This window comes from Kitasatospora sp. NPDC088264 (genome assembly GCF_040685715.1).
Classification (GTDB): domain Bacteria; phylum Actinomycetota; class Actinomycetes; order Streptomycetales; family Streptomycetaceae; genus Kitasatospora.
The window spans coordinates 1-55,553 of the sequence record NZ_JBFBIR010000012.1 but is presented as its reverse complement, the minus strand read 5'-3'; the positions used below and the strand labels follow the sequence as shown (position 1 = coordinate 55,553).

Sequence of the window (55,553 nt, the reverse complement as noted above, 5' to 3'; positions counted from 1 at the left end):
ACTCCGGATCAATACCCAGACGGTATCGATTCCCACCCGATCGGTCTTGGACCCCGACCGGGGGCCGGCGGCAGCATGGCCCCATGAGCGAACGAACGACTGCGCTGGTCACCGGCGCGAACAAGGGAATCGGCTACGAGATCGCCGCGGGCCTGGGCGCCCTCGGCTGGAGCGTCGGCGTCGGCGCCCGCGACGACCAGCGCCGTGAGGCCGCGGTGGAGAGGCTGCGCGCCGCCGGCGTCGACGCGTTCGGCGTACCGCTGGACGTGACCGACGACGCGAGCGCGACCGCCGCCGCCCGGCTGATCGAGGAACGGGCCGGGCGCCTCGACGTGCTCGTCAACAACGCCGCCATCACCGGCGGCATGCCGCAGGAGCCCACCCGGGTCGATCCCGCCACCATCCGGACGGTCGTGGAGACCAACGTGATCGGTGTCATCCGCGTCACCAACGCGATGATGCCGCTGCTGCGCCGCTCCGCCTCACCGCGGATCGTGAACATGTCCAGCAGCGTCGGCTCCCTCACCCGCCAGTCAGGAGCCGCTGCCGAGCAGACGGCGGGTCCGGTGGCCGTGGCGTACGCGCCGTCGAAGACGTTCCTGAACGCCGTCACCCTCCAGTACGCCCGGGAGCTGAGCGGCACGAACATCCTGATCAACGCGGGCTGCCCCGGCTACGTCGCGACCGACCTCAACGGCTTCCGCGGCGTGCGCACCCCCGAACAGGGCGCGGCGATCGCGATCAAGCTCGCGACCCTGCCCGACGACGGCCCGACCGGCCAGTTCTTCGAGGACGCCGGCGTAGTGCCCTGGTGATGCGCACGGCGGCCTCACCCGCCGGGGTGAGGCCGCCTCGCCCGCGCCATCCGGGGCTCCGTTGGTTGTTCGGCGCAGGAAGTCGGGCTGGCCGACTTCCTGCGTGATCGAAGGCGATCAGGGATCGCTTGACGGGTTGGCCGGTCTTGTCGTTGAACCAGATCGCGGCGGTGAGCGCCAGGACACACGCCAGGTGACGCTCGGTGAGGTCGTGCTCGAAGTCGTGGCCGTAGTAGTTCTTGTCGCCGATGATCGTCTGCCTCGGATGGGCGGCGACGACGTCGGGTGCGGCATCGAGCATGCCGTGCAGGGACTCGCGTTCGTCGGACTTCGCGCGGGTGAGTGCGAACAGGACCGGCAGTCCGCCCAGATCATGTGCTTGATCAGCTCGGATGCGTTGCGGAGCCGCTTGTTGTACCCGGACTGCTGGGGCAGGTGCGGGAACAGGCGGCGGAAGTCCGGCGAAGCCTTCAGCTGGTCGTCGATCCTTACGTGGAGCGCCGTTGCGAGGGTGTCCAATTCTGCCTTCGCACACCTACATTGGACGCCCTCGCGCCATCTCCGCAGACGATCCCTTGGACTCGGTTGGCGTGCGGTCAGTCGGGTGTCGGCGACTGTCCAGTCGAAGCCGAGGTTCTCCATCCCCCCTGCGGGGGATTTGAGTTGGACCTTGCGCATGATTCGGCGGGGCGGACCGCGGGACAGCATGGGGCCATGGTCACGTTTGGGACACCGACAGCCGCTGCGGCCTCCGAGAGTCAGTCTCCTGCCCGTTGGGTGGTCCGAGTCGCGCACATTGCGGCACTCACCGCGGTGCCGTCCGGGATCTGGCGGATCGCGATGGGGGTCGGCATACCGGTGGGATTCAACACCACGGGATTGGACATCCCCGGCTGGTTCAGCGCCATGTGCATCGCGATGAGCTTGGGTACCGAAGGGCTCACATTGCTCACCCTTGGGCTGGTCAAGCCCTGGGGCGAGGTGGTGCCGGGCTGGATCCCGCTGATCGGAGGGAAGCGTGTCGCGCCGCTGGCGGCGGTGATTCCGGCGTTGCTCGGCGCGGCCGTTCTGATGCTGTTGACGATCCCCCGGGCGGGCGGCTTCGGAGGGGCACAGGGAGCCCCGACCGGGGCGGCGCTCGTCGTGATGGACGCCTGTTACGCCCCACTGCTGCTGTGGGGGCCGCTGCTTGCGGTCGTCACGATCTCCTACTACCGGCGGCGCCTGGACTGAGCAGGCGCAGTCAGCCTCGTTGCGGCCAACCCGGAGCCCTTGGACTCATTCATCTAGACGTGGTGGTCGAACTCGCCGGCTTTGGCGGCCTGGAGGAAGGCGGCGAAGTGGGCGGGGGTGGTGGGGAGGGTGAGGTGGCCCTGGTCGGACTCGCGGAGTTCGACCAGACCGTCGGCGGTGCGGATCTCCACGCACTCGTTGTTCGCGGCGCTGTAGCTGGACTTTTGCCAGTTGGTGCCGGTCGTCTGGGCCCCGTTGGTTGTTCGGCGCAGGAAGTCGGGTTGGCCGACTTCCTGCGCTGTGGTGTGTCCAGTGCTGTGACCGGGATGGTCCGACGTGATCGGAAGGCGGCTCGCGGGACGAGCGCACGTGCAACGGCTGGTATTACTGGGGCATGCAGGAAGAGACGGCACGCTCCGCGATCGACACGTTCATCTCCGCGTTCAACGCCTCGGACGACAGCTATGTGACTGCCCTGCTCTCCCAGGCCCTGACCTCAGACGTGGTCTTCTGGGGGCCGTTGGGGCGCAGCGAAGGAATCGCGGCGGTCGAGCAGTTCGTGCTGGACATCCGGCGCCACCCGGCGGGGGCCGGCACGATGGCGCGCTGCTCGGCGGTGGACATGCCTGGCGAGTGGGCCCGGTACCAGTGGGTCTTCACCACGCCGGATGGGGGCCCCCGCCTGGCGGGAACGGACGTCGTCCATCTGCGGCGGAGCCTCATCGACCAGGTCATCGTCTTCGCGGGGGAGATCGAGCCGTCCGCCTCCTGAGCCGTCCTTCTGCCGCTGTCCTTCTCGTGAACCTGTCCCTTTCGGCACTCCGGGGCCGCGGTTCGCGGTCGGTCAGGCTGCGGCGTCGAGGGGGCGTCCGCCCCAGCGGATGCCCTTCTCGCCGCGGATGCGGGCGCGTTCCTTGCGGTGGGCGGCGAGTACGTCGGGGTGGCGGGCGTTGGCGTTGCGCCGGCGCAGGTAGCGGTGCAGTGCCTGGGTTTGATGACAGGCCCAGCCACCGTGCCTCCAGCGGTCGAAGGGACGTCACCGCACATCCAACCGCCACGACCACGTCCGAACGGGAGTGCCCTGGCGTGATCTGCCCGAGCGTTTCGGGAGCTGGAAGACCGTTTACGAGCGGCATCGGCGCTGGTCCGCAGACGACCTGGGCAAAGTCCACCTGGCGGGGGAAGGCGGCTGCCGGCCGCTGGCCCTACTGATCACGCCGGGCCAGTGGATCGACTGAAGCACTTCCGCGCCGTCGCGGCGCGCTATGAGAAGCGCGCCTACGTCTTTCACGGGACTGTCGGTGTTGCGTCGATCCGGCTCCGGATCCGCGGATAGATCAAGTATCCCAACATTCGGACGCGTCTGTCACCGTCCTCCGGGAGGAGATTTTGTCATGATTTGCGCACCTAAGGTTGCGGATGACCAGCGAAAACCTCGATCTGACGTGGAGTAGGGATGGCATCCGACATCGCCGCAGTGGCCGCAGAGCTCACTGCCATGGTTGCGGCAGATCACCAGGCCGCGCGCCAGGCGAACAGCGATGACCCGGCGGAGCAGTTGGCGTGGCGCCGCTTGACCGCGCAGCACGCGGATCGTCTCGGCGAGATCATGGACGCGCACGGGTGGCCGACCGCGGAGCTGGTCGGCGAGGACGCCGCTCGGGCTGCGTGGCTGATCGCGCAGCACGCCGACCGTCAGCTCGACATTCAGCGGCGCGCGCTGGGGCTGATGGAGCAGGCGGTGGCCAGCGGTGCTGCCAGCCCGCGCGATCTCGCCTTCCTGCGTGATCGCACGCTTGTGAACGAAGGGCAGAAGCAGATCTACGGCACGCAGATCGCCGGCGTGAAGGACGGCTCGCCGATCCCGTGGCCCTGCGAGGATCCCGAGCACATGGACGAGCGCCGTGCAGAAGTCGGCATCCCGGCGTTCGCTGAGTACGTCGCTCAGTTCTCGCAGGCCTGAGTCGCTCTGGGCATTCGGCGGACCACGCTCGCGCCTGATCCGCCGGACAGGCCCTAGGCGTGGTGGTCGAACTCGCCGGATTTGGCGGCCTGGAGGAAGGCGGTGAAGTGGGCGGGGGTGGTGGGGATGATGAGGTGGCCCTGGTCGGACTCGCGGACTTCGACCAGGCCGTCGGCGGTGCGGATCTCCATGCACTCGTTGGAAGCCCCGCTGTAGCTGGACTTCTGCCAGTTGGTGTCGGTCATCTGGGGTCCCGTTGGTTGTTCGGCGCAGGAAGTCGGGTTGGCCGACTTCCTGCGCTGTGGTGTGTCTAGGCGTGGTGGTCGAACTCGCCGGTCTTGGCGGCTTGGAGGAAGGCGGCGAAGTGGGCGGGGGTGGTGGGGATGATGAGGTGGCCCTCGTCGGACTCGCGGACTTCGACCAAGCCGTCGATGGTGCGGACCTCGACACACTCATTGGTCGCGCCGCTGTAGCTGGACTTCTGCCACTTCGACTCAGGCATAGCTGTCTTCCACTTCTTTCTTGACTGATCGGATGAGGTCCCGCGACTTCTCCTCGGAGAGCGCAAGGGAGTCCATGCGAGCGAAGATCGCCCGATGTTTGGCCAGGTCTGCTGGGGACTCGAAGAACAGGACGCCTTGGGCGACATCCATCTGGACGGTATCCAACTCGGGAATGGGACCCTTCGCGAACGTGAGGTTCTCGGAGGCTCCAGGGAAGGTGGCGACAGCGAAGGGCACTACGCGGATTGAGATCCCGCTGTGCTCGGAGTCTTCGACGAGCGCGTCCAACTGCTCGGAGAGCACCTTGGGTCCGCCGAACTGCATTCGCAGCGCGGCTTCGTGGATGAATGCCTGAAGTGGAGTCTTGCCCGAGCGGACGATCTGCTGTCGTTGCACCCGGAACGCGGTTCGGACGTCGATGTCCGGGCGGGACAGCGGGGGATAGACCCGTGTGAAGACTGCGGAGGCGTAGGCGCCGGTCTGCAACAAGCCGGGGATGTAGGTGGTCGTACAGGTGGCGAGTGCTGTCGAGTAGCCTTCGATCTCCGCGACCTCGATAAAGTCCGTTGTCAGGACCTCGCGGTACTCCTCCCACCAGCCTCTCCCGCGCTCCGCGATTATTTCGGCGAGGGCGTCGATCAGTGGGCGGTTGGCGCAGTTGCAGGCTGCGGCGATGATGCTGAGGCGGTCGACACTGATGCCGATCCGTCCAGATTCCATCTGGGTTACCTGGGCTGGACTCATGCCGACGATACGGCCGAGTTCTGAGCCGCCGTAGCCAGCCTGCTCGCGCATCCTCCGTAGCTCGGTGCCAAGCCTGCGCTGGCGGAGTGTCGGGTTGGAGCGTGGAGGCATGGGTTCCTTCCGAAGGTGCAGTCCGGCCAAGTGTGCCGCGCTCGTCGAGCGCCGGTCCACCAGTTACCACCATAGGGGGAACTTCCCGAGAGTGTAGAAATTTGGATACTCAGCTGCGCTATGGTCAATGTCACAGCGATCCGACGGACCGTCAGTGGTGCTCGCTGGCCAGCGTGTCCGCCGTTTCCTCTCCTTCACCATCACGCCTCGGGAGAACTCCCATGCGTCACCTCAACACGCCCTCGCTCGCCATCGCCCGCCAGTCCCTCCGGGACGCGATGGGTCGTTGCGGGTACTCGCCCTCGGCCACTGCGGACGCCGAACTCGCGCTCGTCGAAATGCTCGTGAACGCCTGGCGGCACGGCGGCACCCCCGCGCCGCTCGTCCTCATCCTCGCCGTCGGCCCCACCCTCCGGGTGTCCGTCAGCGACGAGAGCCCGGACCTCCCCAAGAAGCAGGAGCCGGCACCCCTCGCCCAGTCCGGTCGGGGCCTCCAACTCATCGAAGGACTCACCCACCGCTGGGGCGTGGACCCCCAGGAACGCGGCAAAATGGTGTGGTTCGAGCTGGACGCCGCCTGATGTCCTTCCCCCTCCCGCGCCGTCGCCCCATGCTGCCGACCGACCCCCGGATCCGGCACTACACCGACGACCACATCCACACGCTCCTCGCCGAAGTCCAGGAGCGTGGCCGGAGGTTCGGCCTGATCTGGCCCTCGGCCACCACCGACAAGACCATCGACGGCCGCATCCTCGTCCGCTTCAACGCCGCCCCCGCCTCCACTCTCCTCAACCTCCTCTCCCTCCTCCTCGCCGCCGAACGAGGCGACGACTCGTGCGTTTCCTGATCGCCACCGCCTTCGCCGTCCTCCTCGCCCTGGCGATCGCCACCGTCGTCCTGGGCGTCATCACCGCCCTCCGCGCGACCCCGCCCGACGACACCTAACCCCCACCCCCACCCCCAGCCCCCGCCGCCCAGCCGTCGGGGGCTGAGGGACGATTGGGCACGTGGCACAGCGGAGATACGAGTACGCCCCGGCAGGCACCCTGCCCGGGCTGTTGCAGCGCGGCCGGGGCCTGGGCGCGCGGATGGCGGCGGAGGACCCGGCGGCAGCCGCCGACCTGGTCTACGGGTGCATCCGCTGGGACTGGCGCTGGGACCGGCAGGTGGACGACCGGCACCTCTACCTGGCGCGGCTCGTCCGGGACCTGGAACTGCCGGTCGGACCGATCGTCGAACTGCTGACCGGGGACGAGGACACCTGCCTGCGGGCCACCGGAGTCCTGGAGCTGCTGGCGCTCGGCGGCTCCGCCGAGGCCCGGGACGCACTCCGCACCCACGTCCGCGAGGGCGAGCACCGGGTGGCCGTCCTGGAGTCGGTGGCCGTGGTCTGGCCGCCCCAGTGGTGGGAGGACCTGGCGGCCGGGCAGGACGTCCGTGACGGGCAGGACGTACGCCGGCGGCGTGGCCCCCGCGGCTCGACGGACCCGGCCCCCGAGCGGGACAGCGCGAGCCCGCCCGCCCTGCTGCCGGAGCACGGCGGCGGCGCGAGTGATCCGTCCATGGCGACGGGCGAGCTGGAGCGGCAGTGGGCGGCCCAGGAGTGGTGCGGCCCGATGCGCACCGCCCGGGGCCTGGCCCGGTTCGGCCCCGAAGCGGCCGGGGCCGCGTCGCTGCTGCGCCGCTTCTGGCTGTGGACGCCGCACTCCTCCGAGCGCCCCGCCTACCTGGAGGCACTGGCCGCCGTCGCCCCCGCCGGGCTGGCCGAGGTGTACACCGAGTGCCTCTGGGACTGCGAGGCCGACGCCCGCCTCCTGGCCGTCGCGCACGCCCCCGACCGCCCCCACGTCCGGGAACGCCTCGCCCACCTGCGGGACGACCCGATGGAGGTACCGGAGGTCCGCGAGGCCGCCGGGGCGCGACTCGCCGGGCTGAGCTCGGGAGGCTCCGAGCCGGAGGGAGCCGCCTCCGAAGGGGAGCTAGAGTAGACGCGTGAACGTGTGAGTGATGGTCCGGACCCCACGAGGTGGTCCGGGCCACATCCGTTTCCAGGCACCTTCCGTGACCTGCGCGTACCTGCGCGTTCGCCGGCCCACCAGACCCGCACTCGCCTCCGGAGGCCCCGCCTTGAGCGATCAGCCGTTCGCGCATCTGCACGTCCACACCGAGTACTCGATGCTGGACGGTGCCGCCCGGCTGAAGCAGATGTTCAAGGAGGTCGAGCGGCTGGGCCAGACCCACGTCGCGATGACCGACCACGGGAACATGTACGGCGCCGCCGAGTTCCACAAGCAGGCGACCGCCGCCGGGATCACCCCGGTGATCGGCATCGAGGCGTACGTCGCGCCGGAGTCCCGCTCCAACACCAAGCGCATCCTGTGGGGCCAGCCGCACCAGAAGCGGGACGACGTCTCCGCCTCCGGCGCCTACACCCACAAGACCATCTGGGCCCGTAACAAGGAGGGCCTGCACAACCTCTTCAAGCTGACCTCGCGCTCCTACGCCGAGGGCTGGCTGGTGAAGTGGCCCCGGATGGACAAGGAGCTGATCTCCGACCTGTCCGGCGGCCTGATGGCCACCACCGGCTGCCCGTCCGGCGAGGTGCAGACCCGGCTGCGCCTGGGCCAGTTCGACGAGGCGGTGAAGTCGGCCGCCGACTACCAGGACATCTTCGGCAAGGAGAACTACTTCCTGGAGCTGATGGACCACGGCCTCGACATCGAGAAGCGGGTCCGCGACGGGCTGCTGGAGATCAGCAAGAAGCTGAACATCCCCCCGGTCGTCACCAACGACTCGCACTACACCACCGAGGCCGACGCCGGGGCGCACGACCTGCTGCTCTGCGTGCAGACCGGCAAGAACCTCTCCGACCCGGACCGCTTCCGCTTCGACGGCACCGGCTACTACATCAAGTCGGCCGCCGAGATGTACGCCCTGGACTCCTCGGACGCCTGGCAGGAGGGCTGCCGCAACAGCCAGCTCCTCGTCGCCTCCCGGGTCGACACCGAGGGCATGTTCAAGTTCCGCAACCTCATGCCGCGCTTCCCGATCCCGGAGGGCTTCGAGTCCGAGGCGGACTTCTTCAAGTCCCAGGTGTGGAAGGGCATGGACTGGCGCTTCCCGGGCGGGTACGACGAGGAGCACAAGAAGCTCGCCGAGTACGAGATGGACACCATCATCCAGATGGGGTTCCCGGCGTACTTCCTCGTGGTCGCCGACTTCATCATGTGGGCCAAGGAGCAGGGCATCGCGGTGGGCCCCGGCCGTGGTTCGGCGGCCGGCTCGCTGGTCGCGTACGCGATGGGCATCACCGACCTCGACCCCATCCCGCACGGCCTGATCTTCGAGCGCTTCCTCAACCCCGAGCGCATCTCCATGCCCGATGTCGACATCGACTTCGACGAGCGCCGGCGCGGTGACGTGATCCGGTACGTGACCGAGAAGTGGGGATCCGACAAGGTCGCCATGATCGTCACGTACGGCACCATCAAGGCGAAGGCCGCCATCAAGGACTCCTCGCGCGTCCTCGGCTACCCGTACGCGATGGGCGACCGGATCACCAAGGCGATGCCGCCGGACGTGATGGGCAAGGGCATCCCGCTGTCCGGCATCACGGACAGCAGCCACCCGCGCTACAGCGAGGCCGGCGAGATCCGGGGGCTGTACGAGACCGACCCGGACGTGAAGAAGGTCATCGACACCGCGCGCGGCATCGAGGGCCTGATCCGCCAGCCCGGCGTGCACGCGGCCGGCGTCATCATGTCCGCCGAGCCGCTGACCGACCACATCCCGGTCTGGACCCGGCACACCGACGGCGTCACCATCACGCAGTTCGACTACCCCACCTGCGAGGGCCTCGGCCTTCTCAAGATGGACTTCCTCGGCCTGCGCAACCTGACGATCATGGACGACGCCGTCAAGGCGATCGAGAAGAACAAGGGCATCAAGATCAACCTGCTTGATCTGCCCCTGGACGACAAGCCGACCTACGAACTGCTGGCGCGCGGCGACACGCTCGGCGTCTTCCAGCTCGACGGCGGCCCCATGCGCTCGCTGCTGCGGCTGATGAAGCCCGACAACTTCGAAGACATCTCCGCCGTCCTCGCGCTGTACCGACCGGGCCCGATGGGCGTCAACTCGCACACCAACTACGCGCTGCGCAAGAACGGCCAGCAGGAGATCACCCCGATCCACCCGGAGCTGGAGAAGCCCCTGGAGGAGATCCTCAAGCCGACGTACGGCCTGATCGTCTACCAGGAGCAGGTGCAGAAGGCCGCCCAGATCCTCGCCGGCTACTCGCTCGGCCAGGCCGACCTGCTGCGCCGGGCCATGGGCAAGAAGAAGAAGGAGATCCTGGAGGCCGAGTTCGTGCCCTTCCAGAAGGGCTGCCGGGACCACGGCTACTCGGACGCGGCGATCCAGGCGGTGTGGGACGTCCTGGTCCCCTTCTCCGGCTACGCGTTCAACAAGGCGCACACCGCCGGGTACGGGCTGGTCTCGTACTGGACGGCCTACCTCAAGGCGAACTACCCGGCCGAGTACATGTCCGGCCTGCTGACGTCCGTCAAGGACGACAAGGACAAGTCGGCGATCTACCTCAACGAGTGCCGCAAGATGGGCATCCAGGTGCTGCCGCCGGACGTCAACGAGTCGGACTCGGACTTCACCCCGCACGGTGACACGCTCGTCCGGTTCGGCCTCACCGCGATCCGCAACGTCGGCGGCCCCGTCGTCGACTCGATGATCCGCACCCGCAAGTCGAAGGGGAAGTTCAGCTCCTTCCCGGACTTCCTCGACAAGGTGGAGTCGGTGGTCTGCAACAAGCGGACCGTCGAATCGCTGATCAAGGCGGGCTCCTTCGACTCGCTCGGGCACACCCGCAAGGGCCTCAGCGCGCAGTTCGAGCCGATGATCGACAACGTCGTCGGGGTCAAGCGCAAGGAGGCCGAGGGCCAGTTCGACCTGTTCGGCGGGGACGCCGTCTCCGACGAGCCCAGCTTCGGCCTCGACGTCGTCTTCTCCGAGGAGGAGTGGGAGAAGTCCTTCCTGCTCACCCAGGAGCGCGAGATGCTCGGCCTGTACGTCTCCTCGCACCCGCTGCACGGCATCGAGCACGTGCTCGCCGACAAGGCGGACTGCGCGGTGGCCGACCTCGCCGAACGGCCCGACGGCACCATCGTCACCATCGGCGGCATCATCTCGGGCCTCCAGCGCAAGATGACCAAGCAGGGCAACGCCTGGGCGATCGCGACCGTCGAGGACCTCGCGGGCTCGATCGACTGTATGTTCTTCCCCGCCAGCTACCAGCTGGTCTCGGCCCAACTCGTCGAGGACGCCGTGGTGTTCGTGCGCGGCAAGCTGGACAAGCGGGAGGACGTGCCGCGACTGATGGGGATGGAGCTGTCCGTCCCGGACCTGTCGAACGCGCACGCCGAGGCGCCGATCGTCATCAACATCCCGAGCGTGAAGATCACCCCGCCGCTGATCGCCCGGCTCGGCGAGGTGCTGGGCAGCCACCGGGGCACTACGGAGGTCCGGGTGCGGCTGGAGGGCCGGAACAAGACGACCGTGCTGCGGCTGGACCGGCACCGGGTGAAGTCGGACCCGGCGCTGTTCGGGGACCTCAAGCAGCTGCTCGGGCCGAGCTGCCTGGCGGGCTGAGCCGGTGACCGATCCCCCGGGGGTGCGCCCCCGGGGGATCAGCCGTGCCCGCCCAGGCCCGGGGGGACGGCCGTGTGCAGGGCGGAGACGAAGGCCGAGATGGCCGGGTGCGAGCCGGCGCCCGCGCGGAAGGCGGCCCGGGTGCGGCGGTACATCGGCAGCCGGGTGAGGACCACGCCGGGCGGGGGCTGCGCGGCGCCCAGCTGCGGGACCAGGGCCACGCCCTGGCCGGCCGCCACCAGGGCCAGGACGGTCGCGAAGTCGTCGATCTGGTGCCGGATCCGGGGCGCGAACCCGGCGGACTCGCAGGCCCGGACGGCCATGCTGTGGCAGAGCGTGCCCGGCGGGGCCATGATCCACGGCGCGCCGCGCTGCTCGGCGACGGTGCCCGGGGCGCGGGCCGCCAGGTACATCGGCTCGGTGAATACCGGACGGGTCACCGCCAGGCCCGGCTCCGGATCGGCCGGGACCAGGTCGTACTCGTGGACCAGGGCGACGTCCAGCTCGCCCGCGCGCAGCGCCGCCGCGACGCCCGCCGGATCCACCTCGGTCACCATCGGCTCCAGGCCCGGATGCCAGGCGGCCAGCTCGCCCAGCACCGCCGGGATGATCGCGCGGGCCGCCGACGGATAGGTGCCGATCCGCAGCGGGCCGGCCAAGCCCCGCCGGGCGTGGGCGAGTTCGGCGCCCGCCTGCTCCAGCAGGGCGAGCACCGCCTCGGCGTGCCGGACGAGGTTGCGCCCGGCCGGAGTGAGCGCGACCCGCCGCCCGGTGCGCTCCAGCAGCGGGACGCCCGCCTCCTTCTCCAGGACGGACAGCTGCTGGGACACCGCCGAAGGGCTGAAGGAGAGCGCCTCGGCGACGGCGGCGATGGTGCCGAGGTGGGCGAGTTCGCGCAGCAGGCGCAGGCGTCGGACGTCGAGCATCGGCTCAGCTTACGAGAAGCATCACGAATGTGAACTGGACCTGGGCGATCGGCGAGCCGCAGGATCGTGGCCATGGAACTCACCGGCATCCACGTCCCCCTGATCACGCCCTTCGCCGCGGACGGCACGGTCGCGCTGGACGCCCTCGCCGTGCTCGCCGCCGAACTGCTGGAGGCCGGCGCGGCCGGGCTGGTCGCCCTCGGGACCACCGGCGAGCCCGCCGCGCTGAGCGAGGACGAGCGCTGGGCCGTGGTCGAGACCGCCGCGGCCGCCTGCGCCGCCCGCGGGGCCCTCCTGACCGTCGGCGCGCACGGCGGCGACACCCGCTCCACCGCCGAGTCGCTGGCCGCGCTCGGCAAGCGGGTGCCGCAGGCCGCGGCCGCGCTGGTCACCGTCCCGGCGTTCCTGCGGCCGGGAGAGGCCGGGACGGTCGCGCACTTCCGGGCGCTCGCCGGGAGCAGCCCGCTGCCGCTGGTCGTCTACCACATCCCGTACCGCACCGGGCAGCAGCTGTCCGCCGCCGCGCTGCTCGAACTCGCCGCGCTGGACGGCGTGGCGGGCGTCAAGTACGCGACCGGGGGAGTGGACCAGACGGCGGTGGAACTGCTCGCCGCTGCCCCCGCCGACTTCGCGGTGCTGACCGGGGAGGACGCCTTCCTGTCGCCGTTGCTGGCGCTCGGCGCGGCCGGCGGCATCCTCGCCTCCGCCCATCTGGCCACCGCCCGGTTCGTCGAGCTGACGCGGGCCTGGCAGGCCGGGGACGCCGCCCGGGCCCGGGCGCTCGGGCACCGGCTCACCGGGCTGGCGCTGGCCGCCTTCGCCGCGCCGAACCCGACGGTGATCAAGGGCGTGCTGCACGCCCAGGGCCGGATCCCCACCCCGGACGTCCGGCTGCCGCTGCTGCCGGCCGGGGAGGCGGAGGTCGAGGCGGCGCTGAAGCTGGTGAGTGGTCTGGACCACTAGCCCTCTCTCATAGCGTGGAACACCAGGCCGCCGCACCCGCGTGACAAGGCATGATGGGCAGAGTGCGGCTGTAGACAGCACCATCCAGAGGAGTAGTCGGAATGAAGATCGGCATTGTCGGGGCCACCGGCCAGGTCGGCGGAGTGGTCCGCGAGATCCTGGCGGAGCGCGCTGGTCGTGAAGGCGGACTGGGCCCGGTCGAGCAGCTGCGGTTGTTCGCCTCGGCCCGCTCGGCCGGACGCACCCTGCCGTGGCAGGGCACCGAGGTCACCGTCGAGGACGCGGCCACGGCCGACTACACGGGCCTGGACATCGTGATCTTCTCGGCCGGCGGCTCCACCTCCAAGGCCCTCGCCCCCAAGGCCGCCGCGGCCGGCGCCGTCGTCATCGACAACTCCTCCGCCTGGCGCCGCGACCCCGACGTCCCGCTGGTCGTCTCCGAGGTCAACCCCGGCGCCATCGCCGACCGACCCAAGGGCATCATCGCCAACCCGAACTGCACCACCATGGCCGCCATGCCCGTGCTGCGCCCGCTGCACGAGGAGGCCGGCCTCGCCGCGCTCGTCGTCTCCACCTACCAGGCCGTCTCCGGCAGCGGCGTGGCCGGCGTGGCCGAACTCCAGGACCAGGCCGCCAAGGTCGTCGACGGCGCCGCCGCGCTCGCCCACGACGGCTCCGCCGTCGAGTTCCCCGAGCCCAAGGTCTACCAGCGCCCGATCGCCTTCAACGTGGTGCCGCTGGCCGGCTCCATCGTCGAGGACGGCTCCAACGAGACCGACGAGGAGCAGAAGCTCCGCCACGAGAGCCGCAAGATCCTCGGCATCCCGGACCTCAAGGTCGCCGGCACCTGCGTGCGCGTCCCGGTCTTCTCCGGCCACTCGCTCCAGATCAACGCCCGCTTCGAGCGCCCGATCAGCCCCGAGCGCGCCGCCGAACTGCTCGCCGCCGCCCCCGGCGTCGAGCTGTCCGACATCCCCACCCCGCTCCAGGCCGCCGGCCGGGACCCGAGCTACGTCGGCCGCATCCGGGCCGACGAGACCGTCGAGCACGGCCTGTCGCTGTTCGTGTCCAACGACAACCTGCGCAAGGGCGCCGCGCTCAACGCCGTCCAGCTGGCCGAGCTGGTCGCCGCCGAGCTCAAGGGCTGACACCCGGCCCCGCCGGGCCGCCGGCGCTCGCACCCCGCGGCGAGCGCCCGCTCGCACCCCCCGGCGTGACCAAGGGCGGGCCCCGTCGTTGAACGGGGCCCGCCTTTGCGTTCCGTTGGGCTTGCCGTTGCGGTACCGCGACATCCGTCGAGGTTCGGCGCGCGAACCAGGGGGAAAAGGTGACCCAACGATCGGGCGGCCACGGGGGCCCCTCACCCCACCACGCCCGGACGACGGGCGGATCCGCGCCCACCCGGCCCGACCCCCACACGAGGGCGAGTGGAAAGAGGTGCGCGATGGACCGCTGTGTCGTCCTGGTGGATGCCGGATACCTGCTGGGCGCCGCCGCCAGCCTGCTCGCCGGTGACCCGTCCCGTTCCAGAGTCACCGTCGACCACACCGCGCTGATCACCGCGCTGCGCGAACGCGCCGAGGCCGAGACCGGACTGCCGCTGCTGCGCATCTACTGGTTCGACGCCGCCCCCGACCGGCGCCCGATGCCCGAACACCGCCGGCTGCGCGTCCTGCCCCGCGTCACCGTGCGGCTCGGCGCCCTCACCCGCGCCGAAGGGCGCTGGGTGCAGAAGGGCGTCGACGCCGCCATGCACGCCGAACTCTCCGAACTCGCCCGCAACCGGGCCTGCGCCGACGTCGTCCTGATCACCGGCGACGGCGACCTGCTGCCCGGCATGATGACCGCCAAGGAACACGGCGTGGCCGTCCACCTGTGGGCGCTCCAGGCCGCCGACGGCGACTTCAACCAGTCCGAGGACCTGGTCGGCGAGGCCGACGAGCGAAGAGTGCTCGACCGCGAGTGGATCGAGGGCTCCTTCAGCCTCCGGGAGAACGCCAGCGTCTTCCCCGCGCCCGGCGCCCGCCAGGAGATCGCCAAGATCCTCGCCGCCCCGCCCGTCGGCCCGCCCGTGGCGGCACCCGCCGCGGCGCCGGTCGTGGCGCCCCCGGTCGTCCAGCCGGCCGCCGTGCCCGCTGCCGCCGTGCCCGCTGCCGTCGGGGCCTCCGCCGTCGGGGCCGTCCCGGGCGCCGTACCAGGGGCGGTTCCAGGGGCGGTTCCAGCGGCGGGGCGGCCCCAGTCGGCCGCCGCGCTCAAGGTCGTCCCCACCCCCAAGGACCTCGCCGGGCGCACCCCCGCCGTCGCCTCGGCCGTCAACGGGCACGGCGGCACCGGACTCGCGAACGGCCACGGCGGCACCGGGCTCGTCAACGGGCACGGCGCCAACGGACAGGGCGCCAACGGGCTCCTGAACGGGCAGGCGAACGGGCACGGCACCAACGGACAGGCCGTCGGCTCGACGGGCGCCGCCGGACAGGCCGGCCCCGTCCTGCGCTGGTCCTCCGACCGCGGCTGGGTCGACCGCCCCGCCCCCGAACCCGCCGTCACCGCCGGCGACAGCCTCCCCACCCTCGCCCACCTCACCACCGCCGAACAGCGCTGGGCCGACCGCGAGGAGGACATCACCTCCATCGGCGGCGACGCCCACGAAGTCGGCCAGGTCTTCGCCCGCCGCTGGAGCGAACGGTTGGGCGACGTCGAACGGCTCACCGTGCTCTGGCCCGACTACCCCCGCATCCCGCACCGGGTCGACGGCGAACTCCTCCGCTACGCCGCCCGCTTCGGACTGCTCGCGCACAAGGACGACCAGATCGACGAACACGACCGCTACGCCATCCGGGCCGGATTCTGGAAGGAACTGGCGGTGCGGGTGCCCGGCGGATCGATGGTGGTCGTGGACGACTGACGGGCGCACGGCCCGGGTTGGACCCGGCGGGACCCGGCGGGCCGCGCGCCGGTTTTCGGTGATCAGGCCCCCTTGTCCGGTTCGCCCGTGCGAACGCGTAAAGTCTTCGGTCGTGAACGAGTCGGCAGGGCGAGCACCCCAGAACACCCCGCCGTGCGTCGCCGTGCGCGACCTCGTGAGGACCTATCGCACCGGGCGCGGAGCCGGCGCCACCGAGATCCGGGCCAACGACGGAATCAGCCTCACCGTCCGCCAGGGCGAGATCTTCGGACTGCTCGGACCCAACGGGGCCGGCAAGTCCACCCTCGTCCGCCAGCTCACCGGCCTGCTGCGGCCGGACTCCGGATCCGTCGAACTCCTCGGCCACGACATCGTCCGCCACCCCGAACGGGCCGCCCGGCTGCTCGGCTACCTCGGCCAGGAATCCAGCGCCCTCGACGAACTGACCGTCGCGCTCGCCGCCGAGACCACCGGACGGCTGCGCGGCCTCACCCGGGCCCAGGCCCGCGCCGAAGCCGCCGACGTCCTCACCGAACTCGGGCTCGAACCCCTCGCCCAGCGGCCGCTCGCCAAGCTCTCCGGCGGTCAGCGCCGGCTCGCCTGCGTCGCCGCGGCCCTCGTCGGGGAACGGCCGCTGCTCGTCCTCGACGAACCCACCACCGGCATGGACCCCGTCGCCCGGCGGGCCGTCTGGACCGCCGTCGACCGGCGCCGCACCGAACGCGGCGCCACCGTCCTGCTGGTCACCCACAACGTCATCGAGGCCGAGACCGTGCTCGACCGGGTCGCCGTCATCGACGACGGGCAGGTCATCGCCTGCGACACCCCCGGCGGACTCAAGGCCCTCGTCGACGGCGACGTCCGGCTCGACCTGGTCTGGCGGGACGAGGCGCCGCTCGCCGTCCCCGCCGTCGCCGAACTCGCCGAACGGGCCGAACGCACCGGCCGCCGCTGGACCGTCCGCACCACCCCCGAACAGGCCCGCGAACTGGTCGCCGCCGTCACCACCGGCCCGGCCTTCGCCGCCCTCGACGACTTCACCCTCGCCACCCCGAGCCTTGAGGACGCCTACCTCAAGCTCGGGGGCCGCCACGGAGGACTGGCCAAGTGACGCTGCTCTCGGTGCCGCCGCAGGCCGCCGCCCCCGCGACCGGCGGCACCCCCGCCCCGCTCGCCCCCGCGGCCCGGCTGCTGCCCGCCCTCGCCGCCGTCTACCGGGCCCAGCTCGCCCGGGCCCGGGTGGCGCGGATCCCGCTGCTGTTCGTCGCCACCTTCCAGTCCGTCGGCATCCTCGTGATGATGCGGGGCGTGGTGGACGCCGGGCAGACCTCGGCCGCGCGGTCCGTGGTCGCCGGGTCCAGCGTGCTGGTGGTGGCGTTCGTCGCCCTCAACCTGCTCGCCCAGTACTTCGGGAAGCTGCGGGCCACCGGCGGACTCGACCACTACGCGACGCTGCCCGTGCCCGCCGCCTCCGTGGTGCTCGGCGCGGCCGGCGCCTACGCCTCGTTCACGCTGCCCGGGACGGTCCTCACCGCGGCCTTCGGCGCCGTGATGTTCGGGCTGCCGCTCGGGCAGCTGTGGGTGCTGCTGGCCGTCGTCCCGCTCGCCGGAGCCGCCCTGTCCGGGCTCGGGGCCGCCTGCGGGCTGCTCGCGCCCCGCCAGGAGATCGCCACCATGCTCGGGCAGCTCGGCATGTCGGCGGCCCTGCTGCTCGGCGTGCTGCCCGTCGACCACCTCCCGCAGCCCGTCCTGTGGCTGCGCGACCTGCTGCCCTCCACGTACGGCGTCGAGGCCTTCGCCCGGACCTTCGAACCCGACCCGGACTGGGCGCTGATCGCGGGCGACCTCGCCGTCTGCGCGGGCGTCGGCGTGGTGTCGCTGGCGATCGCCACCTGGGCCTACCGGCGGGCCGTCTCCCGGTAGGGGGTGTCCCGGCGTGTCCCGGGGGCCGGCTCCGGGAGGTGCGGGGCTCGGACTCCGCGCGGTGCGGGGGCCGGCTCCGCGAGGTGCGGGGTTCAGGTTCCGCCAGGTACGGGCGACGGCTCGTCCCGGCCGCGATCGTGAAACGATGGGGTCCGTGACCGTACCGAACACGCCTCCGGACCCCACCCGCGCCGCCGCGGACGCGGTGCCGGACATCACCCCCGATCCGTACGCGCCGCCGACCGCCCCCGACGCCGGGACCCCGCCGCCGGACGGCCTCGCGGTCGCGCAGTCGCCGGGCCCCACGTTCAAGGAGCGGCTGCTGCCCGAGCTGCGGCTCGGCGCGGGCACGGTACTGGCCTGCATCGTGGTCGGACTGGTGATGGCGGGGCTGTGGGTCTGGCTCGCGCCCAAGGTGCCGCTGGTCGTCGACGGCGACCGCATCCTCTACGCCGACCCCGAGGGCGAACAGCGGGCGGGGGCCGACGCGGTCTTCGCCCTGATCGCGCTCGGCGCCGGCCTCCTGACCGCGCTCGGGGCCTTCCTGGCCACCCGGCAGCGCGGCGGCGGCATCGCGGTCGCGCTCGGACTGGTGGTCGGCGGACTGCTCGGCTCGGTCGGCGCCTGGCGGCTCGGACGGTGGCTCGGCCCCAGCAACGACCTGATCGCCGAAGCCCGGCGGGTCGGCAACGGCGGGCACTTCGACGCGAGCATCGACCTCGGCGCGCTGGGGGCGCTGCTGGTGTGGCCGATGGCGGCGATGGTGGTGCTGCTGGCGCTGTCGGCGGCGTTCGGCAAGCGCGAGGAGGACCCGCCGCCGTACTGGGCCGGGCCGTACGGGGTGGCCGCGCCGCAGGCCCCTGCGGACGGCGCGGCGCGGCCGCAGGACGCCGTGCGGGCGGACGACGGTGCTCGGCCGGACGGCGCTGCGCGGCCGAACGACGGTGCTCGGCCGGAGGACGCCGCGCGGCCGGGGGAGCGCGGGCAGGGCTGACCGCGTGGGCCCGGGCCCATCTGCGGGTGGGCCCGTCGGCCGGGGTCAGCGGGGGGGGGCAGGGGGGCAGCGGGGGTCAGCCGGGGTCAGCGGGCGATCGGTGCGGTGCGGGCACCGGTCAGGGTGACCAGGTCGGCCGGGGCGAGTTCGACCTCCAGGCCGCGGCGCCCGCCGGAGACGTAGACGGTGGGGTGGGTGAGCGCGCTGGCGTCGACCACGGTCCGCAGCGGGCGGCGCTGGCCGAGCGGGGAGATGCCGCCGAGGACGTAGCCACTGCTGCGCTCGGCGGCGGCCGGGTCGGCCATGGCGGCGCGCTTGCCGCCGACGGCGGCGGCGAGGGCCTTGAGGTCGAGCTGCCCGGCGACCGGGACCACGCCGACGGTGAGCACGCCGTCCACGTCGGCGACCAGGGTCTTGAAGACCCGCTCGGCGGCGACGCCCAGGACCTCGGCGGCCTCGCCGCCGTAGGAGGCGGCGGCCGGGTCGTGCTCGTAGGCGTGCACGGTGAACGGGACGGCGGCGGTCTCCAGGGCGACGGTGGCGGGGGTGCCCTGCCCGCCCTTCTTCGGCTTCTTCGCCATGTGGGGCTCCTTCTTCGCCGTGCGGGTTCCCCCGGACTTACGTGCGGGTGTCCCGGATTACGTGCGGGTTTTCCGGATCAGTTGGGGCTGAACGACTGGCGGGTGAGGTCGACGGCGGGCAGCGACGGCAGCCAGCTGAGCACGGAGCTCTCGCGGCGCAGCAGGTCGAGTTCGGTGCGCAGCCGCTGGGCGGTGTCGGGGCAGGCCAGCAGCTGCTGCTTGACCGGGGTCTCGAACACCGAGGCGGCGGCGACCAGGTAGGAGAGCACCTGCGGGTCGTCCGGGAGCTCCTGGCGCCCGACGGTGCTGGCCTCGCGTGCCCCGGCGAGGCGCTTCTGGTAGACCCGGAAGGCCCGCTCGACCTCGGCGGCGAGGGCGCCGGAGCCTTCGCCGGGCTGTTCCTCGACGAGTTCGGCCTCGCCGGTCAGGTACGGGCCGGAGACGTCCGCCGAGCGGAGCCGGAACCGGGTGGTGCCGGTGACCAGCAGCTCGTAGCGGCCGTCCGGCTGCTCCTGGACGGAGGCGACGTCGGCGACGCAGCCGATGTGGAACATCGCCTCCAGCGGGTCCCCGGTGGCGGTGCCGAGGCCGTCGAGCGGCCCGGCCGGGCCCTCATCGGGGCGGACCGGGGCGACCTCGCGGCCGTCCTTGATGGCGAGCACGCCGAAGCGGCGCGGCGTGTCGGCCGGTAGTTGGAGCAGGTCGGCGACGAGACGGCGGTAGCGCTCCTCGAAGACGTTCAGGGGCAGCACGAGGCCCGGGTAGAGCACGTTGTTCAGCGGGAAGAGCGGCAGCCGTTCTGTCACGGCGGACAGCGTAGTTCCCCGCGCGGTCGCGGCGCGTCGGGGTTGTGCCCGCGGGCGGGCCCGCCGGGTCGGTCAGCCCCGTTGCAGCATGCGGGTGGCGCCGGCCACGACGGTGGTGGCGAGCAGCCAGCCGACGATCACCAGCCCGGCGGAGACGTACTGGCTGAGGCCCCCGGGGTTCCAGCCCTGCTGGCCGAGTTCGACGACCGGGACCAGCTGGCTGAGCGTGTACAGCACCGGGTTCCAGTGCGGGTGCTCGTCGGCCTTCAGCGGCTCCAGCGGGTGGGTGGCGAACCACACGCTGCCCAGCGCCCAGGCGAGCAGCAGCCACAGGCCGGCCCGGCCGGGGCGGTAGCCGTAGCCGACGGTGGCGTCCTGGACCCGGCCCCAGATCCGGGCGGGCAGCGGGAGGGTCCGGTGGCGGCGGCGCTGCTTGGCGTACAGCACCTCGCGGGCGTCGTCGTCGGCGCCGTCGCGGCGCAGGGCGGCGGCGAGCTGCTCGTAGGACTCGGGCTGGAAGTCCACCGAGGAGCCCTCCAGCCAGGCGATCCGCTGCTGGACGCTGAAGGGGCCGACCGGGCGCAGCACCTCGTAGACGAAGCCGGTCAGGCCCAGGTGGCGCCCGCGCGGCCAGGCGTCCGGGGTGTCGACGAGGTTGCCGACCCGGGCGCGGGAGAGCGAGACGGTGCCGGTGGGGCGGATCCGGCAGGTGAACCGCAGCTCGGGGGTGTGGATGCGGCGCAGCGAGAGCTCGTCGTCACCCTCCAGGTGGAACTCGCCGGAGATCAGGCAGGCGCTCTCGAAGCGGGCGTCGGAGAGCCGGACCCGGCCGTAGGCGCGGAACGGGGTGCTGGGGGCGCCGGGCGGCGGGTTCTGGCCGTAGCCGGAGCCGTAGTAGCTGCGGGAGCCGAACCAGCCGCCGTCGGCGGAGCTGGTCAGGTAGAGGGTGTGGCCGACGGTGAGCCGGACGGCGTTGAGGCAGGTGCGGTTCTGCGGGACGGCGCGCAGCTGGGCGCCGCGCAGCGAAAGCCGCCCGCCTATCCGCGCCGTGCGCAGGCTCAACTCGCCCTCCACGTCCACACGTTCGGCCTCGAAGTCCTGGTGGACGGCCAGGCCGTCGGCGGACAGCGCGCGGCCGTAGCGGTCGCCGCCCAGGACGGTCTGGTTGAGCAGCAGGTCGGTGCCGACCTTGGCGTCGGTGAGCCGTACGCCCTCGGGTATCCGGCAGCGGGCCAGGTGGAGGTCGCCGGTGGTGGTGAGCCGGGAGGCCTCCAGGCGGGGGATCAGGCAGGTGACGAAGCGCAGCGTCGAGGCCGAGGCCTCCGAGATGAGGATCTTGCGCTCGAAACGGCACTCGCGGAGTTCGACGTAGTGGCCGATGGCGCCGCCGGCCAGGTTGAGCGCGCCGGTGACCAGCACGCCGTTGAGCCGCAGCGAGGCGACCCGCCCGGTGGCGGCGGCCGGGCCGGCCAGCAGCAGATGGGCGAGCACCCTGGCCCGGACGGTGCGCCCGGGGCCCCAGGCGGCGTCCCCGAAGGGGTCGTCGGTGGCGGCGTCGCCACTCCGCCGGTCGAAGACGTTGCCGCGACGGAAGGCCTCCCAGAGCTCACGCTCCGTGTCGGTCCAGCCCTCCGGGGCGTGCTCCAGCATGGTTTTCCCCGTCCCCCCGGTCGTCTCGCCTTTCGTATCACGGACTGAAATGCGGGGCCAGGGGTTCCGGCCACTCCTTACACTGGGTGGCGTGATCTCTCGAATCGACCTCCGCGGCTCGCTGGACGACCCGCGTGACCTGCTGCCCCGTGCCGAGTTCGACGTGGCGGCCGCCCTGGAGAAGGTGCGGCCGATCGCCGAGGACGTACGCCATCGCGGGGTCGCGGCCGTGATCGAGATCACCGAGCGCTTCGACGGCGTCCGGCTGGAGTCGACCCGCGTCCCGGCCGAGCAGCTGACCGAGGCCCTGGAGACGCTGGACCCGAAGGTGCGGGCCGCGCTGGAGGAGTCGATCCGCCGGGCCCGCGCCGTGCACGCCGACCAGCGCCGCACCGAGCACACCACCCGGGTGGTGCCGGGCGGCACCGTCACCCAGCGCTGGGTGCCCGTGGAGCGCGTCGGCCTCTACGTGCCGGGCGGGCTGGCGGTCTACCCGTCCTCCGTGGTGATGAACGTGGTGCCGGCCCAGGAAGCGGGCGTCCAGGGCATCGCGGTGACGTCCCCGCCGCAGAAGGAGTTCGACGGCCGCGTCCACCCGACCATCCTGGCGGCCTGCGCGCTGCTCGGCGTGGACGAGGTGTACTCCGTCGGCGGCGCCCAGGCCGTGGCGATGTTCGCGCTGGGCACCGAGGAGTGCGCGCCGGTCAACATGGTCACCGGCCCCGGCAACATCTACGTGGCCGCCGCCAAGCGCCTGTTCGCCGGCCGGATCGGCATCGACTCGGAGGCCGGCCCGACCGAGATCGCCGTCCTCGCCGACGACAGCGCGCTGCCGTCCGACGTGGCCGCCGACCTGATCAGCCAGGCCGAGCACGGACCGACCTCCGGCTCGGTGCTCGTCACCGACTCGCCGGCGCTGGCCGACGCGGTCGAGGCGGAACTCGCCGTCCAGGTCGCCAGGACCAAGCACAGCGAGCGGGTCGCCGAGGCACTGGGCGGCCGGCAGTCCGGGATCATCCTGGTCGACGACCTGGAGCAGGGCCTCGCCGTGGTCAACGCCTACGCGGCCGAGCACCTGGAGATCCAGACCCGGGACCCGCACGCGGCGGCCGCCAAGGTCGTCAACGCGGGCGCCGTCTTCATCGGCCGCTGGACGCCGGTCTCGCTGGGCGACTACGCGGCCGGCTCCAACCACGTGCTGCCCACCGGCGGCTGCGCCTGCCACTCCTCCGGCCTGTCCGTGCAGACCTTCCTGCGCGGCGTCCAGGTCGTCGAGTACGACCGGGACGCGCTCGCGGACGTCGCCGCGCACGTGGTCAACCTCGCCAACGCCGAGGACCTGCCCGGGCACGGCGACGCGATCAAGGCGCGCTTCGACTGGACGGTGCCGGGATCGTGACTCCTGTGACTCCTGTTACTTCTGAGGTGGGTGCGACGCGGGTGACTCGGATCGACGACCTCCCCATCCGCGACGAGCTGCGCGGCCAGTCCCCGTACGGCGCGCCGCAGCTGGACGTGCCCGTCCAGCTGAACACCAACGAGAACCCGTACCCGCTCCCCGAGGAGCTGGTCGCCCGGATCGCCGAGCGCGTCGCCGAGGCCGCCCGCAACCTCAACCGCTACCCCGACCGGGACGCCGTCGAACTGCGCGAAGGCCTCGCCGCGTACCTCGGCCGGACCACCGGCTTCGCCGTCACCCGGCAGCAGGTCTGGGCCGCCAACGGCTCCAACGAGGTGCTCCAGCAGCTGCTGCAGACCTTCGGCGGCCCCGGCCGCAGCGCGCTCGGCTTCGAGCCCTCCTACTCGATGCACGCGCTGATCTCCCGGGGCACCGGCACCGAGTGGATCTCCGGCCCGCGCAACGACGACTTCACCATCGACCTGGACGCCGCCCTCGGCGCGATCGCCGAGCACCGGCCGAACGTGGTCTTCATCTGCTCGCCGAACAACCCGACCGGCACCGCCGTCGCCGCCGACACCGTGCTGCGGCTGTACGAGGCCGCGCAGGCCGCCGGGCCCAGCCTGGTCGTCGTCGACGAGGCCTACGTCGAGTTCTCGCACCGGGCCTCGCTGCTGCCGCTCATCGAGGGCCGCCCCAACCTGGTGGTCTCCCGCACCATGTCCAAGGCCTTCGGCGCGGCCGGGCTGCGCCTGGGCTACCTGGCCGCCGACCCGGCCGTGGTGGACGCGGTGCAGCTGGTCCGCCTGCCGTACCACCTGTCGTCCGTCACCCAGGCCACCGCGCTGGCCTGCCTGGAGCACACCGACACCCTGCTCGGGTACGTCGGCCGGCTCAAGGAGGAGCGCGACCGGCTGGTCGACGCGCTGCGCGGGCTCGGCCTGGAGGTCACCGACTCGGACGCCAACTTCGTCCAGTTCGGCCGCTTCGCCGACACCCACGCCGTCTGGCAGGCCATCCTCGACCAGGGCGTCCTGGTCCGTGACAACGGCGTCCCCGGGTGGCTGCGCGTCACCGCCGGCACGCCCGCAGAGAACGACGCCTTCCTGGACGCCGTTCGAACAGTGATCAAGGAGCTGTAACCCGTATGTCCCGCATCGGACGCGTCGAACGCACCACCAAGGAGACCGCGGTCCTGGTCGAGATCGACCTCGACGGCACCGGGAAGACCGACATCTCCACGGGCGTCGGGTTCTACGACCACATGCTCGACCAGCTCGGCCGCCACGGTCTCTTCGACCTCACCGTCAAGACCGACGGCGACCTGCACATCGACACCCACCACACCATCGAGGACACCGCCCTCGCGCTCGGCGCCGCCTTCAAGCAGGCGCTCGGCGACAAGGTCGGCATCTACCGCTTCGGCAACTGCACGGTGCCGCTGGACGAATCGCTCGCCCAGGTCACCGTGGACCTCTCCGGCCGGCCGTACCTGGTGCACACCGAGCCCGAGCACATGGCGCCGATGATCGGCTCGTACGACACCACGATGACCCGGCACATCCTGGAGTCCTTCGTGGCCCAGGCGCAGGTCGCCCTGCACGTCCACGTGCCGTACGGGCGCAACGCCCACCACATCGTGGAATGCCAGTTCAAGGCGCTGGCCCGAGCCCTGCGCTACGCCGCCGAGCGCGACCCGCGCGCGGCCGGAATCCTCCCCTCGACCAAGGGTGCACTGTGAGCAAGGCGGCCCTCGCCCTCATCTTCGTCGGCCTCTTCCTGGCCGGCGGCGTGATCTCGTTCTGGAAGCAGAAGCTGCCCAAGGGCGTCATCCTGGTGCTCGCGTTCGGCTCGGTCATGTGCCTGGCCTCCGGCATCATGCGTCTGTAGACCCGCAGTAGAGAGACTGGACACCTGAACATGGGCAAGAACGTCGTCGTCCTCGACTACGGGTCGGGCAACCTCCGCTCCGCGCAGCGCGCGCTCGAACGGACCGGGGCGGACGTCACCGTCACCTCCGACTACGACACCGCGATGAACGCGGACGGCCTGCTCGTCCCCGGCGTCGGCGCCTTCGAGGCCTGCATGCGCGGCCTGAAGTCCGTCCGGGGCGACTGGATCATCGGCCGCCGGCTCGCCGGGGGCCGCCCCGTCATGGGCATCTGCGTCGGCATGCAGATCCTCTTCGAGAAGGGGGTCGAGCACGGCGTGGAGACGGCCGGCTGCGACGAGTGGCCCGGCGTCGTCGAGCCGCTGGACGCCCCCGTCATCCCGCACATGGGCTGGAACACCGTGGACGTGCCCGAGGGCAGCCGGATGTTCGCCGGCCTCGACCCGCAGAGCCGCTTCTACTTCGTGCACTCCTACGGCGTGCGGCACTGGGAGCTGGAGACCCACAGCGCACGGATCCACGCCCCGCTCGTCACCTGGGCCACCCACGGGCAGCCCTTCGTCGCCGCCATCGAGAACGGCCCGCTCTGGGCCACCCAGTTCCACCCCGAGAAGTCCGGCGACGCCGGCGCCGCCCTCCTGACCAACTGGGTCAACACCCTCTGAGCTTGGAAGAGTTGTGACTATGAGCCGCCTCGAACTGCTTCCCGCCGTCGACGTCCGGGACGGCCAGGCCGTCCGCCTGGTCAAGGGCGCGTCCGGCACCGAGACCTCCTTCGGTGAACCCCTCGCCGCCGCCCTCGCCTGGCAGAACGCCGGCGCCGAGTGGCTGCACCTGGTCGACCTCGACGCCGCCTTCGGCACCGGCACCAACTACGAGCTGCTGCGCGAGGTCACCGGCCGCCTCGACATCAAGGTCGAGCTGTCCGGCGGCATCCGCGACGACGAGTCGCTCGCCAACGCGCTCGCCACCGGCTGCACCCGGGTCAACCTCGGCACCGCCGCCCTGGAAGCCCCCGAGTGGGTCGCCAAGGCCATCGCCGAGCACGGAGACAAGATCGCCGTCGGCCTGGACGTCGTCGGCACCACCCTGCGCGGCCGCGGCTGGACCCGCGACGGCGGCCAGCTCTTCGAGGTGCTGGAGCGGCTCAACCAGGAGGGCTGCGCCCGCTACGTCGTCACCGACGTCAACCGGGACGGCACCCTGACCGGCCCCAACCTGCAGCTGCTGCGCGACGTCTGCGCCGCCACCGACCGCCCCGTCGTCGCCTCCGGCGGCGTCTCCTCGCTCGACGACCTGCGCGCCATCGCCGGCCTGGTCGGTGCGGGTGTCGAGGGCGCCATCGTGGGCAAGGCACTCTACGAGCAGAAGTTCACCCTCGAAGAGGCCCTGGAGGCGGTTTCAGGATGACGGAACGTCGGATCGTGCGTGGCAGGGTCGGCGGATTCTCCCCCTGGGAGGACCAGTTCGGCTACTCGCGGGCGGTCGCCGCGGGAGACCACGTGCACGTGGCCGGCTCCACCGCCTGGGTGAACGGCCGGATCGAGCACGAGGGCGACCCCTACCGGCAGACCCTCGCCGCGTTCGGCGTCGGCCTCAGCGCCCTCGCCGCGTACGGTCTGACGGCGGACGACGTGGTCCGCACCCGGATGTACATCACCCACGCCCGCGACGCCGACGAGGTGGGCCGCGCCCACCACCAACTCTTCGACGCCGCCCGCCCGGCGGCCACCATGGTGGTGGTCGACGGGCTGATCGACTCCCGGATGATGGTCGAGGTCGAGCTCGACGCCTATCGTGCCGGGCTGGCAAAGACCCTGGAAGGCAACCAGCCGTGACCCTCGCCGTACGTGTCATCCCCTGCCTGGACGTCGACGCCGGGCGGGTGGTCAAGGGCGTCAACTTCCAGAACCTGCGCGACGCCGGCGACCCGGTCGAGATGGCCAAGCTCTACGATGCCGAGGGCGCCGACGAGTTGACCTTCCTCGACATCACCGCCTCCTCCGGCGACCGGGAAACCACCTACGACGTGGTCCGCCGCACCGCCGAACAGGTCTTCATCCCGCTCACCGTCGGCGGCGGAATCCGCGCCGTCGAGGATGTCGACAAGCTGCTGCGGGCCGGCGCCGACAAGGTCGGCGTCAACACCGCCGCCATCGCCCGGCCGGAACTGGTCCGCGAGATCGCCCAGCGGTTCGGGCGGCAGGTCCTGGTGCTGTCCGTGGACGCCCGGCGCTGCCCTCCCGGCACCGAGACCGCGTCCGGCTACGAGGTCACCACCCACGGCGGGCGCAAGGGCACCGGCCTCGACGCCGTCGAATGGGCCGGGCGCGCGGCCGAACTCGGCGCCGGCGAGATCCTGCTCAACTCGATGGACGCCGACGGCACCAAGGACGGGTACGACCTGGAGATGATCCGGGCCGTCCGCAAGGCCGTCTCCGTGCCCGTCATCGCCTCCGGCGGCGCCGGCAAGCTCGCCGACTTCGCGCCGGCCGTCGAGGCGGGTGCGGACGCGGTGCTCGCCGCGAGCGTCTTCCACTTCGGGGACCTGCGGATCGGGCAGGTCAAGGACGCGCTGCGGGAGGCCGGGCACCCGGTGCGGTGACCGTCCGTACTACCGCGAGAGGGCCCGCTGCGCACCGGCGCAGCGGGCCCTCTCGCGTGCTCAGGACTGTTCGCGGGGCTCGCCCTTGATCAGCGCGAACGGCGTGCCGTGCGGGTCCACGATCCAGGCGATCCGGCCGACGTTCGGCACGTCCTCGGGCCCCATCACCACCGTGCCGCCGGCAGCCTTCGCCTTCGCGATCAGCGCGTCCACGTCGCCGGCGGCGAAGTACGGCGTCCAGGCGGAGGGCTCCTGCGGGGACATGGTCGGGGCGATGCCACCGAAGGCCGTGGCCTGCTGGTCGCCCTCGGAGGTCGAGATCACCCGGTAGTCCATGCCCGGAGCCGGCTCGAACTTCTCCACCCGCCAGCCGAACAGCGCCTGGTAGAAGCCGAACCCGGCGCTCTGGTCCGAAGTGTGCAGCTCGGACCAGACCAGCGCGCCGTCCTCCGACACCACGTCCAGGCCGGTGGTCGTGCCCGGCTGCCAGACCGCGAACCTGGCCCCCTGCGGGTCGGCGAACTGGGCGAACCACCCCTCGCCCATGACGTCCATCGGCGGGACCAGGACCGAACCGCCCGCCTGCTCGGCGGCCTGCGCGGTGGCGTTCACGTCGGCCGTACGGAAGTACGTCGTCCAGGTCGGCTGGTCACCCTCGTCGAGCGGGCCGACGGCGCCTACCGTCCTGCCGTTCAACTGGAAGAAGCCGTAGCCGCCCGCCTCCGGGCCGCCGGACCGGAACGTCCAGCCGAAGACCTTGCCGTAGAACTCGGCCGTGGCGGGGATGTCCGGGCTGCCGAGGTCGATCCAGCAGGGCGCGCCGGCCGGAAAGTCGGTGGTGAGCATGAGGTGGTGCCCCTTCGACGGAAGACGTGACCAGGCCGGTTCCGTCGGGCGCGCGCACGCACCCACCCCGGCCCTCTGCGAGTCTGCACCCGCCCACTGACATCCGCAGCCGGGGAGCGCGGCCGGGAGACCTCAGCCGCGCCCCCGGAAACGGGCCCACAGCTGAGCTGCCCGGTTCAGGCCATCGGTCCACGGGTCCGGATCGTCTCCGGCGATCTCGGCCCACATCCGGGCCTGAGCCTGCGCGAAGACGTCCACCACCGCCGGATCGCCGGGCCGCCACGCCGGGACCCTGGCGGCCCACGCTTCCGCCGCAGCCGGGCTGTGGCCGCCCGCAGCGATCAACCAGATCACCCACAGGGCCGGGTCGATCCAGGGCGCTCCCCGGGTGGCCCACGCCCAGTCGACCAGCAGCGCATGGTCTTCGCGGATCAGGACGTTCTCGTTGTTCAGGTCCGTGTGCAGCAGATAGCCGCCGGCGAGGCGGGACAGCACCTCGGTATCGTCCACGTAGGCGGCCCATCGCTGCTCGGCCCGGCGTAGCTCGATCGGCGGACACGGGGTACGGCCGAGCCGGCTGAGGACGTCGACCATCAGCTACCGGGGCGCACCAACAGGTACTCGTCCAAGAATGGACTGGCGATGAGGCTGTGCACTTTCCCTCCTCTGCTGAGCAATTCGGAGAAGCGCCGCGAGTGGCGGCGGTTCCCCGAGGGCGCCTGAGCCCTCGGGGATGCCCTGGCTGGCCTCACCAGGGCGGAAGCCAACCAAAGCTGCTTGCCTGGCAGTCAGGTCGATAGGTCGACAGGTCGTCAGGTGTCGGAGCGGCGCAGGTACGCGTCAGCGGCCGACACGGTGTAGAAGCGCCTGATCCGGTCCGAGGAACCCGGAGCGCGCACGTACTCGTGCTGTTCGCGGTCGTAGATCCCCCAGCACTCCAGTAGGAAGAAATGGGGGCTTCGGGAGTCGATCAGGCGGATCTCGTGCCGGGAGGAGGCGGGAGGGGCGGTCATCGCGACTTCCGCCCGGGCGTGAACATGAGTCGCGATGGCTGGTACGGCGAGCCGCGAGTCCCCCGTCGCGAGTTGGTCGGGCGCCGCCTCGAACCAGACCACCTTGCCCTCCTCCGCCGGGTACCAGCCCCAGGAGTAGGCCAGCGCCTCCACCAGGAGCAGGCCACGGCCGCCGGTGGCCATGTCGTCCGCCGCGCTCCTCACCGGCGGCTGCGGACTCCTGTCCGCGACCTCGACCCGGAGGCGGACTCCGGTCCACCGGACCGTGACGCGGCAGCGCTTTCCGGTGTGCTCAACGGCGTTGGCCAGCAACTCGTCGGCGCACAACTCCACGTCCCGCAGCGACTTCTCGGAGAGGAGTTCCGGCCAGGACCGAGCCACATGCACCACCCACAGTCGGGCGAATTTCACCGCAGCCGTGGTCGGTTGCACCTCTTGGGACTTCGGCATCGGGAGTACAGCGCAGTCGTCGGTGTTCATCAGCCCTCCCGGACTGGGGCGTTGATCGGCGCGGCGATGAGCAACCGCACGGTGGTTCGACCTTCGGAGCGACAGGACTCAATGGCCCTGGCAGGCTCGAATCCAGTGAACCGGCCCAACAACACGATCGGTATGCCTGTCGACACGTAGAGTGGTTTACGCGGTTTACAGCTCGACCTCAGGGGATCGATCGTGGCCACACGCAGGGAACCCAATCACCGCCTCAGGGAGACGATTTCAGCGGGCGGATGGACCTATGAGGCGTTAGCCCGTGCTGTGCGGTGCATCGGTGCGGAGAACGGAGAGATGCTCCTCACCAACAAGTCCGCCGTGGCCCACTGGATCAACGGCGCGCAGCCGTCCGGGCAAGTCAGTCATTACATCGCAGAGGCGCTCTCCCGCCGGTCCGGGCGCCGGGTCACCCTTGCCGAACTCGACTTCGCCACCCCGGAAGAGTCCTTGGCGGTGAGTAGTGATCCGGTCGAGGCGGTTGCCAATCTCGGCCGTGCAGATGTCGAGCGCCGCACCTTTCTGGCTGTCGCTGCATTCACAACTGCCGGTGTAGCCATGCCGCTGCTCTACGATCCTGAGCCCATCTCGCGTCTGATGAGGGCCCGGACCGGCTTGGCTCGCATCGGTGTTGAAGAAGTTGAGGTCGTTCGGCAGATCACTGCCGCGTTCAGCGCGGCAGACGAACGACTCGGCGGCGGGCATGGGCTGACCACCGTGACCGCCTACCTGGCCGACACGGCAGCCCCGATGCTCAACGGCCGCTTCCCCAACGAAAGTGTGCGGCGGCACGCCTTCGGAGCCGTGGCCGAACTTGCCTACCTTGCTGGATGGAAACACCACGACCTCGGCCAAGAAGGCGCCGCCCAGCGTTACTACCAGGTCGGTTACCAACTCGCTGTGGAGTCGGATCCGCATGGTCACGCCGGATGGATGATGCGCACCCTGGCCCATCAGGCGCTCAGTCTCAAGCAGCCCCACCACTGTGCGGCGCTGATCGAGAATGCACTCGCTCGGAGCGTTGGTCGGGTGGATGGAAAGACCGAGGCGCTTCTTCACATCACTCACGCTCGTGCTTTCGCCGCCACCCGGGACAAACCCGCTGCAGCCAAGGCACTCCTCGCCGCAGAGAACGCCCTCGTCCGAGACGGCGACCCGCAGCCCAGTTTCTCATTCGTCAGCGGCCCTGCGGTCGGTACTGTCGCCAGCCACACTGCCCGAACCCTCACCGACCTCGGGGACCACGCAGGAACCGAACAGCAGCACCGTGCCGCGCTGATTCGTTGGGATGCCGAGAAGTACAAGCGGGTTCACGCCCTCACCTACGCAGACCTGGGTGACAGCTTGGCTGTTCAAGCCCGAGCGGACGAGGCGGTCGCAGCCTGGGGACGTACGCTCGACCTCATGGCCGGCATGACCTCGGATCGGACGAGAAAGGCGATTTCCTCAATCCGCCCTTGCTTGGCGATCTACCGTAGACGTGGTGTTCCTGGAGCCGTAGATCTGGAACGCCGAACACGTGAGGTACTGACATGACAGCTGTAACGCAGGAAGGACTCGACCGAGTGGACCAGCCGACCGCCGATCAGACGACTGCTCTCAAGCCCGCCACGGAGTCGATGACCCTGCTGGTCGCCGCCGTCATCGTCCATGACCTTGAAGCTCAACGTGTCGTTCTTCTCCGGCGGGGGCCCAAGGCCAAGTTCGCGCAAGGCCTGTGGGATCTGCCGGTCGGCAAGAACGAACCAGGCGAGCCGATCACGGAGACGGCGGTTCGCGAGCTCAGGGAGGAGACCGGGCTCGTCGTCGCTCCTGAGGACTTGCAACTTGCCCACGTCATCCACGGTGCTCGCGGCGTCGAGGCTCCCAACGGCTTCCTGACTGTCGTTTTCGCGGCTCACCGGTGGTCCGGTGAGCTCGCGAACGGGGAACCTGCCAAGCACTCGGACGTTGCGTGGATCGGCGTCGGGGCTGTACCGGAGGAATTCGTCTCCACTACCAGGGAGGCCCTGATCAATTATCTGACCAATGGACCGAGCGTCTCTCTCGATTCGTGGCGGAGCCGATAGCCAGCGGGGAGTTTCCGACCTCCTCCCAATCCTCTTGGTCTTGGGTCGTCGAGCGCTGCCCCTCGGTATTCCGAGGGGCAGCGCATCATTTTTCTCTCTTTAAGGCAGAGGCAGGACGTGGCGGAGGGCTTCGAGGGCGTCCGGGGGGCCGTCGACGGTGAGGGTGGTGTGGGCGCCGCGGCCGTAGGTGAAGAGGATCAGTTCGCCCGGGTCGCCGGCGAGTTGGACGGTGGGGGAGCCGGTGGGGCCGACGGTGAGGGACTGGCCGTCGGGGCGGCGCAGGGTCAGCCGGACGGGGGAGCGGCGGCCGGCTTCCAGGCGGGCCAGCAGGGGCAGTCGGCGCCACAGGGCTTCGGCGCGGCCGGCGGGGACCGGGGCGGGGGTCCAGTCGTCGGCGGCCCGCAGGACGTCCTCGGCGTGCACGTAGTACTCGACGGTGTTCGCGGCCTCGTCGGCGCCGGGCAGGGCGAACGGGGAGAGCACCGGCGGGCCGGAGCGGAAGAGCTTCAGCAGCTCCTCGTACGGGCGCTCGGCGTACGCGGACTGCACCCGGCGGGCCCGGTCGGCGAGGGCGCCGATCAGCAGTCCGGCCGCCGCGTCCGGGCGGTGCTCGCGGACCACCAGGTGGGCGGCGAGGTCGCGGGTGGTCCACCCGGCGCAGAGGGTGGGGGCGTCCGGCCCGGCGGCGGCCAGGAGTGCGGCGAGGCGGTGGCGTTCGGCGAGGGCGTGGTTCGACATGGCGCCACGATAGAGGCTGTCAGCGCAGGTTGCCGGTGAGCTTGGGGCCGCCCTGCTTGTTGCCGGCGGTCAGGGTGCAGGTGTAGTCCCGCCAGCCCTGCTGGTAGTTGGCCTGGGCAGGGCCGAACTGGCGGCCGTAGTACGTCTTCCCGTCGTTCTGGCGGGCCTTGGCGGCGGCCTCGGCCTCCTTGCAGCCCTCGCGCATGGCGAGCGCGATCGGGATCTCGCCGGTCAGGCCGTCGGCCAGTTTCAGGTCGGCGATCACCTGGCCGTCGTGCTCGCCGGTGCAGGGGCGCTCCTCGGCCTTGGTGATCACCGGGCTGAGCTGCGGGTGGTCGAAGCAGGCGCCGACCGGGAAGAAGGCGTACGGCGGGGTCCTGGTCGGGGTGGGTGTCGGCGTGGGCGTCGGGGTCGGGGTGGCCATGGGGGTGGGCGGGGGCGGTGCGGCGGCGGGCTTGCGCTCCTCCGGCCAGAGCAGGACGGTGGCCACCACCGCGAGCAGCACGGCCAGGACGGCCACGACGGCGAGGACCAGGCCCCGGGACGGGCGGGAGTCGGCGGCTGCGGGCGGCTGCTGCTCGGAGGTCATGGCCATGAGGATGGCCCACGCGGGGCCCGCCCGGCAGGCGGTTGGCCGAAATCACCCCTTTACGGCGATGTTCGGGGTGGGGCCGGAGAGGCTCCCCGGCGGCGCGGATCCGGTCCAGCGGTTGTGCCTGCACCGGGTAGGGCCCACCGCACAAGGCACAGGGCACAGGGCACAGGGCGCATCCGGGGCGGCGGGCCGGACTGCAACAATGGCCCCATGTCCACCACACCCGCCACCCCCGGCACCACCGCCCTGGCCCCCGAGATCGCCGCGCGCCTCAAGCGCACCGAGGACGGCCTGCTCCCGGCGATCGCGCAGCAGTACGACACCGGCGAGGTGCTGATGCTGGGCTGGATGGACGACGAGGCGCTGCACCGCACGCTCACCACCGGCCGCTGCACCTACTGGAGCCGCAGCCGCCGCGAGTACTGGGTGAAGGGCGACACCTCCGGCCACGCCCAGGCGGTCAAGTCGGTGGCGCTGGACTGCGACGGCGACACCCTGCTGGTGAAGGTCGACCAGACCGGTGCCGCCTGCCACACCGGCGACCGCACCTGCTTCGACGCCGACGTGCTCCCGCTCGCCTGACCCCTCCGCCCACTCCTCCTGCCGGAACTCCAGAAGGTGCCGCTCGCCATGGATCTCGAAGCCTTCCGCAAGCTCGCCGTCGACACCCGGGTCATCCCGGTCACCCGCAGGCTCCTCGCGGACGGTCTCACCCCGATCGGCCTGTACCGCAGCCTCGCCGAGGAGCGGCCCGGCACCTTCCTGCTGGAGTCCGCCGAGCAGGGCCGCAGCTGGTCGCGCTACTCCTTCGTCGGCGTCCGCAGCGCCGCCGTCCTCACCGTCGGGGAGGACGGCGAGGCCCGCTGGCTGGGCACCCCGCCGGTCGGCATCCCGACCGGCGGCGACCCCTTGCAGGTGCTGCGCGCCGCGCTGGAGGCGCTGCACACCCCGCGCCGCGACGACGACGGCCTGCCGCCGCTCACCGGCGGCCTGGTCGGCTACCTGGGCTACGACGTCGTCCGCCGGCTGGAGAAGCTGCCCGACCTCAACCCGGACGACCTGCGGCTGCCCGAGCTGACCATGCTGCTCGCCACCGACCTCGCCGTGCTCGACCACGTCGACGGCACGGTGCTGCTGATCGCCAACGCCGTCAACCACAACGACCTCGCCAGCGGCGTGGACGAGGCCTACGCGGACGCGGTGGCCCGGCTGGACGCCATGGAGGCCGACCTGCTCAAGCCGGTCGACCCGGGCCTGGCCACCTTCACCCCGGCCGGGCCGGGCGAGGCCCGCTCCCCGTTCGGCGGCGCGCCGTACCGGGCGGCGGTGGAGGTGGTCAAGGAGCGGATCCGGGCCGGCGAGGCCTTCCAGGTCGTCCCTTCGCAGCGCTTCGAGGCGCCCTGCCCGGCCTCGGCGCTGGACGTGTACCGCGTGCTGCGCACCACCAACCCCAGCCCGTATATGTACCTGTTCCGCTTCCCGGGGCCGGACGGCACCGCCGAGGGCGGCTTCGACGTGGTCGGCTCCAGCCCGGAGGCGCTGGTCAAGGTGACCGGCGGCGAGGCGATGGTGCACCCGATCGCCGGGACGAGGCACCGCGGCGCCACCCCGCACGAGGACGCGGCGCTGGCCGCCGAGCTGCTCGCCGACCCCAAGGAGCGGGCCGAGCACCTGATGCTGGTCGACCTGGGCCGCAACGACCTGGGCCGGGTCTGCGAGCCGGGCAGCGTGGAGGTGGTCGACTTCATGCACATCGAGCGCTACAGCCACGTGATGCACATCGTCTCCACCGTCACCGGCCGGGTGGCGCCCGGGCGGACCGCCTTCGACGTGCTGACCGCCTGCTTCCCGGCCGGTACCCTCTCCGGCGCGCCCAAGCCCCGCGCGATGCGGATCATCGAGGAGCTGGAGCCCACCCGCCGCGGCCTGTACGGCGGCTGCGTCGGCTACCTGGACTTCGCCGGGGACTCCGACACCGCGATCGCGATCCGCACCGCCGTGCTGCGCGACGGCACCGCCTTCGTGCAGGCCGGCGCGGGCGTGGTCGCGGACTCCGACCCGCACGGGGAGGACACCGAGTGCCGCAACAAGGCGGCCGCCGTGCTGCGGGCCGTCGCCACCGCCAATACGCTGCGGACGCCGGAACTGTCGTGAGTCACCAGTCGTAAGTCGTCAGTGTCGTCAGTCGTCGAGGGAGGCGGCCGGGATGTCCGAGGTGTCGCCCGACGAACTGCGGCGGGTGGTGGTGCTCGATGCGGCCGCCCAGATCGAGGACCAGTTGGGCGGGCACGGCCGGGTGCTGTCCGGCGCCGTGATCGACGCCCCGGCCGGGGCCCCCGACCTGATCCCCGACCTGACGGTGACCGCCCCGGGGGCGGAGCCCGACGGCCGGGGCCGGTACCCCCAGGGCGCCGTCGAGGCCGTCCTGGAGGTGGCCCGGTCGCACCTGGCCGCGGCGGCGCTGGCGTACGCGCGCAGCGGGATCCCGCTGTACGTGGTGGTCGACCCGGCGGCGGCGGCCTGCACCGTGCACACCGCGCCGTCCGTCGACGACGGGTACCGGGAGGCGGAGCGGGTGCCGTTCGGCAACGATCTCTTCCTGCCGCTCGCCGGGCGGACGCTGGTGCTGCGGACGGACGAGTTCCCGGCCGGGCCGCCCACCCCGGGTGCGGGGCCGGACGCCGGGCGGGGGATAGTGGACGGGTGAGCGCACCTGACCAGACCCCCGTACCCGCCCCGCCGGCCCCCGCGTCGGGCCGCCGGACGCTCGGCGTGATGCTCCTGCTGACCGTGCTGAGCGCCGTGCTGGTGCTGACCGCCGTCGGCCGGGTCTGGTCCGAGGGCCGGGCCGGCACCCTGGCGGTGTCCGTCTCCGGCGGCGCGATCTCCGAACTCCCGGGCGGGCTCGCCCTGGTGGGGCTCGCGGCGGCCGTCGCGGTGTTCGCGGTGCGCGGCGCGGGCCGGCTCGCGGTCGGCGCGCTGACCCTGCTGGCAGGCCTCGGCGCGGCCGCCGCCTCGGCCGCGGGCGCCGGGGACACCGCCGCGCTGGACGCCGAGGCGGCCCGCAAGCTGGCGCTGTCCGGCTCGGCGGCCACCGAGGTCGGCCACACCGGCTGGCCCTGGGTGGCGCTGGCCGGCGGGCTGCTGCTGGCCGTCGCCGGGCTGCTCACCCTCCGCTACGGCCGGAGCTGGCCGGCCATGGGCAGCCGCTACGAGGCGCCCACCCGCAAGGCCCCGGCGAAGAGCGACACCCCGGCCGACCTGTGGAAGGCGCTGGACCGGGGCGAGGACCCGACCACGGTCTGAGCGCGGGGTCTGGGCGCCGGCCTTGAGCGCCGGGCCCGGGCGGGCCCAGGCTTCGGGCCCCAGCGGGCCTCAGCGGGCCTCAGCAGCCCTCAAGGGGCCCCGGCGCCGGTGTGACGCGATAGACCCGCCACCCGCTTTGGGCCGCCGGTGTGTGGCCCGGCACAATGGAACCCGTCAACCCGCCGGCGGCCCCGCAGGCCCGGCCGGGCCCCGAGAGGCTAGGAGCACCACTCAGATGGCAGCAGCAGCACACGGTCACACCACCGCCGCCTGGACCGGCGTGACCATCACGTTCATCGGTTTCGGGATCGCGGGGGTCGCGATGATCCTCCCGTCGGTGATGCTGGTCTGGGCCGGCATCGCGGTCATCCTGGCCGGCGGTGTGGTCGGCAAGGCCATGTCGATGGCGGGCATGGGCCAGCAGCCGAGCGCCAACGTGTACGCCTCGCACGAGGAGCAGCGCGCGGCCCGGGCCGCCGTCGCCGCCTGACGACGGACTCCTCGCAGTAGATACGACTCGTAGCAGTACCGAACGGCGGGCGCGCCACGCCCGCCGTTTCGTTCTGTCCGGGCCCGGCCCGGGCAGAATCGGGGCGTGACCTCCGCCTCCACCACCTCCGCCCTGCCGCCCGTCCTGCGCCGGCTGGGGCCGCCGCTGGCCGCGCTGGCGGCGGTGGCCGTTCCCGCCGTCTACGTCGCCGCGGTGGACCCGAACACCCCCGGGCACTACCCCGACTGCCCCTTCCTGGCCGCCACCGGCTGGTGGTGCCCCGGCTGCGGGGGGCTGCGCTGCGTCCACGCGCTGGCCCACGGGGACTTCACCGGCGCCCTGCACGACAACGCCGCGGCCGTCCTGCTGTTCGGCGTCCTGGCGCTGCTGTGGCTGCGCTGGGCCTGGGCCGCGCTGACCGGCGCCGGTCAGCGGCCCAGGCCCCCGCTCGGGGCCCGGCGCTGGGTGCTGGTCCTCCTGCTGCTGCTGGTGTTCACGGTGGTGCGCAACCTGCCCGTCGGGGCGGGGCTGGCGCCCCTGCTGGTTTGATCGCCCACGCCGACGGGTAGCGACCCGCGCAGGCTCGCGCACCGGTCCACACCGGGGTCCGTACATCGGTCCACTTGGTCCGCACCGCGCGTTCGGGCGCCGCCGGAGAACCGGTGAAACCGCAGTTGGGAGCTGCCCAGGGGGGCGTCCGGCACGCGAGACGCACACCGGGCGGATGCGCCCCGCGCCCCCGGGTGCCGATACCATCGAAGTGCCGCCGGGCCACCGCCCGGACGGCTCGTCGCCGGCGAACGAACAGAAATGTTGGGGGCACTTCGCGTGAGCGAGCGAACCATTGACAGGTGCGTGTTGCGCGCAGCGCCTGCTGAGCGAAGCGAGGTGTGCGCATGAGTGTGCTCGACACGATCATCGACGGGGTCCGCGAGGACCTCGCCGAACGGCAGGCCCGGGTCTCCCTGGACCAGCTGAAGGAACTCGCCGCCAAGGCCCCCGAGGCCAAGGACGGCGTCGCCGCGCTCAAGGGCGACGGGGTCCGGGTGATCTGCGAGGTGAAGCGCTCCAGCCCGTCCAAGGGCGCGCTGGCCGCGATCGCCGACCCGGCCGCCCTGGCGGGCGACTACGCGGCCGGCGGCGCCGCCGCGATCAGCGTGCTCACCGAGCAGCGCCGCTTCGGCGGCTCGCTGGCCGACCTGGACGCCGTCCGCGCGGCGGTGGACACCCCGCTGCTGCGCAAGGACTTCATCGTCACCGCCTACCAGCTGTGGGAGGCCCGCGCGCACGGCGCCGACCTCGCGCTGCTGATCGTCGCCGCCCTCGACCAGTCGGCCCTGGTGTCGCTGATCGAGCGGGCCGAGTCGATCGGCCTCACCCCGCTGGTCGAGGTGCACGACGAGGAGGAGATCAAGCGCGCGGTGGACGCCGGGGCGCGGATCATCGGCGTCAACGCCCGCAACCTCAAGACCCTCGAGGTGGACCGCAACACCTTCGGCAACGTCGTCCACGCCATCCCGGACAACGTCGTCAAGATCGCCGAGTCCGGCGTGCGCGGCCCGCTGGACGTGATCTCCTACGCCAACCTGGGCGCCGACGCCGTCCTGGTCGGCGAGTCCCTGGTGACCGGCAAGGACCCGCGCGCCGCGGTCGCCGACCTGGTCGCGGCCGGCGCCCACCCCGCCGTCCGGCACAAGGACTGACCCGCCGACATGAAGATCGCCACCCGCCTCGCCCCCGGTTGCCGCCCGCGCGGCTGCCGCGCGCCCGCACGCCGGGTGCTGGGGCGGCGGGTGCGCTACGTGATCGGCTGCGAGCCCGGGCAGGTGCCGGGCCGCCGATGGCGACGGACATCCGGCTGAGCCCAGCCACGAGACGTCCCTGTCGTCATCTCCCAAAGGACTCCACCATGTCCGAAAAGTCCGCGAAGGACTACCTGCCCGGCGCCCAGGTGCCGGACGCCCGAGGCTACTTCGGTGCCTACGGCGGCCGCTTCATCCCCGAGGCGCTGGTCGCCGCCGTCGAGCAGGTCGCCGAGGAGTACGAGAAGGCCAAGGCCGACCCGGCCTTCGCCGCCGAACTCGACGGCCTGCTCAAGGACTACACCGGCCGCCCGAGCCCGCTGACCGACGTGCACCGCTTCTCCGCCGAGGCGGGCGGCGCGCGCGTCCTGCTCAAGCGCGAGGACCTCAACCACACCGGCTCGCACAAGATCAACAACGTGCTGGGCCAGGCCCTGCTCACCCGGCGGATGGGCAAGACCCGGATCATCGCCGAGACCGGCGCCGGCCAGCACGGCGTGGCCACCGCCACCGCCTGCGCCCTGTTCGGCTTCGACTGCACCATCTACATGGGCGAGGTCGACACCCAGCGCCAGGCGCTGAACGTCGCCCGGATGCGGATGCTCGGCGCTGAGGTGGTGTCCGTCACCTCCGGCAGCCGCACCCTCAAGGACGCCATCAACGAGGCGTTCCGCGACTGGGTCGCCAACGTGGACTCCACCCACTACCTGTTCGGCACCGTGGCCGGCCCGCACCCCTTCCCGATGATGGTCCGCGACTTCCACCGGGTCATCGGCGTCGAGGCCCGCCAGCAGGTGCTCGACCGCACCGGGCGGCTGCCCGACGCCGTCGTCGCCTGCGTCGGCGGCGGCTCCAACGCGATGGGCATCTTCCACGAGTTCATCCCCGACGCCGGCGTGCGCCTGATCGGCTGCGAGGCCGCCGGCGAGGGCGCCGACACCCCCAAGCACGCCGCCACCCTCACCAAGGGCGACCCCGGCGTGCTGCACGGCTCGCGCACCTACGTCCTCCAGGACGAGGACGGCCAGACCATCGAGTCGCACTCCATCTCCGCCGGCCTCGACTACCCGGGCGTCGGCCCGGAGCACGCCTGGCTGAAGGACACCGGACGGGCCGAGTACCGCCCCGTCACCGACGACGCCGCCATGCAGGCGCTGCGGCTGCTGTCCCGCACCGAGGGCATCATCCCGGCCATCGAGAGCGCCCACGCGCTGGCCGGCGCCCTGGAGCTGGGCCGCGAGCTCGGGCCCGAGGCCACCATCCTGGTCTCGCTCTCCGGGCGCGGCGACAAGGACATGCACACCGCGGCCGAGTACTTCGGCCTGTACGACGAGCCGGCCGGCGGTTCGGCCCACGACGCGGCCCACGGGGGTAAGTGACCATGGCATCGAAGCTCAGTGGCATCCTGGCGGCAGCCAAGGCCGAGGACCGCGCCGCGCTGATCGGCTACCTGCCGGGCGGCTTCCCGACCGTCGACGGCGGCATCCGGGCGATCAACGCGCTGATCGAGGGCGGCTGCGACATCGTCGAGGTCGGCCTGCCGCACTCCGACCCGGTCCTGGACGGCGCCGTCATCCAGACCGCCGACGACATCGCGCTGCGCGGCGGCGTGCGGATCAAGGACGTGCTGCGCACCGTCCAGGAGGTCGCCACCGCGCACCCCGAGGCGGCGGTGCTGGTGATGACGTACTGGAACCCGGTCGACCGCTACGGCACCGCGCGCTTCGCCGCCGACCTCGCGGCCGCGGGCGGCGCCGGCTGCATCCTGCCGGACCTGCCGGTGGAGGAGTCCGAGGAGTGGCGCAAGGCGGCGGACGAGCACGGGCTGGACACCGTGTTCGTGGTCGCCCCCAGCAGCAAGGACCCGCGCCTGGCCGAGGTCACCGCGGCCGGCAGCGGCTTCGTCTACGCGGCCGCCGTGATGGGCGTGACCGGGACCCGCGCCCAGGTCGGTTCGCTTGCCGAGGACCTGGTCGCCCGCACCCGGGCCACCACCGACCTGCCGGTCTGCGTCGGCCTCGGCGTCTCCACCCCCGAGCAGGCCGCCGAGGTGGCGGGCTTCGCCGACGGCGTGATCGTGGGCTCCGCGTTCGTGAAGCGGATCCTGGAGGCCGGCGACGACGAGGCGGCCGCGCTGGACGCGGTGCGCGCCCTGGCCGGCGAGCTGGCGGCGGGCGTCCGTCGGCGCTGACCCTCGTACCACCTGACGGCCCGTCGCTCCCTCCGGGGGCGGCGGGCCGTCGCGCTTGTGTGCGCCCGGCTCGCCGGGCGGCGGCGCTCGCGCGGCCCCGAACGGGTGAACAGCGACGGGCACACGCATCAGGCGGGGTTGACCGGCGTTGAGTGGAGGGACGAGTGCACGAACGAGGTGCACGGGGGTTGCCGAGCGAGCGAAGGAGTGAGCCGGTGCCGGGTCTCCATCGGGCCGTTCTGCTGCGGGCGGCCGCCGCCGCGCTGGCGCTCGGCGCCGCCGTCGGAGCGCACACCGAGGTGGGGCAGGCGCTGGCCAAGCGCGGTGCCGAGCGGGCCGTGCGGGACGCGTACGCCTGCGCCGAGGCGGCCCGCTGGGACGCCGCCGAGCGGGCAGCCCACCCGCACCACGAGGGCCGCGCCGACCTGTTCGACCCCGGCCGCCCGCCCGGCTGCCGCTCCTGAGGGCCGCGCCGACCTGATCGACCAGGGGCGCCCGCCCGGCCTCCCGCCCGGTCACCCGCCCCTGAACGGACGTTCGCCGGATTCGGACACACCATCACCAGACGTCACCCATCCGGCTTAATTCCTGAATATGGAGGAACCGCCCTTCATCCCTTACGGTTCATCAGGAAGTGAACGAGTTTCCCGAGGGGGGTTCCCTGATGGCCGGCCCGGCAGCGCAGCCCGGTGACACGGCGCCCGCGCCGCCCGCCCGGCGGCCGGTGCAGGCCTGGAGTCCGTGGCTGGGCACCGTCGTCCGGCTCGGCCTCGCGGTGGTCTGGGGCTGGGCCGGCCTGGCCAAGATCGCCGACCCGGCGGAGGCCGCCCAGGCCGTCCGCGCCTACGAGATCCTGCCCGAGGGCCTGGTCAAGCCGGTCGGCTACGCCCTGCCCTTCCTGGAGCTGGCGCTCGCCCTGCTGCTGGTGATCGGCCTCGGCGTCCGGATCGTCGCCGGCGTCTCCGCGCTGCTGCTGCTCACCTTCATCGCCGGGATCGCCACCGCCTGGGCGCGCGGCATCTCGATCGACTGCGGCTGCTTCGGCGGCGGCGGGCACGTCGACGCCTCGCAGACCGAGTACCTCCAGGAGATCCTGCGCGACACCGGGTTCCTCCTGCTGGCCGGGTGGCTGCTGTGGCGGCCCCGCACCAGGTTCTCGGCGGACGGCTGGCTGGCGAGCTGACCGGCCGGCCCCGCCGCACCCCCACCCCACCCCACGAAGGCCCTCCCCGATTGTGGATGTCAAGGCAATGAGCGAGAAGAACCGAGAAGGCAAGCGCACCGCCCGCGAGCGGATGCTGGAGCAGCGGGCGGCCGACGAGGCCACGTCCAGGCGCAGGAAGAAGCTGTTGGTGGGCGGCGCGGTGCTCGTGGTGATCGCCGCCGCCGTGGTCACCGGCGTCGTGGTGCAGAACCAGCGCTCCAAGCCGGAGACCCCGGTCGCCGCCCCCGCCGGGACGATCGGCGACAAGAACCTGGTCATCCCGGCCGGCTCGGCCAACGCCCCGGCCGTCCTCACCGTCTACGAGGACCCGCGCTGCCCGGCCTGCGGGATCTTCGAGCGCGAGTTCTCCTCGACCGTCGACCAGCTGGAAGACGCCGGCAAGATCTACACCAACTACCACATCGTGTCGTTCATCGACCGGGCCGTCCCGGGCAAGGGCTCCAAGGCCGGCGCCAACGCGCTGGCCTGCGCCCAGGACGCCGGGCACTTCCGGGACTTCCACGACGTGCTGTACCGCAACCAGCCGGACGAGACCAGCGACGCCTTCGGCGACAAGGCCGTCCTGATCAACCTCGCCAAGCAGGTCAACGGTCTCGACACGCCCGCCTTCCAGGCCTGCGTCAACGACAACAAGTACGGCGGATGGGTGTCGTCCGTGCAGCAGGACTTCGACAAGTCCAGCTACAAGTCCACCCCGACCGTGCTGCTCAACGGCCAGCCGATCTACCCCAAGAACGGCGCCGAGGAGATCACCCCGGCGAACCTGGTGAAGTGGGTCGACGCCGCCAACCAGGGCAAGCAGCTGGGCACCGCGGGCTCCAACGGGCAGACCCCGGCGCCCACCAGCACCGCCTCGGAGGCCAACAACCCGTCGCCGACCGCGGGCTGAGCCCCGCACACCGCCGGGTGACCGCCGCCGTCTCCTCCCCGTCCGGAGGGGGCGGCGGCGCCGTTCCCGGTGCCCGTTGTTCGGTATCTGTGACCCCGGGGGTGCCCAGCAGGGGCCGCAGACCCTGTAGCGTCGGAACCGCCATGGATATCGCCTACATTCCCAGCCCGTCGCGGGGCGTCCTGTACCTCGGACCGGTCCCGCTGCGCGCCTACGCCTTCTGCATCATCCTCGGTGTCGTCGTGGCCGTCTGGCTCGGCAGCAAGCGCTGGGTCGCCCGGGGCGGTGCCAAGCACACGGTCGGCGACATCGCCGTCTGGGCCGTGCCCTTCGGCCTGGTCGGCGGCCGGCTGTACCACGTGATCACCGACCACCAGCTGTACTTCGGGGCCGGCAAGAACCCCTGGAACGCCTTCAAGATCTGGGAGGGCGGCCTCGGCATCTGGGGCGCCGTCGCGCTCGGCGCGGTCGGGGCCTGGATCGGCTGCCGCCGCCGGGGCGTGCCGCTGCCCGCGTACGCGGACGCCATCGCGCCGGGCATCGCGCTCGCGCAGGCGATGGGCCGCTGGGGCAACTACTTCAACCAGGAGCTGTACGGCCGGCCGACCACGCTGCCGTGGGGCCTGGAGATCGACAAGACGCTGCCGGGCGGCGAGGTCGTCAAGGGCGTCTACCACCCGACCTTCCTGTACGAGTCGATCTGGTGCGTCGGGGTCGCGCTGCTGGTCATCTGGGCCGACCGCCGCTTCAAGCTGGGGCACGGGCGGGCCTTCGCGCTGTACGTGGCCGCGTACACGGTGGGCCGGTTCTGGACCGAGTGGCTGCGGATCGACGAGGCGCACGTCTACTTCGGCCTGCGGCTGAACGACTGGACGTCGATCGTGGTGTTCATCGGCGCCGTGGTCTACCTGGTGGTCGTCGGCAAGAAGCGGCCCGGCCGGGAGGACCCGGCGAGCATCGACCCGCTGGCCGACGAGGAGGGCGAGGCGCGGGGCCCGTCCGACAAGGCGGCGGCGTCCGAGAAGGCCGCGGTGTCCGGCAAGGCCGCGGTGTCCGAGAAGTCGGGCAGGGCCGAGAAGGCCGAGAAGGCCGGCAAGGCGGCTTCGGCGGAGAAGGCCGCCGGGAAGCCCGCGCCGTCCGAGAAGGTCGCCGGGGCCGGTGAGACCGCCGAACTGTCTCAGTCCACGGACGAAAAGGCGGACGCGGAGGCAGCCTCCGAAGCCGTCGAGAGCGCCGACAAGAATGCCAAGAACCTGACCTGACCTGGGAGTTACCCCCGCTTCGGCCGCCCGCGCGATGCTCGCGCAGGGCGGCCGAAGCGCTGTTCGGACAGCCTTACTTTGCTGGAAATGCGCAGGTCAGACGGTCTACGGTCGGGGCAGACGAATCGAACGGAGGGGAACTGCCGTGAGCGCGACCACCCTGGAGCCCGAGGCCGGGCACCACCCCCGCATACCCGCTGCCGGGCACCACCGGGACGTGAACGGAGGCTGGCTGCGGCCCGCCGTGTTCGGGGCGATGGACGGCCTGGTCTCCAACTTCGCGCTGATGACCGGCGTGGTCGGCGGCTCGGTGTCCAGCGGCACGGTGGTGCTGACCGGGCTCGCCGGGCTGGCGGCCGGCGCCTGCTCGATGGCGGCGGGGGAGTACACCTCGGTGGCCTCGCAGGCCGAGCTGGTGCAGGCCGAGATCGAGGCCGAGCGGCTGGAGCTGAGCCGCAACCCGCACGGCGAGCTGGCCGAGCTGGCGCAGCTGTACATCGCCCGCGGGGTGGAGCCGGACCTCGCCCACGAGGTGGCCCGGCAGCTGTCCGCCAATCCGGACCAGGCCCTGGAGATCCACGCCCGGGAGGAGCTGGGCATCGACCCGAACGACCTGCCGTCACCGTGGGTGGCCGCCGGGTCGTCCTTCGTCTGCTTCGCGGTGGGCGCGCTGCTGCCGCTGCTGCCGTACCTGCTGGGGGCGACCTCGCTGGTGCCGGCGCTGCTGCTGTCGGTGGTGGGGCTGTTCCTGTGCGGCGCGGTGGTGGCGCGGGTGACGGCGCGCAGCTGGTGGTTCAGCGGGCTGCGGCAGCTGGTGCTGGGCGGGGCGGCGGCCGGGGTGACGTACCTGCTGGGGTGGCTGATCGGCGGGCACGTCGGCTAGGCACCGGGGCGCCTGGGCCGTCGGCCGGCGTGTGTGACGACCCGGAGGAGTGCATGACTATGCCGGGAAGTGCGTGACGTTCCGCACACGGCTGCCGGGTGGTGCCTGGCCTAGTCTCACCATTCGGGCCTCGGGGCCGAGGATTCGCATCCGTGGGTGATCCCTCGGGATCGATTCACAGGCGTCCTTGATCGTCCCGTGTGGCGATCGGGTTTCGCCCCTGTTTCAGGCGGCCGACCGCCGGGCACAATCGAGGGGACGCGCATTGTGGCGCGTCCTCTCATTCCCCCCTTGACCTGCGGATCAGTCCGCCATGTGGACGAGATATTCCACTTCCCGGGATCTTGGGCATCATGTAACTTGCACGAAATCGCATCAGGGCCAACGTCGTCCCTCCTTGCACCACACAGCCGAAAGACGACGACGGGAGAGCCGATGCTGCCTGCATCCATGCACTCCGCCAACGAGCCCCAGGCCGGCGCAGCCCGCCAGCCGTACGCGCTCGTTCCGGATGCGCGACCTACCGCTCAGGGCCTGTACGACCCGCGAAACGAGCACGACGCCTGCGGCGTCGGTTTCGTCGCCACGCTGACCGGCATCGCCGACCACACCATCGTCGAACAGGCGCTGACCGTCCTGCGCAACCTGGAGCACCGCGGCGCCACCGGCGCCGAGCCGGACTCCGGTGACGGCGCCGGCATCCTCACCCAGATCCCGGACGCCTTCCTGCGCGGCAAGGTCGACTTCGAGCTCCCCGCCGCCGGCTCCTACGCGGTCGGCATCGCCTTCCTGCCCGACGCGGACGCCGCCGACGCGGACGCCGTCGCCCGGATCGAGGCCATCGCGGCCGAGGAGGACCTCACCGTCCTCGGCTGGCGCGACGTCCCCGTCACCCCGGACCTGCTCGGCGCCACCGCCCGCGGCGTCATGCCGCGCTTCCGGCAGCTCTTCCTCGCCAAGGAGGGCCTGGCCGGGATCGAGCTCGACCGGACCGCCTTCGTCGTCCGCAAGCGCTCCGAGCGCGAGGTCGGGGTCTACTTCCCGTCGCTGTCCGCGCGCACCATCGTCTACAAGGGCATGCTGACCACCGGCCAGCTGGAGCCCTTCTTCCCCGACCTGTCGGACCGCTCCTACGCCTCCGCCGTCGGCCTGGTGCACTCGCGCTTCTCCACCAACACCTTCCCGAGCTGGCCGCTCGCCCACCCGTACCGCTTCGTCGCCCACAACGGCGAGATCAACACGGTCAAGGGCAACCGCAACTGGATGAGCGCCCGCGAGTCCCAGCTCGCCACCGACCTCATCCCCGCCGACCGCAACGGCCGGGGCCTGGAGCGGATCTTCCCGGTCTGCACCCCGGAGCACTCCGACTCCGCCTCCTTCGACGAGGTCCTGGAGCTGCTCCACCTCGGCGGCCGCTCGCTGCCGCACTCGGTGCTGATGATGATCCCGGAGGCGTGGGAGAACCACGCCACCATGGACCCGGCCCGCCGGGCCTTCTACCAGTACCACTCCAACCTGATGGAGCCCTGGGACGGCCCGGCCTGCGTCACCTTCACCGACGGCACCCAGATCGGCGCCGTGCTCGACCGCAACGGCCTGCGCCCGGCCCGCTACTGGATCACCGAGGACGGCCTCGTCGTCCTCTCCTCCGAGGTCGGCGTGCTCGACATCGACCAGGAGAAGGTCGCCAAGAAGGGCCGCCTCCAGCCCGGCCGGATGTTCCTCGTCGACACCGCCGAGGGCCGCATCGTCGGGGACGAGGAGATCAAGTCCTCCCTCGCCGCCGAGCACCCCTACGCGGAGTGGGTCGCCGCCGGGCAGATCCAGCTCGCCAAGCTGCCCGAGCGCGAGCACATCTTCCACACCCACGCCTCGGTCACCCGCCGCCAGCAGACCTTCGGCTACACCGAGGAGGAGCTGCGGGTCATCCTCGCGCCGATGGCCAAGACCGGCGGCGAGGCGCTCGGCTCGATGGGCACCGACTCGCCGATCGCCGCGCTCAGCGAGAAGCCGCGCCTGCTCTTCGACTACTTCGTCCAGCTCTTCGCGCAGGTCACCAACCCGCCGCTGGACGCCATCCGCGAGGAGCTCGTCACCTCGCTGCTCAGCAACCTCGGCCCCGAGGGCAACCTGCTGGCCGCCGAGGCCGCCGCCTGCCGCTCGGTCGGCATCACCTTCCCGGTGATCGACAACGACGAGCTGGCCAAGCTCGTCCACATCAACCACGACGGCGACCAGCCCGGCCTCAAGGCCGTCACGCTCTCCGGCCTCTACAAGGTCGCCGCCGGCGGCCAGGGCCTGGCCGCCCGGCTGGCCGAGATCGCCACCGAGGCCGACGCCGCGATCGCCGACGGCGCCCGGATCATCGTGCTCTCCGACCGGCACTCCGACGCCGAGCACGCCCCGATCCCCTCGCTGCTGCTCACCTCCGCGATCCACCACCACCTCATCCGCACCAAGCAGCGCACCCAGGTGTCGCTGCTGGTCGAGGCCGGCGACGTCCGCGAGGTGCACCACGTCGCGCTGCTGATCGGCTACGGCGCCGGCGCCGTCAACCCGTACCTGGCCATGGAGTCCGTCGAGGACCTCGTCGCCCAGAAGGTGTTCATCCAGGGCGTCGAGCCCGAGAAGGCCATCAAGAACCTGATCAAGGCGCTCGGCAAGGGCGTGCTCAAGGTCATGTCCAAGATGGGCATCTCGACCGTCGCCTCCTACCGCGGCGCCCAGGTCTTCGAGGCCATCGGCCTCTCCCAGGAGCTGGTCGACGGCTACTTCGCCGGCACCACCACCAAGCTCGGCGGCATCGGCCTGGAGGAGCTCGCCAAGGAGACCGCCGCCCGCCACGCCAAGGCCTACCCGGCCTCCGGCATCCCGGCCGCGCACCGCGCGCTGGAGATCGGCGGCGAGTACCAGTGGCGCCGCGAGGGCGAGCCGCACCTGTTCGACCCGGACACCGTCTTCCGGCTCCAGCACTCCACCCGCAACCGCCGGTACGACATCTTCAAGCAGTACACGGACCGGGTGAACGAGCAGTCCACCCGCCTGATGACGCTGCGCGGCCTGTTCCAGCTGGACGCCCTCGGCCGGACCCCGATCCCGGTCGAGGAGGTCGAGCCGGTCTCCGAGATCGTCAAGCGCTTCTCCACCGGCGCCATGTCGTACGGCTCCATCTCCCTGGAGGCGCACGAGACCCTCGCCATCGCGATGAACCGCCTCGGCGGCAAGTCCAACACCGGCGAGGGCGGCGAGGACCCGGACCGCCTGTACGACCCGCAGCGCCGCTCGGCCATCAAGCAGGTCGCCTCCGGCCGCTTCGGCGTCACCTCCGAGTACCTGGTCAACGCCGACGACATCCAGATCAAGATGGCCCAGGGCGCCAAGCCCGGCGAGGGCGGCCAGCTGCCCGGCCACAAGGTCTACCCGTGGGTCGCCAAGACCCGGCACTCCACCCCGGGTGTCGGCCTGATCTCGCCGCCGCCGCACCACGACATCTACTCGATCGAGGACCTGGCGCAGCTCATCCACGACCTCAAGAACGCCAACCCGGCCGCCCGCATCCACGTGAAGCTGGTGTCCGAGGTCGGCGTCGGCACGGTCGCTGCGGGCGTCTCCAAGGCGCACGCCGACGTGGTGCTGGTCTCCGGGCACGACGGCGGTACCGGCGCCTCCCCGCTGACCTCGCTGAAGCACGCGGGCGGCCCCTGGGAGCTCGGCCTCGCCGAGACCCAGCAGACCCTGCTGCTCAACGGCCTGCGCGACCGCATCGTCGTGCAGACCGACGGCCAGCTCAAGACCGGCCGCGACGTCGTCATCGCCGCGCTGCTCGGCGCCGAGGAGTTCGGCTTCGCCACCGCGCCGCTGGTCGTCTCCGGCTGCATCATGATGCGCGTCTGCCACCTGGACACCTGCCCGGTCGGCGTCGCCACCCAGAACCCGGTGCTGCGCGAGCGCTTCTCCGGCAAGCCCGAGTTCGTGGTCAACTTCTTCGAGTTCATCGCCGAGGAGGTTCGGGAGATCCTCGCCGAGCTGGGCTTCCGCACGATCGAGGAGGCCGTCGGCCACGCCGAGCACATCAACGCCGCCGCCGCCGTCGACCACTGGAAGGCCGCCGGGCTCGACCTGGCCCCGCTCTTCCACGTCCCGCAGCTGCCCGAGGGCGCGGCCCGCCACCGCACCACCTCCCAGGACCACGCGCTCGACAAGGCCCTGGACAACCAGCTGATCACGCTCGCCGAGGACGCCCTGGAGCGCGGCGAGACCGTCCGCATCCAGCTGCCGATCCGCAACGTCAACCGCACCGTCGGCACCATGCTCGGCCACGAGGTGACCAAGCGCTACCGCGGCGAGGGCCTGCCCGAGGGCACCATCGACGTCACCTTCACCGGCTCCGCCGGGCAGTCCTTCGGCGCCTTCGTGCCGCGCGGCGTGACCCTGCGGCTGGAGGGCGACGCCAACGACTACGTCGGCAAGGGCCTCTCCGGCGGTGTCGTGATCGTCCGCCCGGCCCGCGACGCCGCGGCCATCGGCAACGACGCGCAGAACCACGTCATCGCCGGCAACACCATCGGCTACGGCGCCACCTCCGGCCGGATCCACCTGCGCGGCAAGGCCGGCGAGCGCTTCGCCGTCCGCAACTCCGGCGCCACCCTGGTCGTCGAGGGCGTGGGCGACCACGGCCTGGAGTACATGACCGGCGGCCGGGTCGTCATCCTCGGCGAGACCGGGCGCAACCTGGCGGCCGGCATGTCCGGCGGCATCGCCTACGTCCTGGACCTGCGTCCCGCGAACGTCAACGACGGCCTGGTGGGCATCGAGGCCCCCTCCGCTGCCGACCGCGACTGGCTGCGCGAGACCGTGCAGCAGCACTACGAGGAGACCGGCTCCACCGTCGCCGCCGAACTCCTGGCCGACTGGGGCAGCGGGGTCTCCCGCTTCTCCACGATCATGCCGACCGACTACAAGGCAGTGCTCGCCGCCAAGGACGCCGCTGAGCGCGATGGCCTCTCCGAGGCCGAGACCACTCGCAAGATGATGGAGGCGGCTAATGGCTGACCCCAAGGGCTTCCTGACCACGCCCAAGCAGCTGGCCGAGCGGCGCCCCGTCGACGTGCGCCTGCGGGACTGGAACGAGGTCTACGTCGAGCGCAGCCTCCTGCCGATCATCACCGAGCAGGCCGGCCGCTGCATGGACTGCGGCATCCCGTTCTGCCACAACGGCTGCCCGCTCGGGAACCTCATCCCCGAGTGGAACGACCTCGCCTACCGGGACGACTTCGTCGGCGCGATCGAGCGGCTGCACGCGACCAACAACTTCCCGGAGTTCACCGGCCGCCTCTGCCCGGCGCCCTGCGAGTCGGCCTGCGTGCTCGGCATCAACCAGGACGCGGTGACCATCAAGAACGTCGAGGTCACCATCATCGACAAGGCCTGGGACCGCGGCGGCGTCACGCCGCAGGTCCCGGAGCGGCTGTCCGGCAAGACCGTCGCCGTCGTCGGCTCCGGCCCGGCCGGCCTGGCCGTCGCCCAGCAGCTCACCCGGGCCGGGCACACCGTCGTCGTGTACGAGCGCGCCGACCGCGTCGGCGGCCTGCTGCGCTACGGCATCCCCGAGTTCAAGATGGAGAAGCGCCACATCAACCGCCGCGTCGAGCAGATGCGCGCGGAGGGCACCCGCTTCCGCACCGGCGTGCACGTCGGCGAGGACATCACCGGCCAGCAGCTGCGCGAGCGCTTCGACGCCGTCGTCGTCGCCGCCGGCGCCACCACCGCGCGCGACCTGGCGGTGCCCGGGCGCGAGCTCAAGGGCGTCCACCAGGCCATGGAGTACCTGCCGCTGGCCAACAAGGTGCAGGAGGGCGACTTCGTCGAGTCGCCGATCAGCGCCAAGGGCAAGCACGTCGTCGTCATCGGCGGCGGCGACACCGGCGCCGACTGCGTCGGCACCGCCCACCGCCAGGGCGCGGCCTCCGTCACCCAGCTGGAGATCATGCCGCGGCCCTCCGAGGAGCGCCCCGGCCACCAGCCCTGGCCGACCATGCCGATGACCTACAAGGTCACCTCCGCGCACGAGGAGGGCGGCGAGCGGATCTACTCCGTGAACACCACCCACTTCACCGGCTCCGCCCCCGAAGAGGGACAGACGGTCGGCAACGTCCAGGAGCTGCACCTCGTCGAGGTCGAGTTCAAGGACGGCCGCTTCGAGCCCGTCCCCGGCACCGAGCGGGCCATCCCGGCGCAGCTCGTCACCCTGGCCATGGGCTTCACCGGCACCGACGTCCGCAACGGCCTGGTCGAGCAGCTCGGCGTGGACCTGGACGCGCGCGGTAACATTGGCCGCGACGGCCGGTTCGCCACCAATGTCGATGGCGTGTACGTCTGCGGAGACGCCGGCCGCGGTCAGTCGCTGATCGTCTGGGCCATCGCGGAAGGCCGCTCGGCCGCAGCCGCGGTGGACAAGTACCTCGGCGGCAAGACCCCACTGCCGGCCCCGATCCGTCCCACCGACCGCCCGCTGGTCGTCTGACGGGCCGACCGGCCCCCTGAACCCCCGGTGCCGCATCGCCGGGAGCTCAACCCGCTGCCCCCGCCAGCGTCGCCGGGCCAACGCGGTCTCCTGGCGCCTGCCCTCTTCCCCGACCAGTTGGAGGGCGGGCGCCGTCGCGTTCCCCCGGGCGGTCCGCCGCCTTACCCCGAAGAGGGCAGGCCCGTCAAGGGCCGTGTCAACTCTCAGACATTTCCCAGGACTTGGGTCTACCGTAGGCCCGTTCCGGACGCCGCGCGGGAGGGCCTGACCGGACGGACTGTTGTTCGTCGGTACCAGGTGGCAGACTGCCGCCGACGGCCGGGGGGCTGCTGCGCGAGTGCGGAGGTTGACGCGATGAGCACGACTCAGACAAGCGGAGGCGCCACGGTACGGCGCCTGCTGCTCGGCACCCAGCTGCGCAAGCTCCGCGAGGCCAGGGGCGTCAGCCGCGAGGAGGCCGGCTACTCGATCCGCGCCTCCGAGTCCAAGATCAGCCGGATGGAACTCGGCCGGGTCGGCTTCAAGGAACGCGACGTCGCCGACCTGCTCACCCTGTACGGCGTCGAGGCCGAGCAGGAGCGCGCCACCGTCCTCGGACTCGTCCGGGATGCCAACGCCACCTCCTGGTGGCACGAGTACGGCGACGTGCTGCCCGCCTGGTTCCAGAACTACGTCGGCCTGGAAGAAGCCGTCGCCGAGATCCGCAGCTACGAGGTCCAGTTCGTCCACGGGCTGCTCCAGACCGCCGACTACGCCCGCGCCGTCATCGCCGCCGGCGGCCACGTCACCGACCCCGGCGAGATCGAACGCCGCGTCGAGGTCCGGCTCAAACGCCAGGCCCTGCTCACCGCCGAGAGCGGCCCCCGCCTGCTCGCGATCCTCGACGAGGCCGCGCTGCGCCGCCCCTGGGGCGGCCCCGAGCTGATGCGCAACCAGATCGACCGGCTGCTGGAACTCGGCGAACTGCCCAACGTCCGGCTCCGGGTGCTGCCGCTGGGCTGCGCCGGACTGAGCGCCGAGAGCGGCGCCTTCACCGTGCTCGGCTTCGCCGAACCCGAACTCGCCGACGTCGTCTACGTCGAACAGTTCACCACCGCGCTCTACCTCGACAAGCCGGCCGAGGTCGCCGAGTACCGCCACGCCATGGAAGGGCTGCTCGCCGACAGCCTCGACCCCGAACAGACCCGGCAGCTCCTGTACTCCGTACGCCAAGAGCTCTGAGACGTCAGTACGATGATGCCCAATCAGACCGGGCCGTAGCGGCTCGCCCGCCGACGTTCCCCGAACCGGCACGAGAGGGATCAGATGTCGTACTTCTCCGAGTTGGCGCTGCAGTACATCGACGGCGAATGGTGCAGCGGCAGCGGCTCCTGGGACATCGTCGACGTCGACCCCTACACCGGCGACAAGCTCGCCACCATCACCGTCGCCACCATCGCCGAGGTCGACCGGGCCTACCGGGCCGCCGAGCGGGCCCAGAAGCAGTGGGCCGCCACCACCCCCTACGCCCGCCGGCTCGTCTTCGAACGCGTGCTGCGCCTGATCGAGGAACGCGAGGAGGAGATCACCCGCGCCATCATGGCCGAGCTCGGCGGCACCGCGCTCAAGGCCGCCTTCGAGCTCTCCCTGGTCAAGGACATGCTGCGGGACTGCCTGCGGGTGTCCCTGGGCCTGGAGGGCCGGCTGCTGCCCTCGATCACGCAGGGCCAGGAGAACCGCCTCTACCGGCTGCCGGTCGGCGTCGTCGGCGTGATCAGCCCGTTCAACTTCCCGCTGTACCTCTCGATCAAGGCCGTCGCCCCCGCCCTCGCACTCGGCAACGGCGTGGTGCTCAAGCCGCACCAGGAGACCCCGATCGTCGGCGGCACCCTGATCGCCCGGCTCTTCGAGGAGGCGGGCCTGCCGGCCGGGCTGTTCAACGTCGTGGTCACCGACATCGCCGAGATCGGCGACGCCTTCATCGAGCACCCGGTGCCCAAGGTCATCGCCTTCACCGGCTCCGACCGGATCGGCCGGCACGTCGCCACCGTCGCCGCCGCCAACTTCAAGCGCACCGTGCTCGAACTCGGCGGCAACAGCGCGCTGATCGTGCTCGACGACGCCGACCTCGACTACGCCGTGGACGCCGCCGTGTTCAGCCGCTTCGCCCACCAGGGCCAGGTCTGCATGGCCGCCAACCGCATCCTCGTCGACCGCTCCGTCGAGGCCGAGTTCACCGCCAAGTTCGTCGCGAAGGTCTCCTCGCTCACCGTCGGCGACCCCAAGGACCCGGCCACCCAGATCGGCCCGCTGATCAACCCCGTCCAGGCCGACACCATCACCGCCCAGGTCGACCAGGCCATCGCCGCCGGCGCCACCGCACTGCTGCGCGGCACCACGGTCGGCAGCCTGATGGAGCCCGTCGTCCTCACCGGGCTGGCCGAGGACGCGCCGATCCTCCAACGCGAACTCTTCGGCCCGGTCGTCCTCGTGGTGCCCTTCGACGGCGAGGACGAGGCCGTCCGGCTCGCCAACGACAGCCCCTTCGGGCTCAGCGGCGCGGTGCACACCGGCGACGTCGAGCGCGGCGTCCGGGTCGCGCACCGGATCGAGACCGGCATGATCCACGTCAACGGCGGGACCATCGCCGACGAGCCGGCGGTGCCGTTCGGCGGGGAGAAGAACTCCGGCATCGGGCGGCTCAACGGGGAGTCCACGGTGGACGCGTTCACCACCGTGAAGTGGATCTCCGTCCAGCACGGGCGCACCGCCTTCCCGTTCTGAGCGGTGCCGTTCCGGGCGTTTCTGTTCCGGGTGTTTCTGTTCTGACGGTGCCGCCTCGGGCGGTGCGGGTCGCCCGGCGGCAGCCGCCGGGCGACCTGATCGGTCAGGCCGGGTAACGGATGAGACCGTCGGTGGCGAGCTCGAAGCCGAAGGGGGCGGGGATCGGCACCCGGTCGCCGAAGCCGCCGGTCCAGCGTTGGCGGTAGGCGCCGTCGGAGGGCTCGGAGTAGAGGGTGATGTCGCCCTTGCGCGGATCGATCAGCAGGTACAGCGGGATCCGCATCTGCGGGTAGTCGCGCACCTTGCCGACCAGGTCGTTCTCCGGGTTCGACGGCGAGACGATCTCCACCGCGATCGCCGCCTCCTCGGCCGGCACCTCGTTGCCGCCCAGTTCGACGACCGAGATCGGGATGTAGGTCAGGTCGGGGTTGCGCAGCTTGCCCACGTTCGGCGACGCCAGATCGGTGTTCTCGCTCGGCATCAGGTCGGACGGGCGGCGCGCGTCGAACTGCTCGCGGACGAGCAGCAGGTTGCGCTGGTGGATCACCGATGGGCCGGCCATCATGATGATCTCGTCGCCGGAGATCTCGATCTTCCACCCGGCCGGAGGCGTCAGGCTCTGCGCGTAGGCCAGCAGCCGCGCGTGGCGCTCTGGGATCTGGAACTCGCTCATGGCCCCATTCTTCCACTGCGAACAGCACGAAGGCCGTCGGCGCGGGACGGGCCACCCCCACCGACTGGGGCAAGCCGCTGATGCCGGTGCGCCGCGACGCCTTCGGCGCCGTCTTCGAGGTGC

The 55,553-nt window shown here is 71.8% G+C and carries 57 protein-coding genes and 3 pseudogenes; 44 read left to right on the top strand and 16 right to left on the bottom strand.

Translation table 11 applies throughout. The features are described from left to right. Nucleotides 1-83 precede the first annotated feature (83 nt). Nucleotides 84-815 (top strand): SDR family NAD(P)-dependent oxidoreductase, encoded by a 732-nt coding sequence (locus tag AB0O82_RS12490; RefSeq protein ID WP_363582868.1) that lies wholly within the window; start codon nt 84-86, stop codon nt 813-815. Between the two features lie 103 nt (nt 816-918). On the opposite strand, the pseudogene AB0O82_RS12485 reads toward AB0O82_RS12490, so the two are convergent. Next, a pseudogene (locus AB0O82_RS12485) lies at nt 919-1,334 on the bottom strand (hypothetical protein); the annotation flags it as partial. Nucleotides 1,335-1,592: 258 nt separating this feature from the next. Between AB0O82_RS12485 and AB0O82_RS12480 the strand changes: the two are divergent. Further along, a complete protein-coding gene (locus AB0O82_RS12480) occupies nt 1,593-2,048 on the top strand; it encodes a hypothetical protein (protein ID WP_363582866.1) in 456 nt (151 codons plus the stop codon). Nucleotides 2,049-2,101: 53 nt separating this feature from the next. Here the strand turns inward: AB0O82_RS12480 and AB0O82_RS12475 are convergent, their stop codons facing one another. Beyond that, on the bottom strand, nt 2,102-2,461 hold the full coding sequence (locus tag AB0O82_RS12475) for a DUF397 domain-containing protein (RefSeq protein ID WP_363582864.1): 360 nt from the start codon (nt 2,459-2,461) through the stop codon (nt 2,102-2,104). Between AB0O82_RS12475 and AB0O82_RS12470 the strand changes: the two genes are divergently transcribed. After that, entirely contained in the window at nt 2,443-2,820 is a 378-nt protein-coding gene (locus AB0O82_RS12470) for a nuclear transport factor 2 family protein (RefSeq protein WP_363582862.1), read from the top strand. The genes AB0O82_RS12475 and AB0O82_RS12470 overlap by 19 nt on opposite strands. Nucleotides 2,821-2,892: 72 nt before the next feature. Here AB0O82_RS12470 and AB0O82_RS12465 read toward each other — a convergent pair. Then, a pseudogene (locus tag AB0O82_RS12465) lies at nt 2,893-3,042 on the bottom strand (IS630 family transposase); the annotation flags it as partial. A 73-nt stretch (nt 3,043-3,115) separates the two neighbouring features. On the opposite strand from AB0O82_RS12465, the pseudogene AB0O82_RS12460 reads away from it, so the two are divergent. Further along, nucleotides 3,116-3,202: pseudogene (locus AB0O82_RS12460) on the top strand (transposase); the annotation flags it as partial. A 302-nt stretch (nt 3,203-3,504) separates the two neighbouring features. Then, nucleotides 3,505-4,011, top strand: a complete 507-nt coding sequence (locus AB0O82_RS12455; RefSeq protein ID WP_363582861.1) for a DUF6624 domain-containing protein — start codon at nt 3,505-3,507, stop codon at nt 4,009-4,011. Nucleotides 4,012-4,064: 53 nt separating this feature from the next. Here AB0O82_RS12455 and AB0O82_RS12450 read toward each other — a convergent pair whose 3' ends face one another. From AB0O82_RS12450 to AB0O82_RS12440, 3 genes are all read right to left on the bottom strand, one after another. After that, on the bottom strand, nt 4,065-4,256 hold the full coding sequence (locus AB0O82_RS12450; RefSeq protein ID WP_363582859.1) for a DUF397 domain-containing protein: 192 nt from the start codon (nt 4,254-4,256) through the stop codon (nt 4,065-4,067). 65 nt (nt 4,257-4,321) lie between these two features. Then, nucleotides 4,322-4,513: a DUF397 domain-containing protein gene (locus tag AB0O82_RS12445; protein WP_363582857.1), complete on the bottom strand. Its 192-nt coding sequence runs from the start codon at nt 4,511-4,513 to the stop codon at nt 4,322-4,324. Beyond that, complete coding sequence (locus tag AB0O82_RS12440; protein ID WP_363582855.1) at nt 4,506-5,369, bottom strand: helix-turn-helix transcriptional regulator; 864 nt, start codon at nt 5,367-5,369, stop codon at nt 4,506-4,508. The genes AB0O82_RS12445 and AB0O82_RS12440 overlap by 8 nt, the downstream gene beginning before the upstream one ends. A 221-nt stretch (nt 5,370-5,590) precedes the next feature. Here AB0O82_RS12440 and AB0O82_RS12435 point away from each other — a divergent pair, with 221 nt between their 5' ends. The 4 genes from AB0O82_RS12435 (at nt 5,591) to dnaE (ending at nt 11,030) form a co-directional block, all read left to right on the top strand. Continuing rightward, nucleotides 5,591-5,950, top strand: coding sequence for an ATP-binding protein (locus AB0O82_RS12435; RefSeq protein WP_363582853.1), 360 nt, complete (start codon nt 5,591-5,593; stop codon nt 5,948-5,950). Further along, entirely contained in the window at nt 5,950-6,216 is a 267-nt protein-coding gene (locus tag AB0O82_RS12430; protein ID WP_159398403.1) for a hypothetical protein, read from the top strand. Before AB0O82_RS12435 ends, AB0O82_RS12430 begins: the two co-directional genes overlap by 1 nt. 160 nt (nt 6,217-6,376) lie before the next feature. Further along, the gene (locus AB0O82_RS12425) at nt 6,377-7,357 is read left to right on the top strand and encodes a hypothetical protein (RefSeq protein WP_363582851.1); all 981 of its coding nucleotides are present in this window, start codon (nt 6,377-6,379) and stop codon (nt 7,355-7,357) included. A 139-nt stretch (nt 7,358-7,496) separates the two neighbouring features. Next, entirely contained in the window at nt 7,497-11,030 is a 3,534-nt protein-coding gene (dnaE, locus tag AB0O82_RS12420; protein WP_363582849.1) for a DNA polymerase III subunit alpha, read from the top strand. A 38-nt stretch (nt 11,031-11,068) separates the two neighbouring features. Here the strand turns inward: dnaE and AB0O82_RS12415 are convergent, their stop codons facing one another. Then, on the bottom strand, nt 11,069-11,956 hold the full coding sequence (locus tag AB0O82_RS12415; protein ID WP_350885762.1) for a LysR family transcriptional regulator: 888 nt from the start codon (nt 11,954-11,956) through the stop codon (nt 11,069-11,071). A 72-nt stretch (nt 11,957-12,028) separates the two neighbouring features. On the opposite strand from AB0O82_RS12415, the gene AB0O82_RS12410 reads away from it, so the two are divergent. The 6 genes from AB0O82_RS12410 to AB0O82_RS12385 all read left to right on the top strand — a co-directional run bounded on the left by AB0O82_RS12410 (nt 12,029) and on the right by AB0O82_RS12385 (nt 18,741). Then, nucleotides 12,029-12,919, top strand: a complete 891-nt coding sequence (locus AB0O82_RS12410; protein ID WP_363582847.1) for a dihydrodipicolinate synthase family protein — start codon at nt 12,029-12,031, stop codon at nt 12,917-12,919. Nucleotides 12,920-13,020: 101 nt separating this feature from the next. Then, entirely contained in the window at nt 13,021-14,067 is a 1,047-nt protein-coding gene (locus AB0O82_RS12405; RefSeq protein WP_363582845.1) for an aspartate-semialdehyde dehydrogenase, read from the top strand. 296 nt (nt 14,068-14,363) lie between these two features. Next, a complete protein-coding gene (locus AB0O82_RS12400) occupies nt 14,364-15,824 on the top strand; it encodes an NYN domain-containing protein (RefSeq protein WP_363582843.1) in 1,461 nt (486 codons plus the stop codon). A 112-nt stretch (nt 15,825-15,936) separates the two neighbouring features. Further along, nucleotides 15,937-16,935 carry an ABC transporter ATP-binding protein gene (locus AB0O82_RS12395; protein WP_363582841.1) on the top strand — a complete coding sequence of 333 codons (999 nt, stop codon included), beginning with the start codon at nt 15,937-15,939 and terminating at the stop codon, nt 16,933-16,935. Continuing rightward, nucleotides 16,932-17,747: an ABC transporter permease gene (locus tag AB0O82_RS12390; RefSeq protein WP_363582839.1), complete on the top strand. Its 816-nt coding sequence runs from the start codon at nt 16,932-16,934 to the stop codon at nt 17,745-17,747. Before AB0O82_RS12395 ends, AB0O82_RS12390 begins: the two co-directional genes overlap by 4 nt. A 154-nt stretch (nt 17,748-17,901) precedes the next feature. Next, nucleotides 17,902-18,741 (top strand): hypothetical protein, encoded by an 840-nt coding sequence (locus AB0O82_RS12385; RefSeq protein ID WP_363582837.1) that lies wholly within the window; start codon nt 17,902-17,904, stop codon nt 18,739-18,741. 86 nt (nt 18,742-18,827) lie between these two features. Here AB0O82_RS12385 and ybaK read toward each other — a convergent pair whose 3' ends face one another. The 3 genes from ybaK to AB0O82_RS12370 form a co-directional block, all read right to left on the bottom strand. Further along, a complete protein-coding gene (gene ybaK, locus AB0O82_RS12380; RefSeq protein WP_063347187.1) occupies nt 18,828-19,322 on the bottom strand; it encodes a Cys-tRNA(Pro) deacylase in 495 nt (164 codons plus the stop codon). Between the two features lie 77 nt (nt 19,323-19,399). Continuing rightward, nucleotides 19,400-20,128 carry an LON peptidase substrate-binding domain-containing protein gene (locus tag AB0O82_RS12375; protein ID WP_363582835.1) on the bottom strand — a complete coding sequence of 243 codons (729 nt, stop codon included), beginning with the start codon at nt 20,126-20,128 and terminating at the stop codon, nt 19,400-19,402. Nucleotides 20,129-20,200: 72 nt separating this feature from the next. Continuing rightward, on the bottom strand, nt 20,201-21,778 hold the full coding sequence (locus AB0O82_RS12370) for an oxidoreductase (protein WP_363582833.1): 1,578 nt from the start codon (nt 21,776-21,778) through the stop codon (nt 20,201-20,203). A 91-nt stretch (nt 21,779-21,869) separates the two neighbouring features. Between AB0O82_RS12370 and hisD the strand changes: the two genes are divergently transcribed. Genes hisD through hisF form a run of 8 tightly spaced genes read left to right on the top strand, consistent with a single transcriptional unit; the run spans nt 21,870 to nt 27,673 of the window. Further along, entirely contained in the window at nt 21,870-23,177 is a 1,308-nt protein-coding gene (hisD, locus tag AB0O82_RS12365) for a histidinol dehydrogenase (protein WP_363582831.1), read from the top strand. Between the two features lie 41 nt (nt 23,178-23,218). Further along, on the top strand, nt 23,219-24,319 hold the full coding sequence (locus tag AB0O82_RS12360; protein WP_363582829.1) for a histidinol-phosphate transaminase: 1,101 nt from the start codon (nt 23,219-23,221) through the stop codon (nt 24,317-24,319). A 5-nt stretch (nt 24,320-24,324) separates the two neighbouring features. Then, nucleotides 24,325-24,918, top strand: a complete 594-nt coding sequence (hisB, locus tag AB0O82_RS12355; RefSeq protein WP_063347182.1) for an imidazoleglycerol-phosphate dehydratase HisB — start codon at nt 24,325-24,327, stop codon at nt 24,916-24,918. Beyond that, the gene (locus AB0O82_RS12350) at nt 24,915-25,067 is read left to right on the top strand and encodes a hypothetical protein (RefSeq protein WP_350885740.1); all 153 of its coding nucleotides are present in this window, start codon (nt 24,915-24,917) and stop codon (nt 25,065-25,067) included. The genes hisB and AB0O82_RS12350 overlap by 4 nt, the downstream gene beginning before the upstream one ends. 30 nt (nt 25,068-25,097) lie before the next feature. Further along, nucleotides 25,098-25,733, top strand: a complete 636-nt coding sequence (gene hisH / locus AB0O82_RS12345; protein WP_063347181.1) for an imidazole glycerol phosphate synthase subunit HisH — start codon at nt 25,098-25,100, stop codon at nt 25,731-25,733. A gap of 19 nt (nt 25,734-25,752) precedes the next feature. Next, nucleotides 25,753-26,478 (top strand): bifunctional 1-(5-phosphoribosyl)-5-((5-phosphoribosylamino)methylideneamino)imidazole-4-carboxamide isomerase/phosphoribosylanthranilate isomerase PriA, encoded by a 726-nt coding sequence (gene priA / locus AB0O82_RS12340; protein WP_350885736.1) that lies wholly within the window; start codon nt 25,753-25,755, stop codon nt 26,476-26,478. Beyond that, entirely contained in the window at nt 26,475-26,906 is a 432-nt protein-coding gene (locus tag AB0O82_RS12335) for a RidA family protein (RefSeq protein ID WP_363582826.1), read from the top strand. The genes priA and AB0O82_RS12335 overlap by 4 nt, the downstream gene beginning before the upstream one ends. Continuing rightward, nucleotides 26,903-27,673, top strand: a complete 771-nt coding sequence (gene hisF, locus AB0O82_RS12330) for an imidazole glycerol phosphate synthase subunit HisF (RefSeq protein WP_363582824.1) — start codon at nt 26,903-26,905, stop codon at nt 27,671-27,673. The genes AB0O82_RS12335 and hisF overlap by 4 nt, the downstream gene beginning before the upstream one ends. Before the next feature lie 60 nt (nt 27,674-27,733). On the opposite strand, the gene AB0O82_RS12325 is transcribed toward hisF, so the two are convergent. From AB0O82_RS12325 to AB0O82_RS12315, 3 genes are all read right to left on the bottom strand, one after another. After that, nucleotides 27,734-28,519 carry a VOC family protein gene (locus tag AB0O82_RS12325; RefSeq protein ID WP_363582822.1) on the bottom strand — a complete coding sequence of 262 codons (786 nt, stop codon included), beginning with the start codon at nt 28,517-28,519 and terminating at the stop codon, nt 27,734-27,736. Nucleotides 28,520-28,651: 132 nt separating this feature from the next. Then, nucleotides 28,652-29,113, bottom strand: coding sequence for a hypothetical protein (locus AB0O82_RS12320; RefSeq protein WP_363582820.1), 462 nt, complete (start codon nt 29,111-29,113; stop codon nt 28,652-28,654). Nucleotides 29,114-29,331: 218 nt separating this feature from the next. Beyond that, a complete protein-coding gene (locus AB0O82_RS12315) occupies nt 29,332-29,913 on the bottom strand; it encodes an ATP-binding protein (RefSeq protein ID WP_363582818.1) in 582 nt (193 codons plus the stop codon). 291 nt (nt 29,914-30,204) lie between these two features. Here AB0O82_RS12315 and AB0O82_RS12310 point away from each other — a divergent pair, with 291 nt between their 5' ends. Both AB0O82_RS12310 and AB0O82_RS12305 read left to right on the top strand, forming a co-directional pair. Then, complete coding sequence (locus AB0O82_RS12310; protein WP_363582816.1) at nt 30,205-31,557, top strand: tetratricopeptide repeat protein; 1,353 nt, start codon at nt 30,205-30,207, stop codon at nt 31,555-31,557. 29 nt (nt 31,558-31,586) lie between these two features. Further along, the gene (locus tag AB0O82_RS12305; protein WP_363582814.1) at nt 31,587-32,090 is read left to right on the top strand and encodes an NUDIX domain-containing protein; all 504 of its coding nucleotides are present in this window, start codon (nt 31,587-31,589) and stop codon (nt 32,088-32,090) included. Between the two features lie 99 nt (nt 32,091-32,189). On the opposite strand, the gene AB0O82_RS12300 is transcribed toward AB0O82_RS12305, so the two are convergent. Both AB0O82_RS12300 and AB0O82_RS12295 read right to left on the bottom strand, forming a co-directional pair. Beyond that, the gene (locus AB0O82_RS12300; RefSeq protein ID WP_363582812.1) at nt 32,190-32,828 is read right to left on the bottom strand and encodes a TIGR03085 family metal-binding protein; all 639 of its coding nucleotides are present in this window, start codon (nt 32,826-32,828) and stop codon (nt 32,190-32,192) included. Between the two features lie 19 nt (nt 32,829-32,847). Next, nucleotides 32,848-33,417 (bottom strand): hypothetical protein, encoded by a 570-nt coding sequence (locus tag AB0O82_RS12295; RefSeq protein WP_363582810.1) that lies wholly within the window; start codon nt 33,415-33,417, stop codon nt 32,848-32,850. 216 nt (nt 33,418-33,633) lie between these two features. Here AB0O82_RS12295 and hisI point away from each other — a divergent pair, with 216 nt between their 5' ends. The 19 genes from hisI to AB0O82_RS12200 all read left to right on the top strand — a co-directional run bounded on the left by hisI (nt 33,634) and on the right by AB0O82_RS12200 (nt 54,757). Beyond that, the gene (hisI, locus tag AB0O82_RS12290; RefSeq protein ID WP_063347172.1) at nt 33,634-34,005 is read left to right on the top strand and encodes a phosphoribosyl-AMP cyclohydrolase; all 372 of its coding nucleotides are present in this window, start codon (nt 33,634-33,636) and stop codon (nt 34,003-34,005) included. Between the two features lie 48 nt (nt 34,006-34,053). Beyond that, nucleotides 34,054-35,577, top strand: coding sequence for an anthranilate synthase component I (locus AB0O82_RS12285; protein ID WP_363582808.1), 1,524 nt, complete (start codon nt 34,054-34,056; stop codon nt 35,575-35,577). A 52-nt stretch (nt 35,578-35,629) separates the two neighbouring features. Further along, entirely contained in the window at nt 35,630-36,130 is a 501-nt protein-coding gene (locus AB0O82_RS12280) for a Uma2 family endonuclease (RefSeq protein ID WP_363582806.1), read from the top strand. Continuing rightward, complete coding sequence (locus AB0O82_RS12275) at nt 36,127-36,729, top strand: TIGR02234 family membrane protein (protein ID WP_363582804.1); 603 nt, start codon at nt 36,127-36,129, stop codon at nt 36,727-36,729. Before AB0O82_RS12280 ends, AB0O82_RS12275 begins: the two co-directional genes overlap by 4 nt. 235 nt (nt 36,730-36,964) lie before the next feature. Then, the gene (locus AB0O82_RS12270) at nt 36,965-37,219 is read left to right on the top strand and encodes an HGxxPAAW family protein (RefSeq protein WP_063347169.1); all 255 of its coding nucleotides are present in this window, start codon (nt 36,965-36,967) and stop codon (nt 37,217-37,219) included. Between the two features lie 105 nt (nt 37,220-37,324). Next, nucleotides 37,325-37,768, top strand: a complete 444-nt coding sequence (locus AB0O82_RS12265; RefSeq protein WP_363582802.1) for a DUF2752 domain-containing protein — start codon at nt 37,325-37,327, stop codon at nt 37,766-37,768. A gap of 347 nt (nt 37,769-38,115) precedes the next feature. Continuing rightward, nucleotides 38,116-38,922, top strand: a complete 807-nt coding sequence (trpC, locus tag AB0O82_RS12260) for an indole-3-glycerol phosphate synthase TrpC (RefSeq protein WP_363582800.1) — start codon at nt 38,116-38,118, stop codon at nt 38,920-38,922. Between the two features lie 9 nt (nt 38,923-38,931). Then, complete coding sequence (locus AB0O82_RS12255) at nt 38,932-39,081, top strand: hypothetical protein (protein WP_167745855.1); 150 nt, start codon at nt 38,932-38,934, stop codon at nt 39,079-39,081. 47 nt (nt 39,082-39,128) lie between these two features. Further along, nucleotides 39,129-40,400, top strand: a complete 1,272-nt coding sequence (trpB, locus tag AB0O82_RS12250; RefSeq protein WP_363582798.1) for a tryptophan synthase subunit beta — start codon at nt 39,129-39,131, stop codon at nt 40,398-40,400. A gap of 2 nt (nt 40,401-40,402) precedes the next feature. Further along, nucleotides 40,403-41,212, top strand: coding sequence for a tryptophan synthase subunit alpha (gene trpA / locus AB0O82_RS12245; RefSeq protein WP_363582796.1), 810 nt, complete (start codon nt 40,403-40,405; stop codon nt 41,210-41,212). Between the two features lie 215 nt (nt 41,213-41,427). Then, nucleotides 41,428-41,676, top strand: a complete 249-nt coding sequence (locus AB0O82_RS12240; protein WP_350885697.1) for a hypothetical protein — start codon at nt 41,428-41,430, stop codon at nt 41,674-41,676. A 200-nt stretch (nt 41,677-41,876) separates the two neighbouring features. Continuing rightward, nucleotides 41,877-42,395 (top strand): MauE/DoxX family redox-associated membrane protein, encoded by a 519-nt coding sequence (locus AB0O82_RS12235; protein ID WP_363582794.1) that lies wholly within the window; start codon nt 41,877-41,879, stop codon nt 42,393-42,395. A 67-nt stretch (nt 42,396-42,462) separates the two neighbouring features. After that, on the top strand, nt 42,463-43,326 hold the full coding sequence (locus AB0O82_RS12230) for a thioredoxin domain-containing protein (RefSeq protein ID WP_363582792.1): 864 nt from the start codon (nt 42,463-42,465) through the stop codon (nt 43,324-43,326). Nucleotides 43,327-43,469: 143 nt separating this feature from the next. Beyond that, a complete protein-coding gene (gene lgt, locus AB0O82_RS12225) occupies nt 43,470-44,588 on the top strand; it encodes a prolipoprotein diacylglyceryl transferase (RefSeq protein WP_363582790.1) in 1,119 nt (372 codons plus the stop codon). Between the two features lie 160 nt (nt 44,589-44,748). After that, nucleotides 44,749-45,471, top strand: a complete 723-nt coding sequence (locus AB0O82_RS12220; RefSeq protein WP_363583022.1) for a VIT1/CCC1 transporter family protein — start codon at nt 44,749-44,751, stop codon at nt 45,469-45,471. Nucleotides 45,472-45,921: 450 nt separating this feature from the next. Further along, nucleotides 45,922-50,523, top strand: a complete 4,602-nt coding sequence (gene gltB, locus AB0O82_RS12215) for a glutamate synthase large subunit (RefSeq protein ID WP_363583020.1) — start codon at nt 45,922-45,924, stop codon at nt 50,521-50,523. Beyond that, nucleotides 50,516-51,994: a glutamate synthase subunit beta gene (locus tag AB0O82_RS12210; protein ID WP_363582788.1), complete on the top strand. Its 1,479-nt coding sequence runs from the start codon at nt 50,516-50,518 to the stop codon at nt 51,992-51,994. Before gltB ends, AB0O82_RS12210 begins: the two co-directional genes overlap by 8 nt. Before the next feature lie 354 nt (nt 51,995-52,348). Then, nucleotides 52,349-53,215 (top strand): helix-turn-helix transcriptional regulator, encoded by an 867-nt coding sequence (locus tag AB0O82_RS12205; protein ID WP_363368552.1) that lies wholly within the window; start codon nt 52,349-52,351, stop codon nt 53,213-53,215. A gap of 84 nt (nt 53,216-53,299) precedes the next feature. Continuing rightward, nucleotides 53,300-54,757: an aldehyde dehydrogenase family protein gene (locus AB0O82_RS12200; RefSeq protein ID WP_363582786.1), complete on the top strand. Its 1,458-nt coding sequence runs from the start codon at nt 53,300-53,302 to the stop codon at nt 54,755-54,757. 103 nt (nt 54,758-54,860) lie between these two features. Here the strand turns inward: AB0O82_RS12200 and AB0O82_RS12195 are convergent, their stop codons facing one another. Then, entirely contained in the window at nt 54,861-55,430 is a 570-nt protein-coding gene (locus AB0O82_RS12195; protein WP_363582784.1) for a Uma2 family endonuclease, read from the bottom strand. Between the last annotated feature and the right edge of the window lie 123 nt (nt 55,431-55,553).

Coding starts and splice junctions, on each gene's coding strand:
- AB0O82_RS12405 (WP_363582845.1), top strand. CDS start 13,021: ATGAAGATCGGCATTGTCGGGGCCACCGGCCAGGTCGGCGGAGTGGTC.
- priA (WP_350885736.1), top strand. CDS start 25,753: ATGAGCCGCCTCGAACTGCTTCCCGCCGTCGACGTCCGGGACGGCCAG.
- AB0O82_RS12410 (WP_363582847.1), top strand. CDS start 12,029: ATGGAACTCACCGGCATCCACGTCCCCCTGATCACGCCCTTCGCCGCG.
- ybaK (WP_063347187.1), bottom strand. CDS start 19,322: ATGGCGAAGAAGCCGAAGAAGGGCGGGCAGGGCACCCCCGCCACCGTC.
- AB0O82_RS12435 (WP_363582853.1), top strand. CDS start 5,591: ATGCGTCACCTCAACACGCCCTCGCTCGCCATCGCCCGCCAGTCCCTC.
- AB0O82_RS12205 (WP_363368552.1), top strand. CDS start 52,349: ATGAGCACGACTCAGACAAGCGGAGGCGCCACGGTACGGCGCCTGCTG.
- AB0O82_RS12210 (WP_363582788.1), top strand. CDS start 50,516: ATGGCTGACCCCAAGGGCTTCCTGACCACGCCCAAGCAGCTGGCCGAG.
- AB0O82_RS12445 (WP_363582857.1), bottom strand. CDS start 4,513: ATGCCTGAGTCGAAGTGGCAGAAGTCCAGCTACAGCGGCGCGACCAAT.
- AB0O82_RS12335 (WP_363582826.1), top strand. CDS start 26,475: ATGACGGAACGTCGGATCGTGCGTGGCAGGGTCGGCGGATTCTCCCCC.
- trpC (WP_363582800.1), top strand. CDS start 38,116: ATGAGTGTGCTCGACACGATCATCGACGGGGTCCGCGAGGACCTCGCC.
- AB0O82_RS12270 (WP_063347169.1), top strand. CDS start 36,965: ATGGCAGCAGCAGCACACGGTCACACCACCGCCGCCTGGACCGGCGTG.
- AB0O82_RS12325 (WP_363582822.1), bottom strand. CDS start 28,519: ATGCTCACCACCGACTTTCCGGCCGGCGCGCCCTGCTGGATCGACCTC.
- AB0O82_RS12370 (WP_363582833.1), bottom strand. CDS start 21,778: ATGCTGGAGCACGCCCCGGAGGGCTGGACCGACACGGAGCGTGAGCTC.
- AB0O82_RS12450 (WP_363582859.1), bottom strand. CDS start 4,256: ATGACCGACACCAACTGGCAGAAGTCCAGCTACAGCGGGGCTTCCAAC.
- AB0O82_RS12320 (WP_363582820.1), bottom strand. CDS start 29,113: ATGGTCGACGTCCTCAGCCGGCTCGGCCGTACCCCGTGTCCGCCGATC.
- AB0O82_RS12430 (WP_159398403.1), top strand. CDS start 5,950: ATGTCCTTCCCCCTCCCGCGCCGTCGCCCCATGCTGCCGACCGACCCC.
- AB0O82_RS12440 (WP_363582855.1), bottom strand. CDS start 5,369: ATGCCTCCACGCTCCAACCCGACACTCCGCCAGCGCAGGCTTGGCACC.
- AB0O82_RS12235 (WP_363582794.1), top strand. CDS start 41,877: ATGGCCGGCCCGGCAGCGCAGCCCGGTGACACGGCGCCCGCGCCGCCC.
- AB0O82_RS12295 (WP_363582810.1), bottom strand. CDS start 33,417: ATGACCTCCGAGCAGCAGCCGCCCGCAGCCGCCGACTCCCGCCCGTCC.
- AB0O82_RS12415 (WP_350885762.1), bottom strand. CDS start 11,956: ATGCTCGACGTCCGACGCCTGCGCCTGCTGCGCGAACTCGCCCACCTC.
- trpA (WP_363582796.1), top strand. CDS start 40,403: ATGGCATCGAAGCTCAGTGGCATCCTGGCGGCAGCCAAGGCCGAGGAC.
- AB0O82_RS12490 (WP_363582868.1), top strand. CDS start 84: ATGAGCGAACGAACGACTGCGCTGGTCACCGGCGCGAACAAGGGAATC.
- hisB (WP_063347182.1), top strand. CDS start 24,325: ATGTCCCGCATCGGACGCGTCGAACGCACCACCAAGGAGACCGCGGTC.
- AB0O82_RS12230 (WP_363582792.1), top strand. CDS start 42,463: ATGAGCGAGAAGAACCGAGAAGGCAAGCGCACCGCCCGCGAGCGGATG.
- lgt (WP_363582790.1), top strand. CDS start 43,470: ATGGATATCGCCTACATTCCCAGCCCGTCGCGGGGCGTCCTGTACCTC.
- AB0O82_RS12455 (WP_363582861.1), top strand. CDS start 3,505: ATGGCATCCGACATCGCCGCAGTGGCCGCAGAGCTCACTGCCATGGTT.
- hisI (WP_063347172.1), top strand. CDS start 33,634: ATGTCCACCACACCCGCCACCCCCGGCACCACCGCCCTGGCCCCCGAG.
- AB0O82_RS12280 (WP_363582806.1), top strand. CDS start 35,630: ATGTCCGAGGTGTCGCCCGACGAACTGCGGCGGGTGGTGGTGCTCGAT.
- AB0O82_RS12195 (WP_363582784.1), bottom strand. CDS start 55,430: ATGAGCGAGTTCCAGATCCCAGAGCGCCACGCGCGGCTGCTGGCCTAC.
- AB0O82_RS12285 (WP_363582808.1), top strand. CDS start 34,054: ATGGATCTCGAAGCCTTCCGCAAGCTCGCCGTCGACACCCGGGTCATC.
- AB0O82_RS12300 (WP_363582812.1), bottom strand. CDS start 32,828: ATGTCGAACCACGCCCTCGCCGAACGCCACCGCCTCGCCGCACTCCTG.
- AB0O82_RS12200 (WP_363582786.1), top strand. CDS start 53,300: ATGTCGTACTTCTCCGAGTTGGCGCTGCAGTACATCGACGGCGAATGG.
- trpB (WP_363582798.1), top strand. CDS start 39,129: ATGTCCGAAAAGTCCGCGAAGGACTACCTGCCCGGCGCCCAGGTGCCG.
- AB0O82_RS12400 (WP_363582843.1), top strand. CDS start 14,364: ATGGACCGCTGTGTCGTCCTGGTGGATGCCGGATACCTGCTGGGCGCC.
- AB0O82_RS12470 (WP_363582862.1), top strand. CDS start 2,443: ATGCAGGAAGAGACGGCACGCTCCGCGATCGACACGTTCATCTCCGCG.
- gltB (WP_363583020.1), top strand. CDS start 45,922: ATGCACTCCGCCAACGAGCCCCAGGCCGGCGCAGCCCGCCAGCCGTAC.
- hisH (WP_063347181.1), top strand. CDS start 25,098: ATGGGCAAGAACGTCGTCGTCCTCGACTACGGGTCGGGCAACCTCCGC.
- AB0O82_RS12255 (WP_167745855.1), top strand. CDS start 38,932: ATGAAGATCGCCACCCGCCTCGCCCCCGGTTGCCGCCCGCGCGGCTGC.